Source organism: Sphingomonas limnosediminicola, from assembly GCF_039537965.1.
GTDB lineage: Bacteria > Pseudomonadota > Alphaproteobacteria > Sphingomonadales > Sphingomonadaceae > Sphingomicrobium > Sphingomicrobium limnosediminicola.
This window is the reverse complement of the sequence record NZ_BAABBM010000001.1, coordinates 1897501-1952710: the sequence shown is the minus strand read 5'-3', so window position 1 is coordinate 1952710 and position 55210 is coordinate 1897501. Positions and strand designations below refer to the sequence as shown.

At 64.4% G+C, this 55210-nt stretch carries 58 protein-coding genes and 1 tRNA gene (1 of these 59 cut by a window edge); 32 read left to right on the top strand and 27 right to left on the bottom strand.

Annotated elements, in window-relative coordinates:
- The 3 genes from ABD704_RS09830 to ABD704_RS09820 all read left to right on the top strand — a co-directional run.
- Positions 1–1164, top strand: the 3' portion of a protein-coding gene (locus ABD704_RS09830) for a dipeptidyl-peptidase 3 family protein (protein ID WP_344699506.1). Its footprint begins 510 nt before the window's first position; the window shows 1164 of its 1674 coding nt (coding positions 511–1674); its start codon lies off the left edge, out of view; its stop codon occupies positions 1162–1164.
- A complete protein-coding gene (locus ABD704_RS09825) occupies positions 1164–1907 on the top strand; it encodes an isocitrate lyase/PEP mutase family protein (RefSeq protein ID WP_344699505.1) in 744 nt (247 codons plus the stop codon). The genes ABD704_RS09830 and ABD704_RS09825 overlap by 1 nt, the downstream gene beginning before the upstream one ends.
- Positions 1908–1991: 84 nt before the next feature.
- Positions 1992–2738 carry an isocitrate lyase/PEP mutase family protein gene (locus ABD704_RS09820; protein WP_344699504.1) on the top strand — a complete coding sequence of 249 codons (747 nt, stop codon included), beginning with the start codon at positions 1992–1994 and terminating at the stop codon, positions 2736–2738.
- Here the strand turns inward: ABD704_RS09820 and ABD704_RS09815 are convergent.
- A complete protein-coding gene (locus ABD704_RS09815) occupies positions 2735–3928 on the bottom strand; it encodes an ABC transporter permease (protein WP_344699503.1) in 1194 nt (397 codons plus the stop codon). The two genes, ABD704_RS09820 and ABD704_RS09815, sit on opposite strands and share 4 nt — an antisense overlap.
- On the bottom strand, positions 3925–4887 hold the full coding sequence (locus tag ABD704_RS09810; RefSeq protein WP_344699502.1) for an ABC transporter ATP-binding protein: 963 nt from the start codon (positions 4885–4887) through the stop codon (positions 3925–3927). The genes ABD704_RS09815 and ABD704_RS09810 overlap by 4 nt, the downstream gene beginning before the upstream one ends.
- A gap of 44 nt (positions 4888–4931) precedes the next feature.
- On the opposite strand from ABD704_RS09810, the gene queG reads away from it, so the two are divergent.
- Positions 4932–6005 carry a tRNA epoxyqueuosine(34) reductase QueG gene (queG, locus tag ABD704_RS09805; protein ID WP_344699501.1) on the top strand — a complete coding sequence of 358 codons (1074 nt, stop codon included), beginning with the start codon at positions 4932–4934 and terminating at the stop codon, positions 6003–6005.
- Here queG and ABD704_RS09800 read toward each other — a convergent pair.
- A complete protein-coding gene (locus ABD704_RS09800; RefSeq protein WP_344699500.1) occupies positions 5966–6316 on the bottom strand; it encodes a hypothetical protein in 351 nt (116 codons plus the stop codon). The two genes, queG and ABD704_RS09800, sit on opposite strands and share 40 nt — an antisense overlap.
- Before the next feature lie 96 nt (positions 6317–6412).
- Between ABD704_RS09800 and ABD704_RS09795 the strand changes: the two genes are divergently transcribed.
- The gene (locus ABD704_RS09795) at positions 6413–7408 is read left to right on the top strand and encodes an adenosine kinase (RefSeq protein WP_344699499.1); all 996 of its coding nucleotides are present in this window, start codon (positions 6413–6415) and stop codon (positions 7406–7408) included.
- Between the two features lie 2 nt (positions 7409–7410).
- On the opposite strand, the gene ABD704_RS09790 is transcribed toward ABD704_RS09795, so the two are convergent.
- Both ABD704_RS09790 and ABD704_RS09785 read right to left on the bottom strand, forming a co-directional pair.
- The gene (locus ABD704_RS09790; RefSeq protein WP_344699498.1) at positions 7411–9012 is read right to left on the bottom strand and encodes an amino acid permease; all 1602 of its coding nucleotides are present in this window, start codon (positions 9010–9012) and stop codon (positions 7411–7413) included.
- Positions 9013–9110: 98 nt separating this feature from the next.
- Positions 9111–9488, bottom strand: a complete 378-nt coding sequence (locus ABD704_RS09785; protein WP_344699497.1) for a histidine triad nucleotide-binding protein — start codon at positions 9486–9488, stop codon at positions 9111–9113.
- A gap of 49 nt (positions 9489–9537) precedes the next feature.
- On the opposite strand from ABD704_RS09785, the gene ABD704_RS09780 reads away from it, so the two are divergent.
- On the top strand, positions 9538–10029 hold the full coding sequence (locus ABD704_RS09780) for an SspB family protein (RefSeq protein ID WP_344699496.1): 492 nt from the start codon (positions 9538–9540) through the stop codon (positions 10027–10029).
- A 101-nt stretch (positions 10030–10130) separates the two neighbouring features.
- On the top strand, positions 10131–11525 hold the full coding sequence (gene fumC, locus ABD704_RS09775) for a class II fumarate hydratase (protein ID WP_344699495.1): 1395 nt from the start codon (positions 10131–10133) through the stop codon (positions 11523–11525).
- Here the strand turns inward: fumC and ABD704_RS09770 are convergent.
- Both ABD704_RS09770 and ABD704_RS09765 read right to left on the bottom strand, forming a co-directional pair.
- Positions 11522–12037 carry an acyloxyacyl hydrolase gene (locus tag ABD704_RS09770; protein ID WP_344699494.1) on the bottom strand — a complete coding sequence of 172 codons (516 nt, stop codon included), beginning with the start codon at positions 12035–12037 and terminating at the stop codon, positions 11522–11524. The two genes, fumC and ABD704_RS09770, sit on opposite strands and share 4 nt — an antisense overlap.
- Before the next feature lie 56 nt (positions 12038–12093).
- Positions 12094–12654, bottom strand: coding sequence for a DUF2585 family protein (locus tag ABD704_RS09765; protein ID WP_344699493.1), 561 nt, complete (start codon positions 12652–12654; stop codon positions 12094–12096).
- Positions 12655–12721: 67 nt separating this feature from the next.
- On the opposite strand from ABD704_RS09765, the gene ABD704_RS09760 reads away from it, so the two are divergent.
- Positions 12722–13699 (top strand): magnesium transporter CorA family protein, encoded by a 978-nt coding sequence (locus ABD704_RS09760; RefSeq protein WP_344699492.1) that lies wholly within the window; start codon positions 12722–12724, stop codon positions 13697–13699.
- Here ABD704_RS09760 and ABD704_RS09755 read toward each other — a convergent pair.
- Positions 13696–13884 carry a hypothetical protein gene (locus tag ABD704_RS09755; protein WP_344699491.1) on the bottom strand — a complete coding sequence of 63 codons (189 nt, stop codon included), beginning with the start codon at positions 13882–13884 and terminating at the stop codon, positions 13696–13698. The genes ABD704_RS09760 and ABD704_RS09755 overlap by 4 nt on opposite strands.
- Positions 13885–14066: 182 nt before the next feature.
- Between ABD704_RS09755 and acnA the strand changes: the two genes are divergently transcribed.
- From acnA to ABD704_RS09740, 3 genes are read left to right on the top strand one after another with little or no spacing between them, the layout of a single operon-like run.
- Positions 14067–16748: an aconitate hydratase AcnA gene (gene acnA, locus ABD704_RS09750; protein ID WP_344699490.1), complete on the top strand. Its 2682-nt coding sequence runs from the start codon at positions 14067–14069 to the stop codon at positions 16746–16748.
- The gene (locus tag ABD704_RS09745; protein ID WP_344699489.1) at positions 16745–17017 is read left to right on the top strand and encodes a CBU_0592 family membrane protein; all 273 of its coding nucleotides are present in this window, start codon (positions 16745–16747) and stop codon (positions 17015–17017) included. Before acnA ends, ABD704_RS09745 begins: the two co-directional genes overlap by 4 nt.
- Positions 16972–17646 carry a cyclase family protein gene (locus ABD704_RS09740; protein ID WP_344699488.1) on the top strand — a complete coding sequence of 225 codons (675 nt, stop codon included), beginning with the start codon at positions 16972–16974 and terminating at the stop codon, positions 17644–17646. Before ABD704_RS09745 ends, ABD704_RS09740 begins: the two co-directional genes overlap by 46 nt.
- On the opposite strand, the gene ygfZ is transcribed toward ABD704_RS09740, so the two are convergent.
- Positions 17628–18341: a CAF17-like 4Fe-4S cluster assembly/insertion protein YgfZ gene (ygfZ, locus tag ABD704_RS09735; protein WP_344699487.1), complete on the bottom strand. Its 714-nt coding sequence runs from the start codon at positions 18339–18341 to the stop codon at positions 17628–17630. The two genes, ABD704_RS09740 and ygfZ, sit on opposite strands and share 19 nt — an antisense overlap.
- A gap of 35 nt (positions 18342–18376) precedes the next feature.
- Between ygfZ and pyrC the strand changes: the two genes are divergently transcribed.
- Positions 18377–19387 carry a dihydroorotase gene (pyrC, locus tag ABD704_RS09730; protein WP_344700528.1) on the top strand — a complete coding sequence of 337 codons (1011 nt, stop codon included), beginning with the start codon at positions 18377–18379 and terminating at the stop codon, positions 19385–19387.
- Here the strand turns inward: pyrC and ABD704_RS09725 are convergent.
- The 4 genes from ABD704_RS09725 to ABD704_RS09710 form a co-directional block, all read right to left on the bottom strand.
- The gene (locus ABD704_RS09725; protein ID WP_344699486.1) at positions 19384–20139 is read right to left on the bottom strand and encodes a Crp/Fnr family transcriptional regulator; all 756 of its coding nucleotides are present in this window, start codon (positions 20137–20139) and stop codon (positions 19384–19386) included. The genes pyrC and ABD704_RS09725 overlap by 4 nt on opposite strands.
- A 93-nt stretch (positions 20140–20232) precedes the next feature.
- Positions 20233–21162: a Gfo/Idh/MocA family protein gene (locus ABD704_RS09720; protein ID WP_344699485.1), complete on the bottom strand. Its 930-nt coding sequence runs from the start codon at positions 21160–21162 to the stop codon at positions 20233–20235.
- Positions 21159–21791: a 2-dehydro-3-deoxy-6-phosphogalactonate aldolase gene (locus ABD704_RS09715; RefSeq protein WP_344699484.1), complete on the bottom strand. Its 633-nt coding sequence runs from the start codon at positions 21789–21791 to the stop codon at positions 21159–21161. Before ABD704_RS09715 ends, ABD704_RS09720 begins: the two co-directional genes overlap by 4 nt.
- A complete protein-coding gene (locus ABD704_RS09710; protein ID WP_344699483.1) occupies positions 21788–22675 on the bottom strand; it encodes a 2-dehydro-3-deoxygalactonokinase in 888 nt (295 codons plus the stop codon). The genes ABD704_RS09715 and ABD704_RS09710 overlap by 4 nt, the downstream gene beginning before the upstream one ends.
- Positions 22676–22783: 108 nt before the next feature.
- Here ABD704_RS09710 and ABD704_RS09705 point away from each other — a divergent pair, with 108 nt between their 5' ends.
- Genes ABD704_RS09705 through dgoD form a run of 3 tightly spaced genes read left to right on the top strand, consistent with a single transcriptional unit; the run spans position 22784 to position 26098 of the window.
- On the top strand, positions 22784–23632 hold the full coding sequence (locus tag ABD704_RS09705) for an SMP-30/gluconolactonase/LRE family protein (RefSeq protein ID WP_344699482.1): 849 nt from the start codon (positions 22784–22786) through the stop codon (positions 23630–23632).
- Positions 23633–23672: 40 nt separating this feature from the next.
- Positions 23673–24950, top strand: a complete 1278-nt coding sequence (locus ABD704_RS09700) for a family 1 glycosylhydrolase (protein WP_344699481.1) — start codon at positions 23673–23675, stop codon at positions 24948–24950.
- The gene (gene dgoD, locus ABD704_RS09695; protein ID WP_344699480.1) at positions 24947–26098 is read left to right on the top strand and encodes a galactonate dehydratase; all 1152 of its coding nucleotides are present in this window, start codon (positions 24947–24949) and stop codon (positions 26096–26098) included. The genes ABD704_RS09700 and dgoD overlap by 4 nt, the downstream gene beginning before the upstream one ends.
- Positions 26099–26113: 15 nt before the next feature.
- Here dgoD and paaD read toward each other — a convergent pair whose 3' ends face one another.
- The 3 genes from paaD to hppD are packed head-to-tail and all read right to left on the bottom strand — an operon-like array spanning position 26114 to position 28885.
- Positions 26114–26575, bottom strand: a complete 462-nt coding sequence (paaD, locus tag ABD704_RS09690; RefSeq protein WP_344699479.1) for a 1,2-phenylacetyl-CoA epoxidase subunit PaaD — start codon at positions 26573–26575, stop codon at positions 26114–26116.
- Positions 26576–26585: 10 nt separating this feature from the next.
- On the bottom strand, positions 26586–27788 hold the full coding sequence (gene pcaF, locus ABD704_RS09685) for a 3-oxoadipyl-CoA thiolase (protein WP_344700527.1): 1203 nt from the start codon (positions 27786–27788) through the stop codon (positions 26586–26588).
- Positions 27785–28885: a 4-hydroxyphenylpyruvate dioxygenase gene (gene hppD / locus ABD704_RS09680; protein ID WP_344699477.1), complete on the bottom strand. Its 1101-nt coding sequence runs from the start codon at positions 28883–28885 to the stop codon at positions 27785–27787. The genes pcaF and hppD overlap by 4 nt, the downstream gene beginning before the upstream one ends.
- A 186-nt stretch (positions 28886–29071) precedes the next feature.
- On the opposite strand from hppD, the gene ABD704_RS09675 reads away from it, so the two are divergent.
- A complete protein-coding gene (locus tag ABD704_RS09675; protein ID WP_344699476.1) occupies positions 29072–29326 on the top strand; it encodes a 4a-hydroxytetrahydrobiopterin dehydratase in 255 nt (84 codons plus the stop codon).
- A gap of 60 nt (positions 29327–29386) precedes the next feature.
- On the opposite strand, the gene ABD704_RS09670 is transcribed toward ABD704_RS09675, so the two are convergent.
- Positions 29387–29632, bottom strand: a complete 246-nt coding sequence (locus ABD704_RS09670; RefSeq protein WP_344699475.1) for an FxDxF family PEP-CTERM protein — start codon at positions 29630–29632, stop codon at positions 29387–29389.
- 122 nt (positions 29633–29754) lie between these two features.
- Here ABD704_RS09670 and ABD704_RS09665 point away from each other — a divergent pair, with 122 nt between their 5' ends.
- Positions 29755–29913 (top strand): Flp family type IVb pilin, encoded by a 159-nt coding sequence (locus ABD704_RS09665; protein WP_344699474.1) that lies wholly within the window; start codon positions 29755–29757, stop codon positions 29911–29913.
- 64 nt (positions 29914–29977) lie between these two features.
- On the opposite strand, the gene ABD704_RS09660 is transcribed toward ABD704_RS09665, so the two are convergent.
- Positions 29978–30112, bottom strand: coding sequence for a hypothetical protein (locus ABD704_RS09660; protein ID WP_344699473.1), 135 nt, complete (start codon positions 30110–30112; stop codon positions 29978–29980).
- 51 nt (positions 30113–30163) lie between these two features.
- Between ABD704_RS09660 and ABD704_RS09655 the strand changes: the two genes are divergently transcribed.
- Positions 30164–30406 (top strand): hypothetical protein, encoded by a 243-nt coding sequence (locus ABD704_RS09655; protein WP_344699472.1) that lies wholly within the window; start codon positions 30164–30166, stop codon positions 30404–30406.
- Between the two features lie 485 nt (positions 30407–30891).
- Here the strand turns inward: ABD704_RS09655 and ABD704_RS09650 are convergent, their stop codons facing one another.
- Positions 30892–31254, bottom strand: coding sequence for a VanZ family protein (locus ABD704_RS09650; RefSeq protein WP_344699471.1), 363 nt, complete (start codon positions 31252–31254; stop codon positions 30892–30894).
- A gap of 278 nt (positions 31255–31532) precedes the next feature.
- Between ABD704_RS09650 and ABD704_RS09645 the strand changes: the two genes are divergently transcribed.
- On the top strand, positions 31533–32303 hold the full coding sequence (locus tag ABD704_RS09645) for a phenylalanine 4-monooxygenase (RefSeq protein ID WP_344699470.1): 771 nt from the start codon (positions 31533–31535) through the stop codon (positions 32301–32303).
- 23 nt (positions 32304–32326) lie between these two features.
- A complete protein-coding gene (locus tag ABD704_RS09640) occupies positions 32327–32851 on the top strand; it encodes a flavin reductase family protein (RefSeq protein WP_344699469.1) in 525 nt (174 codons plus the stop codon).
- Here the strand turns inward: ABD704_RS09640 and ABD704_RS09635 are convergent.
- Positions 32848–33804, bottom strand: coding sequence for a DUF808 domain-containing protein (locus ABD704_RS09635; RefSeq protein ID WP_344699468.1), 957 nt, complete (start codon positions 33802–33804; stop codon positions 32848–32850). The two genes, ABD704_RS09640 and ABD704_RS09635, sit on opposite strands and share 4 nt — an antisense overlap.
- A gap of 56 nt (positions 33805–33860) precedes the next feature.
- Here ABD704_RS09635 and serS point away from each other — a divergent pair, with 56 nt between their 5' ends.
- From serS to ABD704_RS09595, 8 genes are all read left to right on the top strand, one after another.
- Entirely contained in the window at positions 33861–35120 is a 1260-nt protein-coding gene (serS, locus tag ABD704_RS09630; RefSeq protein WP_344699467.1) for a serine--tRNA ligase, read from the top strand.
- 1 nt (position 35121) lies between these two features.
- The gene (locus tag ABD704_RS09625) at positions 35122–35817 is read left to right on the top strand and encodes an alpha/beta fold hydrolase (protein WP_344699466.1); all 696 of its coding nucleotides are present in this window, start codon (positions 35122–35124) and stop codon (positions 35815–35817) included.
- Positions 35818–35872: 55 nt separating this feature from the next.
- Positions 35873–36643 carry an alpha/beta fold hydrolase gene (locus ABD704_RS09620; RefSeq protein WP_344699465.1) on the top strand — a complete coding sequence of 257 codons (771 nt, stop codon included), beginning with the start codon at positions 35873–35875 and terminating at the stop codon, positions 36641–36643.
- 50 nt (positions 36644–36693) lie between these two features.
- The gene (locus ABD704_RS09615) at positions 36694–37398 is read left to right on the top strand and encodes an ImuA family protein (RefSeq protein ID WP_344699464.1); all 705 of its coding nucleotides are present in this window, start codon (positions 36694–36696) and stop codon (positions 37396–37398) included.
- Positions 37322–38818, top strand: coding sequence for a Y-family DNA polymerase (locus ABD704_RS09610; protein ID WP_344699463.1), 1497 nt, complete (start codon positions 37322–37324; stop codon positions 38816–38818). Before ABD704_RS09615 ends, ABD704_RS09610 begins: the two co-directional genes overlap by 77 nt.
- Positions 38819–38868: 50 nt before the next feature.
- Entirely contained in the window at positions 38869–42093 is a 3225-nt protein-coding gene (locus tag ABD704_RS09605; protein ID WP_344700526.1) for an error-prone DNA polymerase, read from the top strand.
- A gap of 68 nt (positions 42094–42161) precedes the next feature.
- Positions 42162–42548 (top strand): DUF2147 domain-containing protein, encoded by a 387-nt coding sequence (locus tag ABD704_RS09600; RefSeq protein WP_344699462.1) that lies wholly within the window; start codon positions 42162–42164, stop codon positions 42546–42548.
- Positions 42549–42617: 69 nt separating this feature from the next.
- Positions 42618–43010 (top strand): DUF2147 domain-containing protein, encoded by a 393-nt coding sequence (locus ABD704_RS09595; RefSeq protein ID WP_344699461.1) that lies wholly within the window; start codon positions 42618–42620, stop codon positions 43008–43010.
- On the opposite strand, the gene hutH is transcribed toward ABD704_RS09595, so the two are convergent.
- The 4 genes from hutH to hutI are packed head-to-tail and all read right to left on the bottom strand — an operon-like array spanning position 43007 to position 48007.
- Positions 43007–44506 carry a histidine ammonia-lyase gene (gene hutH / locus ABD704_RS09590; RefSeq protein ID WP_344699460.1) on the bottom strand — a complete coding sequence of 500 codons (1500 nt, stop codon included), beginning with the start codon at positions 44504–44506 and terminating at the stop codon, positions 43007–43009. The two genes, ABD704_RS09595 and hutH, sit on opposite strands and share 4 nt — an antisense overlap.
- Positions 44503–46164, bottom strand: a complete 1662-nt coding sequence (hutU, locus tag ABD704_RS09585) for a urocanate hydratase (RefSeq protein WP_344700525.1) — start codon at positions 46162–46164, stop codon at positions 44503–44505. Before hutU ends, hutH begins: the two co-directional genes overlap by 4 nt.
- A gap of 30 nt (positions 46165–46194) precedes the next feature.
- Positions 46195–46803, bottom strand: coding sequence for a Pr6Pr family membrane protein (locus ABD704_RS09580; protein WP_344699459.1), 609 nt, complete (start codon positions 46801–46803; stop codon positions 46195–46197).
- Positions 46796–48007 (bottom strand): imidazolonepropionase, encoded by a 1212-nt coding sequence (hutI, locus tag ABD704_RS09575; protein ID WP_344699458.1) that lies wholly within the window; start codon positions 48005–48007, stop codon positions 46796–46798. The genes ABD704_RS09580 and hutI overlap by 8 nt, the downstream gene beginning before the upstream one ends.
- Before the next feature lie 41 nt (positions 48008–48048).
- Here hutI and ABD704_RS09570 point away from each other — a divergent pair, with 41 nt between their 5' ends.
- Entirely contained in the window at positions 48049–48930 is an 882-nt protein-coding gene (locus tag ABD704_RS09570; protein ID WP_344699457.1) for an arginase family protein, read from the top strand.
- On the opposite strand, the gene ABD704_RS09565 is transcribed toward ABD704_RS09570, so the two are convergent.
- A complete protein-coding gene (locus ABD704_RS09565) occupies positions 48927–49508 on the bottom strand; it encodes an alpha-ketoglutarate-dependent dioxygenase AlkB (RefSeq protein WP_344699456.1) in 582 nt (193 codons plus the stop codon). The two genes, ABD704_RS09570 and ABD704_RS09565, sit on opposite strands and share 4 nt — an antisense overlap.
- Positions 49505–50530, bottom strand: coding sequence for an ATP-dependent DNA ligase (locus ABD704_RS09560; RefSeq protein WP_344699455.1), 1026 nt, complete (start codon positions 50528–50530; stop codon positions 49505–49507). Before ABD704_RS09560 ends, ABD704_RS09565 begins: the two co-directional genes overlap by 4 nt.
- An 86-nt stretch (positions 50531–50616) precedes the next feature.
- Between ABD704_RS09560 and ABD704_RS09555 the strand changes: the two genes are divergently transcribed.
- The 3 genes from ABD704_RS09555 to ABD704_RS09545 all read left to right on the top strand — a co-directional run bounded on the left by ABD704_RS09555 (position 50617) and on the right by ABD704_RS09545 (position 54938).
- Positions 50617–51786 (top strand): M48 family metallopeptidase, encoded by a 1170-nt coding sequence (locus ABD704_RS09555; RefSeq protein ID WP_344699454.1) that lies wholly within the window; start codon positions 50617–50619, stop codon positions 51784–51786.
- A gap of 74 nt (positions 51787–51860) precedes the next feature.
- Positions 51861–53105 carry an ammonium transporter gene (locus ABD704_RS09550; protein ID WP_344699453.1) on the top strand — a complete coding sequence of 415 codons (1245 nt, stop codon included), beginning with the start codon at positions 51861–51863 and terminating at the stop codon, positions 53103–53105.
- A 153-nt stretch (positions 53106–53258) separates the two neighbouring features.
- Positions 53259–54938, top strand: coding sequence for a sulfatase family protein (locus ABD704_RS09545; protein ID WP_344699451.1), 1680 nt, complete (start codon positions 53259–53261; stop codon positions 54936–54938).
- Between the two features lie 72 nt (positions 54939–55010).
- On the opposite strand, the gene ABD704_RS09540 is transcribed toward ABD704_RS09545, so the two are convergent.
- Positions 55011–55087: transfer RNA gene (locus ABD704_RS09540), tRNA-Met, on the bottom strand.
- Positions 55088–55210 lie beyond the last annotated feature (123 nt).

The window sequence follows — 55210 nt, the reverse complement described above, 5'->3', positions numbered from 1 at the left end:
GGCGATAAGCTGGTCGCCGTCCCTTACAGCCAGGAATATAAGCAATGGCTGGAACCAGCCGCGCAGCTGCTCGAAAAGGCCGCGGCGATCACCACCAATGCGAGCCTGAAGAAGTTCCTTGCGCTCCGCGCCAAGGCCTTCCGCACCGACGATTATTTCGAGTCGGAACTCGCGTGGATGGACCTCAAGGACACGCCGATCGAAATGGTGATCGGCCCTTACGAGACTTACACGGACGGCCTCTATGGCGTGAAGACGGCGTTCGAATCCTATGTGGTGCTGAAGGATCCGAAGGAGTCCCAGACGCTCGACATCTACAAGAGCCATTTGCGCGAAATGGAGCAGAACTTGCCCGTTGAGGAGCAGTACAAGAACTTCAAGCGCGGCTTTGAATCGCCGATCTCCGTTGGCGACGAAATCCATTCGGGCGGCGACGCCAATCACGGCATCCAGACCGTGGCGTTCAACCTTCCCAACGACGAGCGTGTGCGAGAGGCGAAGGGCGCGAAGAAGGTCATCCTGCGCAACGTCCTGGACGCAAAGTACGAGCGCATCCTGCAGCCGATGGCGACGCTGACTTTGGTCCCTGCCGACGCCGCCAATGTCAACAAGCGCTACATGTATCTTGAGACCCTGTTCCATGAACTGAGCCACAGCCTCGGGCCGGGCTCGATCGTCGTGAACGGCCGCCAGACCACGGTGGACAAGGAGCTGAAGGACGTCGGCAGCGGCTTCGAAGAAGCGAAAGCCGACGTCATGGGCGCCTACAACGTCATGTTCATGATGGACAAAGGCGTGATCCCCGCCGCCGAACGCCCGCAGATCCGCGCCACTTATGTCGCCGGCCTGTTCCGGGCGATGCGCTTTGGCGACACCGACGCACACGGCCGCGGCGCTGCGATGCAATACCGCTACCTACGCGACAAGGGCGGGATCGTGTGGGACGCCAACGCCAAGCGGTTCCGCATCGACGCGGCGAAGCTAGACGCCGGCATTCGCAGCCTGGTCGGAGACATCGTCAGGTTGCAGGTGACCGGCGACTATAACGGGACCAAGGCGTTCCTGGCGAAGTGGGCGGTGATGGACGCGGAGGCCAAGCAGGTTACATCGCAAATGACGCACATACCGGTGGACATCCACCCGACCTATCCGAGCCGCATCTGATGGCCGGCTCGTTCGAAACCTTCGCCGCGTTGCACGTGCCGGGTAATCCGGTCGTGCTCTACAACATCTGGGACGTCGGCAGCGCGCTTGCCGTGGTCGCCGCGGGTGCGAAGGCGCTCGCGACTGGAAGTCACCCGGTCGCCGACGCCAACGGCTGGCCGGACGGGCAGCAGGTGCCGCTCGACTTTGCCTTCGCCAACGCCCGGCGCATCGCCGATGCGGTAGACCTCCCGCTCACCGTCGACTTCGAGAGCGGGTATGCGGTAGATCCCGCGGAGGGCGGCGCGAACGTTGCGCGGCTCGCAGAGACGGGTGCGGTCGGCTGCAACTTCGAAGACCAGGTCATCGGTGGCGAGGGACTTCACCCGCTCGATCGGCAGGTTCAGCGCATCCGGGCGATCCGCGACGCGGTCGGCGATCGCTTCTTCATCAACGCGCGCACCGATCTGTTCCTGAAGACGCAGACCTATGACGATGCGCTGGTCGATCAGGTCGTCGAGCGCGGCAAGGCCTTCGCCGACGCCGGCGCGAGCGGCTTCTTCGTCCCGCGCCTGGCCGATCCGGCGCAAATCGAACGGATCGTGCGTGAAGTTCCGCTACCGCTGAACGTGATCGCCTTCCCAGGCGCGCCGGATAAGAAGGTGTGGGCGGATGCCGGCGTCTCCCGCATCAGCCATGGCCCCTTCCCGCACCGCGCGCTGATGGCCAAGCTGACCGAGATGGCTCAGGCAGCCATAAGCTGAGCTGATGTGTTGAGCGCAAGATTCTAGAGGCGCTTGCGGCCCGACTGTCGCATGGTTCTGGTCCAACCAAACAAGGGGGCCGCCATGAGCAAATTCGAGACCCTCGCGAAGCTTCACGTCGCCGGCGATCCGCTGGTGCTGTTCAACGCCTGGGATGCCGGCAGCGCCGAGGCCGTCGCGAAATCCGGCGCGAAAGCAGTCGCCAGCGGCAGCGCCTCGGTTGCGATGGCGAATGGCTTCGGGGACGGACAGGAGGTTCCGCTCGACGAGGCGCTCGTGAATGCGGCGCGCATTGTCAAAGCTGTCGACCTGCCCGTGACGATCGATTTCGAGGGCGGCTATTCAGAAGACCCAGGCGGCCTGGCAGCCAACGGGCGTCGGCTCGTCGAGACTGGTGCGATTGGATGCAATTTCGAAGATCAGGTCGTCGGCACCGACCGTATCCACGACACCGGTGACCAAGCGACGCGCATCCGGTCGCTTCGCGACGGCGTTGGCGTAAGCTTCTTCATCAATGCGCGCACGGACCTATTCCTCAAGGTAAAGGCAGATGCGCACGACGATGCGCTGGTCGAGCAAGCGATCGAGCGCGGGAAGGCTTACGCCGACGCGGGCGCCAACGGATATTTCATCCCTGCGCTGGCAAATCTGCAGCTGGTCGAGCGGATCAGCCGCGCAGTCCCGATACCCGTGAACGCGATGCACTTGCCGGGCGGCCCGAGCCGGGCCGATTGGGCGAATGCAGGCATCGCTCGGGTCAGTCACGGCCCGTTCCCTTACATGGCGATGCAGGAGTGGCTTACCAGCGAAGCAAAAGCTGCGCTGAGCTAGGCGCGCCTAAGCTTCCACCATTTGGCGCGCGGACCGGATTTAAGGACGGTCTTGCGAAACAGGCGCGATCCAATGCGCAGGATCACGGCGACCCAAATGCCCTGCCAGACGATCGCAGCGATATGCGGCCACCAGGCCGGCTCCTGCGCCGCACGCGCCAGCATCGCCATCGGCGATGACAACGGGAAGATCGTGGCGGCTATCGCCTCGGCGGAATCGGGCCGCCCGACGGTCGTCGCCGCGAAGCCGAAAATCAGCACCTGCGCGAATGTCACAGGCATCGACAATGTCTGCACCTCGCGCGCCGTGGAAGCCTGCGCGCCGATGGTCAGGAATGCTGCGCCGAGAAGCAAATAGTACATCGCAAAATAAGCGACGCCGAGCGCCAGGAACCCCGGCCAGCCCACTGCCGGCGCCGGCAGCGAGCGGACGCCGCCGCTGCTGATCATCTGAATGAGCAGCGCCCCGGCGCTGATCCACACGACAATGCCGACAATCGATGCCGCGAGCATCGCGAACAGCTTGCCGATGAACAGTGCGTCGATCGGCACGGCCGCCGCGATCACCTCAATGATCTTGTTCGACTTCTCCTCGATCAGCTGGCTCATCACCATGCCCGACAGGAGGATGGTCAGGAAAAACAGGAGCATCTGACCGATCTGGCCGGTGAAGGCCTGATCCTTAGCCGCCGCACCCGTCGCCGTCTTCGTATCCGTTACAGAAATATCGGTCGCCTGGCTCGCTGGGTTGCGCGCGTCGGTCAGGATCAGCTCGAGCTGCGCGACCGCATTATCCTCGCCGACCGAGCCGGTAAGGTGAGGGTTGGCGAGGCCGCCGGTCAGGACAGCACGGATCGGCGGCTTGCGGGATGTCAGAAGCTGCTTCTGCTGGCTGGCCACGTCCGCCGCCGGATCATAGTGCACCAGCCGAACGATCGAATCGTCGTGCAGCGCGTTCGCCAGCCGGTCGCGCGAGGCCGAATATCGTTGGAAATCGGTTTGCGACGAAATAACCGCCACCACCGGCTGCTCGGTCTGGCTGGCGACTTGCGCGCCGATGCCACCGAACACACCGCCGAGAAGCAGCGGGAACACCGGCCCGAGCAGGAAGAAGATGAAGGCTTTCGACAGCACCGTTGCCGCGAAGTCGCGGCGTGCGATGACCAGGGCGGAGCGCAGCAAGCGGGTCATTGGGGACGCTCCTGCGCGCCCATCTCGGCCGCTGTTTGGTTGCCCGCGATGGCCACGAAGGCATCGTGCAGCCCGGGCCGTTCGATCGCGAGGGTCTCAATTCCGGCACCGCCGTCAATCAATGCCTTCAGCAAGGGTTCCGGCCCGCCTTCGGGAAGCTCGAACACATACTCATCGCCCTCACGCCGCGCGCTCGCGGGAATGGCCGAGCGCCACGGTCCGTCGCTGGCGCGCGTGCGCAGCCGGACGATCGGGCGAAGTCTGTCACGCGCCTCGGCAACGCTGCCGTCAAAGGCGACGGCGCCCTTGGCGATAATCGCAATCCGCTCACACAGCCGCTCGGCGTGGGCAATGACATGAGTGGAGAAGAGCACGGTCGCGCCGTTGCGCGCCTCGGTCCGGATCATTTCCTCGAGCCGCCCCTGGTTGATCGCGTCCAGGCCCGAGAAGGGCTCGTCGAGCACGATCAGCTTGGGCCGGTGGACGATGGAGCCGAGAAGCTGGACCGTCTGCGCCATGCCCTTCGACAGGCTGCGGATCGATTTCCGTCCCCATTCGCCGAGACCATGCTGAGCAAGCAATTCGTCGGCACGCTTGCGGCCCTCTGCGATCGGAAGCCCGCGAAGGGCGCCCATGAAACCGATCGCGTCCCGGGCATGCATCGAGGGATAAAGCCCGCGCTCTTCGGGCAAATATCCAACTTCCGGCGCGGCATCGATCGGATTCTCGCGGCCCAGCACCCGTCGCATGCCGCTCGACGGGTCGATGATGCCGATCAGTATTCTCAGCGTCGTCGTCTTGCCCGCACCGTTGGGACCCAGCAGGCCGTAAATCGAGCCCGTTGGCACGGCGAGGCTGACGCCGTTGACGGCACGGGTGTCGCCGAAATCCTTTACGAGATCGACGGCTTCGACGGCGAGCCCGTTTGCGGCGACGTTGCTGAAGACCTGTCGAAGCACTGAAATTCCTACGGAAATCCAACCCACGGGTGTAGGGACGCGCCGTGGATAAGAGTGAAAGCCTTGAGGAAGCAATAAGAACGCAAGCCGAAGCGCTCGGCTTCGTGGCCTGCGGCTTTGCGCGCGCCGATGCGGCGGACGCGGCCGGCATCGATATCAAGCGCTTCATCGAGGCGGGCCATCACGGGTCCATGGGCTGGATGGAGGAGCGCGCGCATCATCGCGTCTCGCCGCTCGCGCTGTGGCGTGAGGCGAAATCCGCGATCGCGCTCGGCATGAGCTATGCTCCGGCGTCCGACCCGCTGGCCCTCGCCGACCACCCGGACCTCGGCCGCATCTCGGTCTATGCGCAGGGCGGCGACTATCACAAGACGGTCAAGAAGGCGCTGAAGGCCCTTGCCCGCTGGCTGGTCGACCGGGCGGGCGGCGAGCTGAAGGTGTTCGTCGACACGGCGCCGGTGATGGAAAAGCCGCTCGCGATGGCGGCCGGCATCGGGTGGCAGGGGAAGCACACCAACCTCGTCAGCCGCGAGCATGGCAGCTGGACGTTCCTCGGCGTCATCCTCACCAGCCTGGAGCTCGCGCCCGACCTCGCCGCTGATCATGGCCAGCATTGCGGAAGCTGTTCGCGCTGTCTCGACGCCTGTCCAACGCAGGCGTTCATCGCGCCTCACCGCATCGATGCACGGCGTTGCATCTCTTATCTGACCATCGAGCATGACGGGCCCATCCCGGTCGAGTTCCGCGCGGCGATGGGAAATCGCATCTACGGTTGCGACGACTGCCTTGCCGTCTGCCCGTGGAACCGCTTCGCAGACGCGGCGGCCGCGAACCGCGCCTTCCAGCCGCGCGCCGAGCTTGCGGCGCCACGTCTCACCGACCTGCTCGCGCTCGACGACACCAGTTTCAGGGAAATGTTCGCGGGTTCTCCGATCAAGCGCATCGGGGTGACCCGCATGATCCGCAACTGCCTGATCGCCGCGGGCAACAGCGGCGACCCGGCGCTCGTCTCGGCAGTTGAGGCCCACTTGACCAGCCCCGACCAAGCCGTCGCCGAAGCCGCCGCCTGGGCGCTCGATCAGCTCGGCGTCTCGAGGTCGGAGATGCAGGCCGCCTGATCGGTATCCACGCCGTTCGCTGTCCGCGTATCGATCCAGGTCACGCGCATCGCGCCGTTCGTCGACGGATAAAAATAGGCATCGAGCACGCAGCGGCGATTGCTGAATTGCAGCTTGAGGCTGTTTCCCTCGCGCACCTGCAACGACGGGTGTCCCAAGTGACCGACCACTTCCTGCGGCGTGAGACCTAACAGTTGTCGCGACCTTGCTTCCGGTTGAGGAGCAGGTTGGGCGACCTGGGGCTGCGCCTCCGGCTGCCGCGCCATGCAGGCGGCGAGCGAAAGCGCAAGGAAGGGGACAAAGCGGCGCATAAAGGGACGATGCCCGCGTAGCCTCGCAGAGGCAATGTTGCGGGCGAGTGAACGCATCGCTAGGCGGCGCACTTTCACGCTTCCACCGGAGAATCCATGCCCGAGACCCGCCTCGATGTGCTGTGCATCGGCAATGCCATCGTCGACGTGATCGCAAACGCGACCGACGACTTCCTCAGCACCGAAGGACTGGTAAAAGGTTCGATGCGCCTCGTCGACGCGGAAGAGGCCGAGCGCCTCTATTCCCACATGGGCCCGGCGCATCAGGTTAGCGGCGGCTCCGCAGGCAATACGGCGGCGGGCGTCGCTGCGCTTGGCGGCCGCGCCGGATTCATTGGGCAGGTCGCACCGGACCAGCTCGGCGAGTTTTACCGGCACGACCTGACGGCAACCGGCGTGGAGTTCATCACAGCAGCGTCAGACGTCGGCGAACCGACCGCACGTTCGATGATCCTGGTGACGCCGGACGGGCACCGTACGATGAACACCTTCCTGGGCGCTGCGCAGCACCTTCCGTCGAAAGCGCTCGACGAAGAACAGATCCGCGCATCCGCGATTCTCTACCTTGAAGGCTATCTGTGGGATCCGGAGACGCCGCGCTACGCGATGGTGCGCGCCATCGAGGTCGCGCGCGAGGCTGAACGCAAGGTCGCCTTCACTTTGTCCGACACCTTCTGCGTCGACCGCCACCGCGACGGCTTCAATGAGCTGCTCGATGGCGGCCGCATCGACATCCTGTTCGCAAATCAGGCCGAGGTTGAGGCGCTCGCCGGCATCCCGCACCTTGAAAGCGCTGTTGCGGCGATCGCGCCGAAGGTTGGGACCCTCGTGGTCACGCGGAGCGAAGACGGCGCGCTAGCCGTGCGTGGAAATGAGCGAGCCGACGTTCCAGCTGAACCGATCAAGGAACTGGTCGACACAACCGGTGCAGGCGACTTGTTCGCTGCCGGCTTCCTGTTTGGACAGGCGCGCGGAAAGTCGCTCGAAGAGTCGCTCCGATTGGGCGCGATCTGCGCGGCCGAAGTCATTCAGCATTATGGCGCGCGCCCCGAGGCGGACCTCAGGGCGCTAGCCGGTGAGCTGACCGCTTAGCGCTAGCCGCGTTCTTCGGGGCTGCCCGGCGCCGGGGCGCCCGGTAGCGGCGCGACGCCGACCGAGGGCGGTGCGTCCGGCGAAAGCTCCGGAACCTCGGTGATCCCGCGACCGACATGGCTGCGGCTGCGCGAGTAGCCGAAGTAGATCAGCAGGCCGACGACACCCCACACGGGAAGTACCGCGATCGCGATCGGCGGCAGCATGATGTAAAGCGCGATGCAGCCGATGATGGCGATCGGAGCGATGATCCCTACCGCCGGCGTGCGGAACGGACGTCTGCGGTTCGGATCGGTCCGACGAAGCACGAGCACCGAGATCGCCACCATCATGAAGGCGAACAGCGTGCCGGAGTTGGAATAGTCCGCCAGCTTGCCGACCGGAAGGAAGGCCGCCGCCAGCATCACGCCGACGCCGGTGACCGCTGTCACCACGTGCGGGGTCCGAAAGCGCGGGTGAACGGAGGCAAGCTTCTCCGGAAGCAGGCCGTCGCGAGCCATGACGAAGAAGATCCGGGTCTGGCCGAACATCATCATCAGCACGACGGAGGGCAGCGCAATGAACGCGGCAACACCCATCATGTCGCCAAGTCGCTGATAGCCGACGCTGCGAAGGACATGGGCCAGCGCTTCGCGCGAACAGACGAGCGGCTGCTCAGCGCCGCCAGCGACGATTGCATTGCACTGATTGGTGAGTTCGATGCTGCCCGGCGGGAACGGATGGCCAAGCGCATCGCGGACCGGCTGCGCGCCGATCGCGCCAATCGCTCCCGCTGCGACCAGCAGATAGAAGATTGTGCAGATACCAAGCGAAGCAATGAGGCCGATAGGCACGTTGCGCTGCGGGTTCTTGGTTTCCTCGGCGGCCGTCGAAACGGCGTCGAACCCAACATAAGCGAAGAAGATTGACGCCGCGGCGCCGACAACGCCGTAGGTTCCCCATCCATTGGGAATGAACGGCGTGAAATGCTCGCCCTTGAGGATCGGCAAGGTGAGGATGCAGAAGATCGTGAGCGCGGTGACTTTCACGAGCACGAGCACGGCGTTGAAGCGCGCGCTTTCCTTGGTGCCGACAATGAGAAGAACGGTGACCAAACCGGCGATCACGGCTGCCGGGAGATTGAAGACACCTCCGCCGAATGGGCCTGCGGCAAGCGCCGGCGGAATGATTATCCCCCAACTCTTCATCAATCCCACGAAATAGCCGGACCAGCCGACAGCGACCGCGCTGGCTCCGATTGCATATTCAAGGATCAGGGCCCAACCGACCATCCAGGCGAACAGCTCGCCCATCACCGCGTACGTGTAAGTGTAGGCGGATCCCGCAACGGGCACCATCGAGGCGAGCTCGGAATAGCAGAGCGCAGCAACGGCGCAGACCACCCCGGCGATAACGAAGCTGATCATCATGGCCGGGCCCGCCTTTTGGGCGGCCTCGGCGGTCAAGACGAAAATACCGGTGCCGATCACGGCGCCGATCCCCAGCAAGGTCAGCTGGAACGCACCTAGCGAACGGTGCAACCCCTTCTTCTCGGCGGTCGCAAGAATTGCGTCCAGCGACTTTACCCGGCCGAGCAGGCCGCCGCGCTCTGCTGCAGTTGCCATCATTCTCCCCTATGCAATCAATCTTCTACCGACCCTAACGGCTGAGGCCGCAAGGGCAATCCCCTCATGGTTCGCGCATCTGGCTCCGTGCCGGACGATTATCGCGTCAGCATTGGCCCCAGCGGCTTTCCGCCGAAGATGTGAACATGTAGGTGCGGCACTTCCTGTCCGGAGTCCGGCCCGACATTCGCGAGCAGCCGGTAACCGCTCCCGACCAGCCCCCGATCGCGCGCGATCTTTCCGACCGCCCTCACGAAGGCGCCGATCTCCTGATCCGAACCGCGCTCTGAAAAATCGTCCCACGACACGTAGGAACCCTTCGGGATCACCAGGATGTGGGTCGGCGCCAGGGCGTTGATATCGTTGAAGGCCAGCACGTGCTCGTCCTCGTAAGCCTTCGTGGACGGAATCTCCCCACGGAGGATGCGGGCAAAGATATTGCTGTCGTCATATGGCTGGGTGGCATCGATCGGCATCGAATGTCTCCGCTTGACCGGGAAAACTCGCCCGCTACCACCAAGGGCGATGAGCGACGAGACCCCCGAGAGCCTGATTCCGTACGACGAGATCGTTCAGGACGCGCTGCGGGCCGTCGTTGGGAGGGTCCTCGGCGAGGTCGAGGCGTCGGGCGGACTGCCCGGCACGCATCATTTCTTCATCACCTTCAACACCAAGAGTCCGGGCGTTTCGATTCCGAAGCATTTGTCCGAACGTTTCCCGGAAGAGATGACGATCGTCATCCAGCATCGCTTCTGGGACTTGAAGGTAGAAGAAGACGGCTTCTCGGTCGGGCTGTCGTTCGGCGGCGTCCCGGCGACGCTCCGCGTTCCGTTCGCCGCGGTTACCCAATTCCACGATCCCGCCGTTGAGTTCGCGCTGACCTTCCACGCCGACGCCGAGGAAGCCCCGCGCGAAGAACATGAGGCCGCGGGCAACGACCCGGAAACGACGGCTGACGAAGCGCCCAAGGACGACGGGTCGAACGTCGTCAGCGTGGACTTCACGCGCAAGAAATAGGCGCCCGCCGTTCACCCTGAACTTGAGTCGGGGTCCATTTCAGAGCATCGCGCCGCCGAACAATGGATGCTGGCCTTGGTCAGCACGACGGAAGAGGAAACATGCCCAGCAGCACTCGCACTGAAACCGACAGCTTTGGCCCGATCAACGTACCGGCCGACGCTTATTGGGGCGCCCAGACCGAACGGTCGATCGGCAATTTCCCGTTCGGTCCGCGCGAGCAGATGCCCGTTGAGATCATCCATGCGCTGGGCTTCATCAAGCAGGCGGCGGCCAGGGTGAACGCGCGCCTTTGCGGCCTCGACCCCAAGCTCGCGGAAGTTATCCAGCAGGCGGCGAGCGAAGTTGCCCGCGGCGATCTCGACACCCAATTCCCGCTCGTCATCTGGCAGACCGGTTCGGGCACACAGTCGAACATGAACGCCAACGAAGTGATCGCCGGCCGTGCCAATGAAATCCTGTCCGGCATGCGCGGCGGCAAGGAGCCGGTTCACCCCAACGACCATGTCAACAAGGGCCAGTCGTCCAACGATAGCTTTCCGACGGCCATGCACATCGCCGCCGCGCGCGGGGTGGAAGGCAAGCTGCTTCCCGCACTGCGGCTAATGCTGGACCGCCTTAACGACCAGGCCCAGCGTTGGGATTCGATCGTCAAGATCGGCCGCACCCATTTGCAGGATGCGACCCCGCTGACCCTCGGCCAGGAATTCTCCGGCTACGCGCAGCAAGTTTCCGACTGCATCGAGCGGGTCGAAAGCGTCATGCCGCGCGTGTTTCGGCTCGCGCAGGGCGGCACGGCGGTCGGGACCGGCCTCAACGCACCCAAGGGTTTCGCAGAGGCCTTCGCGGCGGAGGTGTCGCAGCTGACGCAGCTGCCGTTCATCTCTGCGCCGAACAAGTTTGCCGAGCTCGCGGCCCACGACACGATGGTCGAGCTTTCCGGCGTGCTCAACGTCATTGCAGTGTCCTTCACGAAGATAGCCAACGACATTCGCTTGCTTGGCTCTGGCCCACGCTGCGGCCTTGGCGAGCTGATGCTGCCCGAGAATGAGCCGGGCAGCTCGATCATGCCGGGCAAGGTCAATCCCACGCAGGCCGAGATGCTGACCATGGTCGCCGCTCAGGTGATGGGAAATCACGTCGCGGTGACGGTCGGCGGAATGCAAGGCCACCTGGAGCTCAACGTGTTCAAGCCGCTGATTGGGGCGAACGTCGTTCGGTCAATCAATCTGCTTGCCACTGGCGCCGAGAGCTTCACCAAGCGCATGCTCGACGGCGCCGAGCCCGACGAAGCGCGCATTGCCGAGCTGATGAACCGGTCGCTGATGCTGGTCACCGCGCTGGCGCCGGAGATCGGCTACGACAATGCCGCGGCCATCGCCAAGCATGCGCACAAGCATGGCAAGACGCTCAAGGAAGCGGGCCTCGAGCTTGCGCTGATCGACGAGGAAACCTTCGATCGCGTCGTGAAGCCGGAAACAATGATCGGGCGCTAGAGCGCCAAGTTCAGCCGGACGCCCAGATTATCAATCCCCGGGTTTTCCGGGCTGAAGAGCGTCGCGTGGCTCATGTGTATCCAGCTCGCTTCGAGGCTGAGGCGGCTGTTCACCTGCGCGCCGACGGCGAGTTCGGGCTCGAACAGGATTCGGCTTCCGAACGCGATCTTGTCGCGCCGGTAGTAGTCCGCGGCCGAACCATTGTGAATCGCGAGGCCGATACCGGGTCGCACATAGACTTTCCGACCGAACTTCGCAGCCACGCCGAGGGCGGCATAGCTGGTCTCGCCGGCCGTATTCAGCGCGCCGAAGACATACGGCTGCAACGGCGTCTGCCCAATTCGGCCCCCGCGATAGCCAAGCTGCACGTCCATCCCGTCTTCAAGGCCGCTCTTATCGGTCGGAAGCTTGACGTCGTGGACGTAGAGGCCGCTGAAAATCTCACCGGCATGCGCGGCGGCAGGAATCCCCGCCACCACAGACCCCGCGCACAGGATTGCGAAACGCTTCACTCGATTGTCTCCATTGTCCACGCAACCAATGCCTCACCGCCCGAAAGGTGCCGGTCTCAACCCGCCGCCTGCCAAGCCTGAACCCCCGAATTCGGCGCGAGCAGCATCCAGACGTTCAGCGTCAGGTTGTCGCGGATCACGAAAAGCGGAATCAATTCGAGCACGATGACCAGCAGGATCGAGCCCCACGGCGGCAGCTTTCGCGCGGCGAGGAAGCCAATCGCCATCATGGTGATGTCGGACAGCGAATTGAGGATACTGTCGCCACTGTAACCGAGCGCCGTGGTCGCCGTGCGATAACGGTCGATCACGAAAGGCGTGTTCTCGGTCACTTCCCAAGCTGCTTCGACGAGCAAAGCGACCGTGAACCGCCACTCCACCGGCCAGCGGCGTGCGACGAGCCACAGGGCTGCGTAGAACAGCAGGCCGTGCACGATGTGGCTGATGCTGTACCAGTCGGCCAGCATCTGGCTAGTCTTCGGACTGTCACGAAGATTCACCCACAGGTTCACTTCGCCGCAGGTGCAGATCGGGTGGCGGCCCATGAGCAGCAGCGTCACCGCAGCAACCGCGATCACGATGGCAAAAGACAAGATCGCGGTGCGGCGGGAAGTCATTCACGCACAGGCTTAGCAGAGGCTTGGCGCTTGCAAAGATCGGCCGTTCGGAGAATGACCCCCGACGATGCTGCGTAGTTACGGGCCCGGATGCGATGGAAGCGTCGTCGACGCGAGCAGCCAGCGCATTCCCGATGGGGCGACCTGGATCGATCTCGAAGAGCCGACCAGGGAAGAGGAGCAGCTCGTCGAGCGCTGCATTGGCGTCAACGTGCCTACCCAGGCCGAAATGGCGGAGATCGAGCCCTCCAGCCGCCTCTACGACAAGAACGGCACCCTCTACATGACGGTCAGCGCGCTGCGCGGTGTCGAAGACGCGCAGCCGACAACGACCCCGATCGGCTTCGTCCTTGCCGGCAATCGCCTCGTCACCATCCGCTACGCGACGCCCAAGCCGGTTCGGAATTTCGAGAATCACGCCAGGCGCGACCCGGAGCTGGTCCGTGACGGGCCGACGGCCATGCTCCGCCTCATCGATGCGATCATCGACCGGCTGGCCGATGAGATCGAGGATGTCGGCGCGACAATGGAGGAGCTTTCGCAGGAGATTTTCTCGAGTAACCAAGACGAGAGGCGGATTCCCGCCGCCCGGCTGACCGCGCTACTGACCCGAATAGGCCGGACGCAGACGCTCCTGACCAAGATCCGCTATTCGGCCGTCAGTACCTTGCGCATGCTAAGCTTCCTCGGCGGATCCAATTTCATTCACGAGACAGAGCACAAGGATGCCCGACATCATCTCGGCAGCATGACCAGCGACGTCACGTCGCTGAGCGAGCACGCTAGCTTCCTGTCGGATAATCTCACTTTCCTGCTCGACGCTTCACTCGGCCTCATCAGCATCGAGCAGAACGCGGCAATGAAGCTCTTTTCGTGGGCGGCAGTCGTGTTCCTGCCGCCGACGCTGATTGCCGGCATCTACGGCATGAACTTCGAGCACATGCCCGAGCTAAAATGGCTCGCCGGCTATCCGTGGGCCCTCTTACTGATGTTCATCAGCGCGGTCGGACCGTACCTCTATTTCAAGCGCAGAGGCTGGATCTAGGCTTCGAGCGGAATGGCCGGCGTCTCGTCGGCCTTCGCGGTTGCAGCAGCACGGCGCTTCGCAAGCGCCGCATAGGCCCGTGCGAGGTCGCCCGCGGCTTCCGCCCGGTCACCGGCTTCCCGTGAGGACGCGAGCGCTCTGGCTTCGGCGGCGCGGCGGCGGAAATAGTCGCTGTCATGGGTCATGGAATTCAACTTAGTGGCGGTCCTAAACGGTGGGGAGACCGCGTTTGTTCATCTTGGCGCAAGGTTTCCACCGCTCGGCGCATTGATACGGACGTTTGCGGGGTTCGACCCGCGTTGCTAAGGGCCGTCACAACCCCAAATCAGCACGCAGAACCGTCAAGTTCGCGACGAAAAGGACAGCAATGATCCCGACCGGCCAGGACAGCCTCCACACCCGCACGACCCTCGATGCCGGCGGCAGGACCTACGCTTATTATTCGCTGCCCAAAGCGGCCGAAGCGCTCGGCGATGTGTCGCGCCTGCCTTTCTCGATGAAGGTGTTGCTGGAGAACCTGCTGCGCTTCGAGGACGGAGTCACGGTGACCCGCGACGACCTCCAGGCGATGGTCGACTGGCAAAAGGACCGGAAGATCGCCCGCGAAATCCAGTATCGCCCGGCGCGCGTGCTGATGCAGGACTTTACCGGCGTCCCAGCAGTGGTCGACCTTGCCGCCATGCGCGACGCGATGAAGAGCCTTGGCGGCGACGCACAGAAGATCAATCCGCTCGTTCCCGTGCATCTCGTCATCGACCACAGCGTGATGGTCGACGAGTTCGGCACGCCCCAGGCGTTCGGGAAGAATGTCGAGCTGGAATATGCCCGCAACGGCGAACGCTATGAGTTCCTCAAGTGGGGAAGCAGGGCGTTCAACAACTTCCAGGTCGTGCCCCCGGGCACCGGCATCTGCCATCAGGTGAACCTTGAGCATGTGTCGCAGTGCGTCTGGACCGGTGAGGACCAGAGCGGCGAGACGGTTGCTTATCCCGACACGCTCGTCGGCACCGACAGCCATACGACGATGGTCAACGGTCTCGGCGTCCTCGGCTGGGGCGTCGGCGGCATCGAGGCAGAGGCGGCAATGCTGGGCCAGCCGGTCAGCATGCTGATCCCCGAAGTCGTCGGCTTCCGTCTCGACGGCCAGATGAACGAAGGCATTACGGCGACCGACCTCGTGCTCACCGTTACGCAGATGTTGCGGCAGAAGGGCGTCGTCGGCCGCTTCGTCGAATTCTACGGGCCGGGCCTCGACAGCATGACCGTCGCCGACCGCGCCACGATCGCCAACATGGCGCCGGAATATGGCGCGACGTGTGGTTTCTTCCCACTCGACCAGCGCACGCTCGACTATCTGGAACTGACCGGCCGCGATGCGGACCGTATCGCGCTGGTGAAAGCCTATGCGCAGGCGCAGGGCCTGTGGCGCGACGCCTCCGCGCCGGAGCCCGTGTTCACCGATACGCTGGAGCTCGACATGAGCAGCATAGAGCCGTCGCTGGCGGGCCCGAAGCGGCCGCAGGACCGCGTTCTGCTCACAGATGTCGACGACCAGTTCAACGGCGAGCTCGAAACCACGTACAAGAAACACAACGACCCGCGCGTCAGCGTCGAGGGCGAGCAGTTCGACTTCGGCAACGGCGACGTCGCGATTGCGGCGATCACCAGCTGCACCAACACCTCGAACCCCTCGGTGCTGATCGGCGCGGGTCTGCTCGCCCGCAAGGCGCGCGCGAAGGGCCTTCAGACCAAGCCGTGGGTGAAGACCAGCCTCGCGCCGGGAAGCCAGGTAGTGACCGACTATCTCAACGAGAGTGGTCTCAGCGAGGACCTTAACGCGCTCGGCTTCGACCTTGTTGGCTATGGCTGCACGACCTGCATCGGCAACAGCGGTCCGCTGCCCGAGCCGATCAGCAAGGCGATTACGGACAACGATCTCGTCGCCGTCAGCGTGCTGTCCGGCAACCGAAATTTCGAAGGCCGCGTGTCGCCGGACTGCCGCGCCAATTACCTCGCGTCGCCGCCGCTGGTCGTCGCCTTCGCGCTCAAGGGCACGGTCCGGACCGACATGGTCAGCGAGCCGCTTGGCACGGGCCGCAATGGTGAGCCCGTATTCCTGAAGGACATCTGGCCTTCCAACGAGGAAATCCGTTCGCTGATCGACGCCCACGTCCACAGCGACATGTTCCGTCGCCGTTACGCCGACGTATATCATGGCGACGATCGCTGGCAGGCCATTTCGGTCACCGGCGGCGCGACTTACGGCTGGCCGCCCGCGTCCACCTACATCCAGAACCCGCCCTACTTCACTGGCATGACGATGACGGCGACACCGCCGGGCGACATCGACGGCGCGCGGGCGCTGGCCGTGTTCGGGGATTCGATCACCACCGACCACATTTCCCCCGCAGGCGCGATCAAGCCAGACAGCCCGGCGGGCCGCTACCTGCTCGAGAACGGCGTCACCCGCGCCGAATTCAACAGCTACGGCGCGCGGCGCGGCAACCACCAAGTGATGATGCGCGGCACCTTCGCCAACATCCGCATCCGCAACCGCATGCTCGACAATGTCGAGGGCGGCTTCACCCGCTATGCGCCGACCGGCGAGACGATGGCGATCTACGACGCGGCCATGGCCTACAAGCATGACGGCACCCCGCTCGTGATCCTTGCGGGCAAGGAATATGGCACGGGAAGCTCGCGCGACTGGGCCGCCAAGGGCACCGTCCTGCTGGGCGTGCGCACCGTCATCGCCGAGAGCTTCGAGCGCATCCACCGCTCCAACCTCGTGGGCATGGGCGTCCTGCCGCTGCAATTCCGCGATGGCGAGAATGCCGAGAGCCTCGGCCTGAAAGGCAGCGAGACCTTCACCATCCATGGCGTCGCCGACATCCAGCCGCGACAAGACATTGAGGTGCAGGTCACGCGCGAGGACGGCTCGACGCTGACGGTTACCGCCCGCTGCCGCATCGATACCTTCAACGAGCTCGAATATTTCCGCTCGGGTGGAATTCTTCACTACGTGCTTCGGAAGCTCGCGGCGGCGTGACACCGCTTGAGATCGGCGTCGAGGTCGTCGGCTGGGCCGGCGCGGCGCTGATCCTGCTTGCCTATCTGCTGCTGTCGGCCGGAAAGCTGACGGGGCAGTCGCTCGTCTATCAAGGGATGAATATCGTCGGCGCAGCGGGCTTTGTGGTGAACGGCTGGTGGCACGGCGCCGTCCCGTCGGCGTCGCTCAACGTGCTATGGCTGCTTATCGGAGCAATCGCATCATGGCGGATATTGAAGAAAAGAGGATCGTCGACCTCAGCCATGTGATCGAGCATGGCATGACGACCTATAAGGGCCTGCCCGGCCCGGCGATCTGCGACTTTTGGGAGCGGGAAAGCACCGCGGCGAACTACGACGACGGCTCGACCTTCCAGATCGGGCGCATCGACATGGTCGCGAACACCGGGACTTACGTGGACTCTCCGTTCCACCGCTACGCCGAGGGCTCAGACCTGTCGGAGCTGCCGCTGCCATTGCTGGCAAACCTGCCCGGCATCGTGGTCCGCCGCCCGTTCGACATCGAGCTGCCGACTGACGCGGTTCACTTCGAGGGCCTGGAAGTCAGCGGGAAAGCTGTGCTCATCCACACCGGATGGGACCGCCACTGGCGGACGGAAGGCTATTTCGGCGATCATCCTTATCTCACCGCGGCGGCGGCCGACTGGCTCGCCGAGCAGGGCGCGACGTTCGTCGGTATCGACAGCTGCAATATCGACAATATGCACGTGAGGGCGCGGCCCGTGCACACGCGCTTGCTGGGCGCCGACATCCCAATCTGCGAGCATATGACCGGCCTTGGGAGTTTGCCGGACGAGGGCTTCCGGCTATCCGCCGTTCCGCCGAAAATGAAGGGTGTCGGGACCTTTCCGGTCCGCGCCTACGCCGTGCTCGGCTGAGCCAACGCCTCTTCCAGCCATTCCGGCATGAGTGCGCCCTCCAGATCGTCGAGGCGGCGATGTTCGACGGCCAAGCCCACCTCGGGATAGACAACTCGCGCCCGCGGCCCTTCCGCTTCCGTTACGATGACGACCAGGCGGCGGTTCACCTTTGACCGCCAGTTCATGCGCGCAGTATTCTCCTGGCCGACAAAGCAGCCCTTCGAGAAGCTGACGCCATTAAGCTCGGCGGCATTGCATTCTAGCCAAAGGATGTCGCCGAGCTCGGCGCGGCCTTCGGTGACACCTAGCCTCAAACGATGCTCGAACCAGCCGGAAGCGGGCTCCTCCGCTGGGGCCACCCAACGGCGCCCGAGAGCGGCTAGCCTCGGATCGATGCTTCCTTGCCCGCCATGCGGCGACCAGTGAACGGCCAGCGTCTTATCCCGCTCAATCCGGATGGGGCGTCGCAAACGGTAGATTGAGAGCCGCTTGATCAGTTGGTCCGCTGCAGCGGCTTCGCAATCCAGCAGCAGATCGTCGCCATCCGCCCAGACGATGAAATCGAACAGGCACTTGCCCTGAGGCGTAAGGAGGCCGGTCCAGACCGGCAGCTCGCCCGCGACGTCGCTTGTCACCAGCCCTTGGAGGAAGCCACGTACGTCTTCGCCGGACAGGCGGATCAGGGCACGGTCGGTCAGGGTGGTCGCGGCCATGCCCTTCAGTTAGGGAGCCGTCCGTGGCTTCGCAAATGCTGACCATCCGCCGTCCCGATGACTGGCACGTTCACCTTCGCGACGGCGGGATGCTGCGCAAGGTCGCGCCCTACACGGCGCGGCAGTTCGGCCGGGCAATCGTCATGCCCAATCTCGTCCCGCCAGTGACCAGCGTGGAAGCCGCGTCAGCCTATCGCGAACGGATCCTCGCGGCGGCAGGGCCCGGCTTCACGCCGCTGATGACCTGCTATCTGACCGACCAGGCTGATCCCGACGAGTTGGCGCGCGGGTTCGAGCAGAAGGTCTGGATCGCAGCCAAGCTCTACCCGGCGGGCGCAACGACCAATTCGGCTTCTGGCGTGACCGACATCCGCAACATCTATCCGGCCCTGGAGCGGATGGAGCAGATCGGCATGGTCCTGTGCGTCCATGGCGAGGTCACCGACCCGGACGTGGATGTGTTCGACCGCGAGGCAGTGTTCATCGACAGAGTGCTGACAGGCGTCGTCCGCGACTTCCCCGCGCTGAAGGTCGTTTTCGAGCATATCACGACGGCCGAAGCGGCGGCCTTCGTCGAAGGGTCGGGCCCGAACATCGCCGCCACCGTCACGCCGCAGCATTTGATCATCAACCGCAACGCGCTCTTCGCCGGCGGACTGCGGCCGCACGCCTATTGCCTTCCGGTGGCTAAGCGCGAGCATCACCGGCTAGCGGTCCGCAAGGCCGTTACATCAGGCTCGGGCAAGTTCTTCCTCGGCACGGACAGCGCACCGCACACCCGCGAGGCGAAGGAATCCGACTGCGGCTGCGCCGGTATTTTCAATGCGCCGTTCGCGCTAGAGAGCTACGTCAGCGTATTCGAGGAGGAAGGCGCGCTCGACCGGCTCGAGGCATTCACCTCGCTTAACGGTGCGCGCTTCTACGGCCTCCCTCCGCACGAAGACAGGCTCACGCTGGAGCGCATCGACACGCAGGTACCCGTTGAGATCGAAGGACTGGTGCCCTTCCACGCGGGCGAAACGCTCAGCTGGCGGTTCCTCGGCTAGCGCGGTCCGCCGGTGCCGCTGGTGCCGATTACGGCGCCGAAATGATCTTCCAGCCGCTGGTAGCATTCGCAGGCCCTGCGCTTAAGGCCCGCGCGGTCGGTCACTCGCACGACGCCTCGCCCGGTTGAAACCAACCCCTCGCTCTGAAGCGACCGGATGACCGCGTTGACGGTGGTCCGCTGGACGCCAAGCAATCCCGCGAACGCCTCCTGCGTCAACTCGATGCGATCACCGGCGCGATCCTGCGCATGCAGCAACCAGCGCGCTGCGCGCTCTGGGATTGAGTGAAAGGCGTTGCACGCCACCGACTGCATCACCTGCGCCAGCAGATAGTCCGAGAAGCGGCAGAAGATGTTCGAGATGAAGCCCGACCTCTTCTTGGCATCCTCAAGCGCTCCCATCGACACTCGGAAAACCGGCCCGCCGACAAGGACGATCGCGCGGGAATAAGCTGGTGCCTGCCCGCAGCTGATGATGCCGCCGACCGCGCCTTCACGGCCGATCGATGCAACCTCGACGGAACGGCCGCCGTTCAATTCGACCGTCATGGAGACCATGGTCGAACCGATCGGGAATACGCTCGATTCGACCTGTTCGCCGCGCGTGAGCACGATGTCGCCCACTTGGGTTTGTTCGAGCACACCCTGGGGCTCGATCAGCGCCCGCGCTTCGCGCGAGAATGTCGCTAGCAGGCGGTTGCCCGCAAAGGCCTCATCAGCCTGATTCGATTCGTCTGTTGCTGTCTCAGCCACGTCCTTCACTCCGAGCATTAGCCCGCCCTTGAGCTTGTTTCGGTACCGGCCCAACCCGCGGTGCTTAAATGCACACGGCGCCAAGTTGCTCCATTAGCTCTCGACGGCTTCGACCTTGCTCGTGCGTCCAATTAGAAGGCAATCGGCGACCAACCGGAAAGGCGCGACGTCGACATCGCTCCGGCGCTCGTCGATCAGGTCGACGAAATGACGATAGATATCGGGATATTCGCCGATCCCGTCGTCTTCCTGCATTTTGCCGTCGAGCATCAGCTTCGACCCGCCGCCTTCGAGGCGCAGGGAAGTGCCGTCGGCAGTTTCGAGGGCGATCGTCCATTCCTCGCCCTCGGTGCGCCGCCAGTCGAGGCTTGCGGTCAACGGCCCATCGGCTTGCGGACTCGAGAAGACGATATCCGCCGCAATAGGTGTCTGCGCATTTTCGGGCACGCTCAGCTCTGCCGACTCGACGAACAGGCCTCCCGGAAAGATCTTTGTCGCGATGGAAAAGGCGTTGATCCCGGGGTCGAATACGCCGAAGCCGCCTGGCCCCCAGATCCACTGCTGTCCCGGATGCCACTTGTGCACGTCCTCATGCCACAGGATCTGCATCGACTTGACGCGCTTGCCGGCGAGGGTCTGCGCCGCCGCGGCGACCGTCGAATGATGCTGCGCATGCCACGTCGTGTAGACGGTGAGTTGTCGCGCTTCCCCAAGGCAGGCGAGGTCGCTGATCTGCGCCAGGCCGGCCGTGGGAGGCTTTTCGAGCAGACAGTGCAGCCCCGCATCGAGGCACTCGCGCGCAATTTCGTATCGCGGGCCCGGCGGCGTGGTGATCGCGACCGCCTGCAACCCATCGACCGTGCGGACGAGTTCGCGCCAATCGGTGAAGGTCTTCGCGATTCCCTGCCCCGAGCGGCTCGATGTCGCGACCAGCTCGAAGCGAGGATTGCTGTTGATCGATGGCACGTGCTGGTCGTCGGCGATCTTGCCGAAGCCGATGATGGCGATCTTGATCGGCGTCATGCGCGCCTCACGCTCGCGACGTAGGCGCGCGCCTTCTCCAGCGTCTCGGCCGCAGACTGGCCGGGCTTGTACAGCCCCGAGCCCAGCCCGAAGCCAGCGGCGCCCGCCTCCAGCCACGGCTGCATGTTGTCCGGCGAGATGCCGCCCACGGCGAGCACCGGAATATCCTTCGGAATCACTGCCAACTGGGCCTGGAGGACCTTCGGAGAAGCGCCCTCGGCGGGGAACAGCTTCAATCCATGCGCGCCGGCACTGATGGCTGCGAATGCCTCCGTGGGCGTGAAATAACCAGGCGAGGAGACAAGCCCGGCTGCAGCGCTCACCGCGATGACATCAACATTCGTGTCAGGCGAAACGATGATGCGACCGCCGGCATTCTTCACCTCGTCCACCTGCTCGGCCCGCAAGACCGTCCCGGCGCCGACCAGCACCTCGTCGCCGAACCGCCGCGCCAGCAACTCGATGCTCTTCAACGGCTCGGGTGAATTGAGCGGGACCTCGATGATGCGGATGCCCGCTTCGCGGATGGCGTCGCCGATCGCCTCGGCTTCATCCGGCCGCACGCCGCGCGTGATCGCGATCAGCGGGCATTGGCCCAGATAGTGTCGCAGCAGCTCTTTCGCGTTCAACCGTCGATCCTCCTGGCGATCTCATGAATGCCGGCGAGGAAACATTGTTCACCGTCGAGCTCGATTGCCTCGCGTCCGGCCTCCTTGATGGCGGTGGCGTAGAGCCGCGTGAGCTCGGGCCGGCCCATGACGTGGACTTGCGGATCCGACGAACGCGCAAGCCCGATGTGAACGTCGCAGCCGATCAGGAGCCCGCTGGTCCAGGACGCCGCATCTTCCTTCCTCGCCTGCCCGAGCAGCACCCGCGCCCGAACAGCGAACAAGTCCGCCGGCAGCGCCTGTTGCGCGATGGAATGGCGAACTGCCTCCTTGAACGTGTCGTTCGGCTCGACTTCGCCCTGCAGCAGGTCGGCGAGTATGCTGTGACCCTTGAGCAGGCTGAATAGCTCGCCGGTCATAACAGTCCGGAAGTCGTGGATTCTGCCTTGGCGGAGTAGCGCCCACTTATTGTGCGTGCCCGGATGACAAACGAGGGCTTCCGGCTCGAGAAGACCTGCCGCCGCGGCGCCCAGGAGTTGGACCTCCTCGCCGCGCATCACATCCGCGCGGCCGTCTCCGATGAAAGATACACCCGGGACGATTGCCTCGTGGTCGCCAGCCCGGACCAACCCTTTCACCAGATCGTCGATATCTGCGGGGCACGGCACATAGGGTGCTTCATGCCAGCCGCGGTTCGATCCGATCATCCCGGCGAGCAACAGCGGCCTGTCCCCCAAGCGCTGCCGGATCTCCGAAACCGCATTGGGGAAGCCGCCATCCGGCACGGACAGGATGCCCATCCCGTCCTCGAACTCATCGATGCAGTGCCCGGCGCCGTCGATTAAATAGGCGCGGCGGTTGGTGGTGCCCCAGTCGACTGCGATATATCCGTCGGTCCAGCCCATGCGTGGCGCTCATAACGAAAAACTGGCCGAGCGCGATCCGGCAGCGTTTTTCTTTTCGGGCCGCACGGCTATCCCACCTCCGTGCCTGTCGACTCAAACGTCAAATGCGTGGCCGATGTCCACGCCCTTCTCGGCGAGGGCCCCGTCTGGGTTGCGCGCGAAGAAGCGCTCTACTGGCTTGACATCAAGGGCCGGAAGATTTTCCGCCTCGCCGACGACGGCACGCTCGGCCATTGGCCTACGTCACGCCGAGTCGGATCGCTCGCGCCCCGCAAGAATGGCGCCTTCATCGCCGGCACCGAGGACGGAGTCGCCATCATCGACCCGGCGAGCGACCGCTTCTATCTGATCGCCAACCCGGAAGAACATCTGCCCGGCAATCGCTTCAATGACGGCAAGCTCGACCGCCGTGGCCGTTTCTGGGCCGGGACGATGGACGACAGCGAGCGCGAGGCGGCTGGAACGCTCTATTGCATCGACGTGGACCAGAGCTGCGTCGCCATCGACACGGGCTACAAGGTCACCAACGGACCCGCGTTCAGCCCCGCCGGCGACATCATGTACCACAACGACAGCGCGGCGCAGGTCACTTACGCCTTCGACATAGGCCCCGACGGCAAGGCCGGGGCGCGCCGCACCTTTCTTCAGTTCGGGGGAGGCGACGGCTTTCCCGACGGAATGACGGTCGATAGCGAAGGCTGCCTGTGGATTGCCTTTTGGGACGGCTGGTGCGTTCGCCGCTATTCGCCCGCGGGAGAGTGGCTGCAAACGGTCGAAATGCCCGTCGCGCGGCCGACCAGCTGTACCTTCGGCGGCCGCGATCTCGAACGGCTTTACATCACGTCTGCAAGCATCGGCCTCGATGAAAGCGCCCGCGAGATGCAACCAAATGCCGGGGGATTGTTTATCTTCAGTCCCGGTGTGAGGGGACTTGCAGACGTTCCCTATGCGGGCTGACGTCACGAAAACTCCAGGAGATTGAGCCATCGCTAACTTCATGTTCGCGACGGGGATCGAGAACAGCTATCCCACGATCAATCACGGCAAGACCCGCGTCGATGAGATGGAGGTCTGTGGCCATTACGATCGCTGGCGCGAGGATTTCGATTGCGTCCAGGAGATCGGGATCAACTATCTCCGCTACGGTCCCCCAATCCATAAGACATGGCTCGGGCCTGGAAAGTTCGACTGGGAGTTCTCCGACCTCGTCTTCGCCGACCTGAAGCGGCGGGAGATCACCCCGATCGTCGACCTGTGCCACTTCGGCGTGCCCGATTGGGTCGGCAATTTCCAAAACCCGGACTTCCCGCGCCTCTTCGCCGATTATGCGGGCGAATTCGCCGAACGCTTCCCTTGGGTGCAACTCTATACGCCGATCAACGAGATGTTCATCTGCGCGGTCTTCTCCGCCAAATACGGCTGGTGGAACGAGCAGAAGAAGGACGACCGCTCATTCGTCACGGCGCTCAAGCACCTCGTGAAGGCCAACATCATGGGGATGATCGAGATCCTCAAGCGCCGGCACGACGCGATCTTCATCCAGAGCGAGAGCTCCGAATATTATCACGCGGACTCACCGGCTGCGATCGGCCGCGCCGAAGTGCTGAACCAGATGCGCTTCCTGTCGCTCGACCTCAATTACGGCCGGCGCGTCGACAGCGGGATGTACCAATACCTGCTCGATAACGGGATGACCCGCGAGGAATATGAGTGGTTCCTGGACCATCGGCTGAAGCAGCACTGCATCCTCGGCAACGACTATTATGCGCTGAACGAGCATCGGGTATTCGCGGATGGCCACACCGTCGCGGCTGGCGAGACCTTCGGCTATTCCGAGATCACGCGCCAATATTACAACCGCTACCGGCTGCCGGTGATGCACACCGAGACCAACCTGTGGGAGGGGCCGCACGGCGACGAGGCGGTAAAGTGGCTGTGGAAGGAATGGGCGAACGTGCTGCGCCTCCGCAACGTCGGCATCCCCACCGTCGGCTTCACTTGGTATTCGCTGACCGACCAGGTCGACTGGGACACCGCACTCCGGGAGAAGAACGGCAACGTCAATCCGCTCGGCCTGTTCGACCTCGACCGCAAGATCCGGAACGTAGGCAAGGCGTACAAGCAACTTATCGCCGACTGGCGCAACGTCCTTCCCGCGCAAAGCGTGTGCCTCGTCGTTCCGATCAAGAAGGTCGGCGACTATGATCAGGGCGACGATGACGCTGCCGGTCGTGACATTGCCGGCGAAGCGAACGCAAACGAGGCGCAAGGATGAGCGGACGCAAGATCGGGCGGATTGAGACCTTCTTCGCGCCGCCGCGCTGGCTGTTCGTCCGCGTTGAGAGCGAAGACGGAGCATTCGGCTGGGGCGAGGCGAGCCTGGAGGGCTGGGCCGAGGCCGTCGATGGCGCGTTCGAAGCCTTGCGCGATCGTTTCATCGGCGTCGATCCGTTCAACATCGAGGATATCTGGCAGGTCGGCTACCGCGGCGGCTTCTATCGCGGCGGCGCGGTGCTGATGTCGGCGCTCGCCGGTCTCGAGCAGGCGTTGTGGGACCTCAAGGGCCGGGCGCTCGGACTGCCTGCCTGGCAGATGCTCGGCGGCAAGGTCCGCGACAGGGTGCGCTCCTACGCCTGGATCGGCGGCGACCGCCCGCATGAGATCGCCGACGCCGCCGAGGTGCGAAAGCAGCAGGGCTTCAACGCGGTCAAGATGAACGCGACAGCCGAACTCGACTGGATCGGAACGCCAAAGCTATTTGATGACGTAGTGAAGCGGGTCGAGGCAGCGCAGACGCTCGGCATGGACGTCGGTCTCGACTTCCACGGACGCGCCCACCGGCCGCTAGCGAAGCAGCTTGCAAAGGCGCTCGAACCGCTTGGCCTGCTGTTCATCGAAGAGCCGTTGCTCTCCGAAAACCACGACGGCCTCCGCGAGATTGCGGAGCACACTTCGACACCGATTGCGCTCGGTGAGCGGCTCTACAGCCGGTGGGAGTTCAAGCCCTTCTTCGAGGCTGGCATCGTCGACATCATCCAGCCCGATCTCAGCCACGCTGGCGGAATCCTCGAGGTGCGCAAGATCGCGGCGATGGCGGAAGCCTATGACGTCGCGGTCGCGCCCCACTGCCCGCTCGGGCCGCTAGCCCTTGGCGCTTGCCTTCAAATCGCGGCCTGCACGCCGAACCACGCGATCCAGGAAATCAGCCTAGGCATCCACTATAATACTGGCGGCCACGACCTGTTGAACTTCTGCACCAACAAGGAAGCGCTGACGCCAATCGACGGCTACCTTCCGGTTCCGGAAGGCCCGGGCCTCGGCGTCGAGATTGACGAGGCGGCGGTGCGGGAGGCTGACAAGGATCGCCATCGCTGGCGCAACCCGATCTTCCGCACGAAGGACGGCAGCTTCGCCGAGTGGTGACCGCCGCTCAGATGCCTAATGGCATTTGAAGCGTTCGAACGGTTCCAGGCAGGATTTACAGCGCCACTGCGCTTTGCACGGCGTCGAGCCGAAGCGGCTGACTTCGACGGTATCGGTCGAACCGCATTGCGGACATTCCGCCGTCGCTGACTCGCTAGGCGGGGCGATGCCGTAGGCTTGGAGCCGCTCGCGGCCGCGCTCTGTAATCCATTCCGTGGTCCAGGGCGGAAAGAGGACACGCTCGATCCCGACATCGTGAAAGCCGGCGTCGTCGAGCGCCACGCGGATTGATTGTTCGATCGCGAGGGTCGCGGGGCAACCTGTGTAGGTCGGGCTGATGCGGACGCGCGGCGGGTCGGAGACAAAGCCACGGACAATGCCGAGATCCGTGATCGTCAGCACCGGAATTTCTGGATCCGGTATGGTTTCGAGCACGGCCATGATCGCCGCCTCGTCCAGCACTGCGACACCGCTCATGAGAGTGATGTTACACCCGTTCGAGTGCGAGCGCGATTCCCTGGCCGACGCCGATGCACATCGTGGCGAGCGCGAGCTTGCCGCCGTTGCGCTGGAGTTCCTCCGTCGCGGTGAGCGCGAGTCGGGCGCCGGACATGCCGAGCGGATGACCGAGCGCGATCGCGCCGCCATTGGGGTTCACCCGTGCATCGTCGTCGGCGATGCCCAGCTGGCGCAGGACGGCGAGGCCCTGTGCCGCGAAAGCCTCGTTGAGCTCGATCACATCGAAGTCTGCAACCTTGATGCCGAGCCGCCTGGCCAGCTTCTCGGTTGCGGGGGCAGGGCCGATGCCCATGATCCGCGGCGGAACGCCGGCCACCGCCGCGCCGAGAACGCGGGCGCGCGGCGTCAGGCCGTTGCGCTTGGCCGCTTCTTCGGAGGCGATGATGATGGCCGCCGCTCCGTCGTTCACGCCCGAGGCATTACCCGCGGTGACCGTGCCGTCGGGGCGAACGATCGGCTTCAGCTTGCCGAGCGCTTCGAGCGTCGTGGCGCGCGGATGCTCATCCTTGTCTACGACGATCGGGTCGCCTTTGCGCTGGGGGATCGGCACCGCCACGATTTCCGCGGCGAGACGCCCGTTCGCCTGCGCCTTAGCTGCCTTCTCCTGGCTGCGAAGCGCAAACGCGTCCTGATCCTTGCGACTGACTTGGAAGTCCTGCGCGACGTTCTCGCCGGTGCTCGGCATCGTGTCGTCGCCGTAGGCCGCCTTCATCTTCGGATTGATGAAGCGCCAACCGATCGTCGTGTCGTATATCTCCGCATTGCGATCGAACGCCGACGTCGCCTTGGCCATGACAAACGGCGCGCGGCTCATGCTTTCGGAGCCGCCGGCGATGATCAGGTCGCCCTCCCCGCTTCGGATTGCCCGCGCCGCCATCGCCACCGCGTCGAGGCCGGAGCCGCACAGGCGATTGAGCGTCACGCCGCCTGAGCTGCCCGGCAGCCCCGCGAGCAGTCCCGCCATCCGGGCCAGGTTGCGATTATCCTCGCCCGCCTGATTGGCGCAGCCGAGGATCACGTCGTCGAGATCGGCCCAATCGACGCCCGGATTGCGGTCGATCAGCGCCTTGATCGGGATCGCGGCGAGGTCGTCGGCGCGGACGCTGCTCAGCGCGCCGGCGTAGCGGCCGATGGGCGTGCGGACGTAGTCGCAGATGTAAGCTTCGATCAGAGGACACCCCTGCGGACCTGATCGAGCTCGATGCTCTCAAACAGCGCCTTGAAGTTGCCCTCGCCGAAGCCTTCATTGCCCTTGCGCTGGATGATCTCGAAGAAGATCGGCCCGATCACGTTCTGGGTGAAAATCTGCAGGAGAAGGCCCTGCCCTTCGGTCGGCGCGCCGTCCATCAGGATGCGGCGCTTCTCCAGCTCGGGGATGCTCTCGTCGTGGCCTTTGATGCGCTCGGGGAGCATCTCGTAATAGGTATCCGGGGTGTCCTGGAAGGGAATGCCGCGTGCGCGGATGATGTCGACCGCGTCGTAAATGTTCGATGTGCCGAGCGCGATGTGCTGGATCCCCTCACCCTTATATTCGCGCAGGAATTCTTCGATCTGGCTTTTGTCGTCCTGGCTCTCGTTGAGGGGGATGCGGATCTTGCCGCAGGGCGAGGTCATCGCCTTCGAGAACAGGCCGGTCTGCTTTCCTTCGATGTCGAAGTAGCGAATCTCGCGGAAGTTGAAGAGACGTTCGTAGAAGTCGGCCCAGGTCGCCATGTTGCCGCGGTTCACGTTGTGCGTGAGGTGGTCGATATAGGTGAGCTTTGAATCCGCATCGGCCATTCGCTGCTGCCAGTCGGGATGGAAGTCGAAGTCGACCTCGTAGATCGACCCGGCGATGCCGGAGCCCGGGCCGTAGCGGTCGATAAAGAACAAGCGCGAGCCGCCGATGCCTTCGATGGCCGGCAGGTCGAGTTCGCCGTCGCCCTTGCTCACCTTCACGTCGGTCGCGCCGAGCTTCAGCGCGCGGGCGTGGGCGGCCTTTGCATCGGTGACGCGGAAAGCCATGGCGCAGGCGCTCGGCCCGTGATCCTTGGCATATTGTTCGGCGTAGGAACCCGGCTCGGCATTGATGATGAAGTTGCAGTCGCCCTGCTTGTGAAGCGTGACGTTCTTGCTCTTGTGGCGGGCGATCTCGGGAAACCCCATCTTCGCGAACAGCGAGCGCAGCAGTTCGATGTCGGGCGCGGTATATTCGACAAATTCGAAGCCGTCGGTGCCCATCGGGTTTTCGAGGCCGAGCGGCGATTTGTCGGCGACCTGCGTAGCCATTTATTGTCTCCTTTGCGCGCCAACTGCGCTCACCCGGGCCGCTTTTCAAGAATGCGGCGATGTTCACAGTGAGGGGGGTCAAATCCCGGGGTCTTCTACTTCCACCACTTTGTCACCTAGGGCCGTGTCACAAGCCACGATCGTGGGGTAAGCGAATCGGACGGCTGTATGACAGGGGGATAGTGCATGGACGCGCCCGAAGGCTGGACGGTCGAAGAAGGCGACAAGGCGCTCATTCGCTCCTTCCGTTTTGCGGATTTTAGCGAGGCGTTCGGCTTCCTGACCCGAGTCGCGCTCCATGCCGAGCAGGTCGACCATCACCCGGAATTCACCAGCGTGTGGAACCGGGTCGATTTCCGGCTGACCAGCCACGATGCTGGCGGCGTGACCGAGCGCGACATCAGACTTGCCGAGGCGATCTCGGCACTGGCGAACGGATAGCACCAACAAAAAACGCGGCCCGTCGCCGGGCCGCCCTCCTTGCGAACAACGTCTGGTAGCTTACGCGGCCTGCGCGATCAGCTGACGGCGGCTCGTGCGGCGGCGCAGCTGCCAACCGACAACACCAAAACCGATCATCATCATCGCCCAGGTCGCCGGTTCCGGAACCGGCGGTGCAGCGGCCACGAAGTTCACGTTGCCGTCGAACGAGCTGGCGTTGCCGCGCGTGCCCTGGATGTGGATGGTGTAAAGAAACTCCTTTTTAACCTTAACTTGTCCCGTGATGGGACGATTACTGGTGCTCACCGCAAAAGCATGCTCCGCAAACAGCCGTTAACCATGGATCGAAAGCAATTCGCAGGACGCCTCAGCAGAAATTGTTAACAACGGCGCCGCATCGGGCGCGTATTGTTAACCAGGAGCCGTCCATGTCCCGTTTAATGCGAATTATTCGCTGCCAGAGGGGCGCAAATGCGATCGAGTATGCGCTGGTCGCTTCATTGATTGCGATTGCGGCCGTGGGGGCCTTCGAAGGGCTCGGCTCCAAGATCGACACGATGTTCAACAACGTGTCCAACAAGCTCTGACCTACATCAGCAGCGAAACGCTGAACCTCGAAGAATAAGGCTGGGCGCGGATTTCCGACGCTCCTTAGGCCGCGTCGATCTGCATGACGGGCGTACAGCTCGTCCCGGCGAGTATCTCCTCGACGACTCGTTCCAGCGACTGTGCAAAGACGTCGATCCGAACCGGGAAACGCTGCTCGGGCGAGGGGACGCAAAGCATCAATTCACCGTCGTAGATGACGTTGAATACCTGCTCGACATCGAGGATGAAGTGGTCGAGCTTGCTTTCGCGGACGAGTTAGGACGCGAGAAGGAGCTCGCAACAGGCGCTCCATACGTCGCGGATCGCAAGCGCCGCGACTTCCTGGCCGAAGCGCAGTTGCATGGTCGCCCGGCGGAGTCTGACTTTCTCTTCAAGAGAGCGGCCGAGCTGCGCCGGCGCCGGCATGGTCGTGACCGTGAAGGCTCCGGCAGGTTCGCATGGGCAAGGAATGGCATCGACGAGTCGAAGTGATTCGTTCGCTAGGCGATTTAACACGGATTTAACCATAAATCGCACGCTCGCCCTCACGGCTGTTCCGCTGGTGGAACCAACGTGAATCGGATATATTGCACAGACGGGCGCGGCCATTGGCTGCCTGGGGCAAATCGACGGGAACTAGAACAGGCCGTCCCTGTTGCTGCCGGGCCAAGTGCCGAGACCGTCGTAACAAGAATGACTCGCGAACCTCGTAGACCCATGTCGGGAATGCTGGCGCGTAGTGCGGCACAACGGTGTTGTACCTAGCGGAGTGCGCATCATGATGTTCAAGGAGCAAGCTGAAAACTGCCGTCGCCAGGCCTGCGAATATGCGGGCCGGCCCGAGGCGCCCTTTCTTCTCAGCGTAGCGAGCGCCTTCGACGATCTGGCGATCCGAGCTGACGCGGGAGCGATCGCTCATTCGCGTAAAGGGCAAATCCGGACACGCATCCCCGCCTGAGCGGAGAGGCCGGAGTTCGTTAAGGCGCCGGCTGTTCCTCGCGGCGGCGCCAACGCCACAATCGGACAATCACAAGGACTAGCGCCGCCGCAACCGTGTCGGCGATCCAGTCCTTCAGGTCGCTGTCGCGGTGGATGGCAGGAATGGCCTGCACAAATTCGATGAACGCGCCGAAGAACGACAAGCCGACGAAAAGCCGCCAGAGGTCGCTTCGCGCATAAGCCCAAGCGTCGAGCGCGGCGAGCATTGCGAAGGCCACCATGTGCTGGACTTTGTCATTGGGCTGCCCAGGGAGCTCGGGCGGCTGAGGCAGGATCGCCATGACAAAGGCGAAGACCATCGCGGCCCAGAAAATGAGTTTCGACACGCGCGCGAGGTTCATAGGCACGGCGTAGCGTGGCGCACTCGCCCCAAGCAAACGAAATGGCCGGAGCGGCTAGCCGACATTGAGCGTTCAGGCGGCATCTGTCATAGACCACGCCGATGAACCGCACGACCGACCTCGCTCTGACCGTTTGCGCCACTGCGGCCGCGCCGGCGAGCTCTTATTACGTGCGGGAGGCTGGAACGAGCTGACGCGCGCTTAGCGACAGACACCAGCCTCCAACCCGCCAGCGGCCCGCTCGGCGGGTTTTTTAATGCCCATGAAAGGACCACCAGATGCTTCAGGAGACGATTGTCAGGGACCAGCCGGCCGGGCGCTGGCAGGACTATGTCGTATCGCAATCTTGGGATTCCTTCACCGAGGAAGACCATGCGGTATGGGACCTGCTGTTTGCGCGGCAAGTCGAGCTGCTCGGGACGCGGGTGGTGTCGGCCTTTCTCCATGGGATCGACCTGCTGCGGCTGTCGCATCCAGGTATTCCGGAGGTTGGCGAGCTTAACGAGATCCTTCGGCCTCGGACCGGGTGGCGCACGGTCGCGGTGCCGGGGTTGGTGCCGGACGACGTCTTCTTCGCGATGCTGAGCGAGCGTGTATTTCCGGTCGGCAATTTCATTCGCACGCGCGCGCAGCTCGATTATCTCGAAGCGCCAGACTGCTTCCACGACCTGTTTGGTCACATCCCGATGCTGGCGCATCACGACTTCGCCGAGATGGCCGAGCATGTCGGGCGGCTCGGCTCGGCGGCAATCGTGGCCGGCGAGGGCGTTCGGGCCGCGCGCCTCTACTGGCACAGCGTCGAGTTCGGGCTGGCGCGCGAGCACGGCGAACTGAAGATCCTCGGCGCTGGCCTCGCGTCGAGCTTCGGCGAATCGCACTTCAGCCTGGAAAGCGACGCGGTCGAACGCCTGCCCTTCTCGGTCGAGCGGGCGGTTCATACTGCCTACCGGCATGACGCCTTCCAGCCGCGCTACCTAGTTTCCGAATCGGTCGAACGCACGGTGACCGATGTTCTAGCGCTGACGCCCGAGAGGCTGCTGGCGCTCTAGCCGGCGTGCGTTATAGGCCGCGCATGGCCGATCAGCCGGACGGACAACCAAGCAAGGGCGAGTATCGCAGCGGGCATGATCCGCGCACGCTGCGCGACGCGCTCGGATGCTTTGCGACGGGTGTGACCGTGGTCACTTGCCTGCTCGAGGGGGAGCCTTCGGGGCTGACGGTCAACAGCTTCACCTCGGTGTCGCTGGAGCCGCCGCTGCTGCTAGTGTGCGTTCACAAGAAAGCGGCGACCGCGGCCGCGCTGACGACCGCGCCGTGCTTTGCGATCAACGTGCTCCAGACGGGGCAGCAGCCGGCGTCGATCAGCTTCTCGACGCGCGCCGGTGATCGGTTCGAGGGAACGCCCTGGTCATGCGGCGAAGGTGGCGCGCCGATCCTCAAGGACTCGCTCTGCGTGTTCGAATGCGAGCGCTACGCGGTCTATGACGGCGGCGATCATCATATCCTGGTGGGGCAAGTGGTGCAGGCGAGCTTCGACGCCAGCCTCGACCCGCTCCTGTTCTTCCGCGGCAAGTATCGCCGGCTGCACTTCGATTAATCGACGATCAGTTCTTCCGGGTGCTTGGTGAGGCGGCGGACGACGAGCACGATCACGCTGCCGACGACGATGCCGACGAGCGCGCCGCCGATCGCGTTGACCAGCCAGGCGACGAGGCCGGCGAAGGCGCCGAGCGGCTCGCTGATAAGATGGGCGAAGTCGTGGATGAGGTGCGGGATCGGGCCGGCGAGGTGCAGCTCCTCGAGGCCGTGGAGGAGGATTCCGCCGCCGACCCACAGCATCGCGGCAGTGCCGATCGTCGCCAGCGCGGTTAGTAGCTTGGGCACGACGTGCACAAGCCCGTTGCCGAAGGCGCGGATGGCGCGTCCGCGGCGCTGCGCCATGTGCAGTCCGATGTCGTCCAGCTTCACGATCAACGCGACGACGCCGTAGACACCGGCGGTGATCGCGAATGCCACGACGATCAGCGCGAAGGCGGTGGTGACGAGCGTCAGATGCTCGAGGCTCGCGAGCGCGATGGCCATGATCTCGGCGGATAGGATGAAGTCGGTGCGGATGGCGCCCTTCACCTGCATCTTCTCGAGTTCGACCGGGTCCCCCATCGCGTCGACCAGCTGCTCCTCATGTTCATGCTCGTGGAGCAATTTCTCGAGGATCTTCTCGGTCGCTTCGAAGGCGAGATAGGCGCCGCCGAGCATCAGCAGCGGCGTGATCAGGAAGGGGGCGAATGCGGTCAGCAGCAGCGCCAGCGGCAGCAGGATCGCGATCTTGTTGCGGAGAGAACCCCAAGCGATCTTGCCGATGATCGGCAACTCCCGCTCCGGCGCGAGGCCGGTCACGTAGCGCGGCGTCACCGCCGTATCGTCGATGACGACGCCGGCCGCCTTGGTGCTCGCCTTGCCGGCCGCGCCCGCCACGTCGTCGAGCGAGGAAGCGGCGAGCTTGGCGATGGTGGCGACATCGTCGAGGAGCGCAATCAGACCTGAGGGCATGGACTGTCGCCTACGCGAACTTGCCACTGCGGCGCAATTCGCGCAGTGCCGCGCCCATGTTGGCACTGGATTTCGTCAAGGCAAACCGCGAGACCGTGGAGAAGGCGATCCGCGACAAGAATGTCGCGCTCGACCTCGATCAATTGCTTGACCTCGACGCCGAGGTGCGTGCGGGGAAGACGGAGATCGACCGCCTGCGCGCCGAGCGGAACGCGGTGAGCGCCAAGTTCAAGGATGCAACGTCCGAGGAAAAGGCGGAGCTAGGCAAGCAGGCCAAGGAGGCCGGCGCGCGCGCTTCGGCGATCGAGGGCGAGCTTTCCGGCAAGGAAGCCGCGCTGAAAGCTTTGATGCTGAAGCTGCCGGGCATTCCGTTCGAAGGTGCGCCAATCGGGCCGGACGAGAGCTTCAATACCGTCAGCCGCACGGTCGGTGAGCGGTGCAAGTTCGATTTCGAACCGCTCGATCATGTGGCGCTGATCGAGAGGAACGACTGGGCGGACCTGTCGCGTGTCGTGCAGGTGTCGGGATCGCGCACCTATTGCCTGAAAGGGCGGCTGGCGCTGCTCGAGACCAAGCTGATGGCCTGGGCCCTGGAGCAAATCGCCAATGCCGGCTTCACGCCGATCACAGTGCCGGCAATCGCGCGCGAGCAGGCGTTTCTCAACCAAGGCCAGTTCCCGGGGCACGAGGAAGAGACCTACCAGCTTCCCAACGACGATCTGTGGCTTGCAGGCACAGCGGAGGTCGCGCTGACGTCGCTGCATTCGGGCGAGATCATCGAGGCGGACAAGTTGCCGATCCTCTACGCCGGTCTTTCGCCCTGCTTCCGCCGCGAGGCGGGGAGCGCGGGCAAGGATGTGCGCGGGCTACTGCGCGTCCATCAGTTCATGAAGGTCGAGCAGTATGTCATCTGCGAGGCCGACGATGCGCAGTCGGCGGAATGGCATGCCAAGCTGCTGGGGCTGGCCGAGCAGCTGCTCCAAGCGCTGGAGATTCCGTATCAGGTGATCGAGACGTCGACGGGCGACATGGGCCTCGGCAAATATCGCATGAACGACATCGAAAGTTGGGTGCCGAGCCTCGCCAAGTATCGCGAGACGCACAGCTGTTCGACCCTGCACGACTGGCAGGCGCGGCGAGCGAACCTTCGTTATCGCGGTGCCGACGGCAAGGTGCGGTTCGCGCACACGCTGAACAATACGGCGTTGGCGAGCCCGCGCATCCTCGTGCCGCTGCTGGAGAACCACCAGACCGACGACGGGCGCGTGCGGCTGCCAAAGGCGCTGCAGGAGCTAATGGGGGGCGAGTTCCTCTAAGGTGAGGTGGACGGGCGACGACCGCTTGCCGCCGCTTTACCGGCGGGTTGGCGAGGCGGCATTCCTGCTTCCGCGCATGTTCCGGTTGTTCGGATCGACCAGGACTGTTGGGCCCGCGCACGGACCGCCAGCCCTGGTCATCCCCGGCTTCGTCGCCAACGATCGAACCACGGCGGCCTTGCGCCAGGCGTTGGCGGAGGCCGGTTGGCGCGTTTACGGCTGGAACAACGGAATGAACTTGGGCGCGCGTGCCGACACGGTCGAGATCCTGAGGAAGAGGCTCGACGAGATTTCGCCGGATGCGCCCGTCCTCGTCGTCGGCTGGAGCCTCGGCGGCCTATTCGCGCGGGAACTGGGTCGAGCAGCGCCCGATCGCGTTCGCGCGGTGGTCACCCTCGGCTCCCCCTTTTCGGGCGATCCCAAGCAGAACCATGTCTGGCGGATCTACGAGCGGGTCGCCGGTCACAAGGTCGATGAGCCGCCGCTTCCCCGCAACACGGGCAAGCCGCCGGTCCCGCACCTAGCGCTGTGGTCGCGCAAGGATGGGTTGATCGCGCCACGCGCCGCGCGCGGGCTCGATCACGAGCGCGACGAGGAAGTCGAGTTGAGTTGCACACACATGGCGTTCGGCCTGTCGAAGCGAACGACGCGGGACGTGGTGCGCGAAATCGACAGATTCCTGAAAAAGGACAGCTGATTCCAGCAACTTATTGTTTCACTAACGCAAGGAACATATCTTCCTTGTTGTGAAATTGGCGCGAACCGCTGCGGCCGGGACTGCCAGCTCGGTTCACCCGGACGACCTTGCGCCGCCCGGATGGCACCGTTTTCGCGAGATCGCCTGGCACCTTCCGCGCTTCCTTGCGGGACTTGGCCCCGTGGGCCCTCGAGGCCCGGAGGACGGGCCGCCGGTGCTCGTTCTCCCGGGCTTTCTCTCCAGTGACCGGACGACGATGGACATCCGCCGCGCGCTGGCGCGGGCGGGATGGCGCGCATATCCCTGGGGCCTCGGCGTCAATCTCGGCGCCAAGCGCGACACCCTTAAGCAACTGAAGAAACGGATTGACGAAATCTACGACGGCCGTCCGATCCTGCTGGTCGGATGGAGCCTGGGCGGGATGTTCGCGCGCGAGTTTGCGCATTCGCACCCGGAGCAAGTGCGCGCGGTAGTGACGCTCTGCTCGCCTTTCTCCGGCGACTTCAAGACCAACACCAACATCCGCGAATGGTACGAGCGGGTGGCGGGGCACGACGTCAACGAGCCGCCGTTCAAGCGCGGCGAAGGCAAGCCGCCGGTACCGACGCTGGCCTTCTGGTCGCGGCGCGATGGAATCGTCGCGCCGAGCGCCGCGCGCGGGCGCGATCACGAAATCGATCACCATGTGGAGATCGACACCAACCATATTGGCGCGGTGCTATGGCGCCCCGCGCTGGCGCAGATCGTGCACGAGATCGGCGCCTTTTTGACGCGAACCGAGGGTCGTCCGCCGATCGCCAAACGGCCTTCCGAGTCGAACTCTTGACTCCTGCCGCTGAGTCGCGGGACAAAGAACAAAAGTAGAACAAAGACGTTGTGAGTCGTGTGGCAGGAGACCTTAATCTGGTCGCCGGCGGCGCAAGCCGTGCGGCCGAAAAAGACCGGCTCCCCAGCGGGCCGGGCGGACGATGGCGCTTGCCCGTCCCGTCCGGCCCCACCCTGTCCGAACTGTTCGCCGCCCACCCGCGCGACGGCGGCTGGGCGGGGTTCCTGCTCCCACAGCTCGGCACGGGCAAGCCGTTGCTGTGGGTGCAGGACCGGATGGCGATCCTCGAAAGCGGGCGCATCTACCCGCCGGGGATGCCCGGCCGCGAGCTCATCCACATCGAGGCGCGCGACGCACGCGACGCCCTATGGGCGATGGAAGAGGGCGTAAGGTGCGCCGCGATTTCTGCCGTGATCGGCGAGATATGGGGCGACCCAGGCGCGCTCGACTTCACCGCGACGCGGCGGCTGGCGGTGGCGTCGGAACGCAGCGGGACGTCATGCTGGCTGGTGAGGCTTGGCGGCAATGCGAACCTCAGCGGCGCGCGGATGCGCTGGCGCCTCGCGAGCGCGCTGTCACTCGAAAATGCGCTCGACCCGCGCGCGCCGGGGACGCCGGCATGGGATGCCGAGCTATTCCGGGCGCGCGGTTTGCCGCCGGGGCGCTGGGGCATCGCCTATGACGCGGATACTTTCCATCTGGTTGCCGGCCCTGGCGATCGAGCGCTGGGCGAAGAACGCCGACTGCTCGCCTGACGCGCCGGTCGTCCTGACCGTCGAGGGCACGCACGGCTTCATCATTCATGCCGTGACCCAGGCCGCCGCCGAACGCGGGGCACGGGCCGGCGCGCGGCTGACCGATGCCCGCGCACTCGATCCGACGCTGATCGCCGAGCCCGCCGACCCGTCCGCCGATGCGCGGCTGGTCGAGCGCCTGGCGCGATGGGCAGGTCGCTGGTCGCCATTGGTCGAAGTCGATGGCGACGGATTTCGGCTCGACGTCAGCGGCGTGGCGCACCTTTTCGGTGGCGAGCAGGGCTTGGCGCGCGACGTGCACCGATGCTTTGCTCGGGTCGGGCTGACGGCGCGCGTGGCGATCGCCCCAACGGCGGCGGCGGCATGGGCTTTGGCCCATCAGGCGCCCTGCATTTGCGGCGCGGACGTAGCGGCGAGGCTGGCCCCGCTGCACGTTTCGGCACTTCGCTTGGGTGCAGACACGGTACGCACGCTCGAGCGGCTTGGGCTCAAGACCGTAGGGGCGCTCATCGACGTGCCGCGGCTGGCGCTGGCGCGGCGGTTTCGCGGCGGCGAGGATGTAGTCGACGCGCTCGACCGCGCGCTCGGCCGCAAGCTCGAGCCACTGACCGCGGCGCCCGTCGACCCACCACCCCGCGCCGCGCTTCGGCTGGAGGAGCCGGCGACCCATCCGGAAGCCGGAGCGCAGGCGCTCGAGCGGCTGATCCCCGACCTCGTCCGGCAGTTGCAGGAGCGGCATCTTGGCGCGCGGCGGCTCGCGCTCCACGGTTTTCGTGTCGACGGCAGCGTGGCGACGGCGTCGGTCGCGACCGCCATCGCCAGCCGCGATCCCAGGCACCTCCAGCGGCTTCTTGCCGACAAGGCCGCGGCGCTCGATCCCGGCTTCGGCTTCGACGCCTTTGCGCTGGTCGCCGACTGGATCGAGGGCCAGGGCGCGGCACAGGATAGCCTGGTCGAGGAGCCCTCAGGCGAGCGCGAGCTGGCGCGTTTGGTCGACCGGCTGACGGTGAAGCTGGGCCCACGCGCGGTACGGCGCCCGCGGCCGGAGGAAAGCCACCTGCCCGAGCGCGCCAGTGGCTGGGTCAGCGCGCTCGCCAAAAGCGAGGCGATCGCGCTTCCGCCGGTCCAACGGCCGCAGCGCCTGCTCGACCGGCCGGAAGCGATCGACGTCATTTATGCGACGCCCGAAGGCATGCCGCGGCGTTTCGTCTGGCGTCGTGCCGTTCATGACATCGCGCGCGTCGAAGGGCCGGAGCGGATAGCGCCCGAATGGTGGCGGTCGCCCTCGTCGGCACGGCTGCGCGATTATTACCGCGTCGAGGATGCGACCGGCCGCCGCTACTGGATCTATCGCGAGGGGCTGATCGGCGACGGCCGCGGCGACCTGCCCGGCTGGTACATCCACGGGCTTTTCGGCTGATGCCCGAACAGCCGGCATTCTCGCGGCTCAAGCTGGTGCGGACCAGCGACATGCCGCCGCCGCCGATATCGCCATCGGTTTATGTGGAGCTGGGGGTTAGTTCTCCCTTCTCCTTCCTGCGCGGCGCGTCGGACGCAATCGAGCTGGTGAGCACGGCATTGTCGCTCGATTATGATGCCATCGGCATCGCCGACCGCAACACGCTGGCCGGGGTGGTCAGGATGCATAGCGCCTGCAAGGCGGTGGGCCTCAAGCCGCTGATCGGTTGCCGGCTAGACCTTAGCGATGCGCCGAGCCTGCTTGCCTATCCCATCGATCGCGACGGCTATGGGCGGCTCTCGCGCCTGCTTAGCACCGGCAAGCTTCGCGCCGAGAAAGGCGAATGCGATCTTGCGCTGGAAGATGTCGCGGCGCTTCAGGAAGGCATCGCTTTCATCGCCTGGCCGAGCGAAGACCTTGATGCGTTCGAACGGGAATTGCCACCGCTGCGCGACGCTTTGACGTCACTTGGCCGTATCGCGGCAGGCTGGCTTTACCGGGGCGACGATAGCGCGCGGATCGAGCGGCTGGACCGGCTGGCGCGCCAACATGGCTGCACGATCCTTGCCACCAACGACGTTCATTATCATGTCCCCGACCGCCGGCCGTTGCAGGATGTCGTCACCTGCATTCGCGAGAAAGTGACGATCGCGACAGCGGGTTATCTGCTTAACCCGAACGCCGAGCGGCATTTGAAATCGCCCGGGGAGATGGTGCGGCTGTTCGCCCGCTGGCCGCACGCCATCGCGGCGACGCGCGCCTTTGCGGACTCGCTTCGCTTCAGCCTCGACGAGCTGCGCTACGAATATCCCCGGGAGACGGTGCCCGACGGCCGCACGCCGCAGGAGTATCTGGAGCATCTGACCTGGGAAGGCGCCAACATGCGCTGGCCCGACGGCATTCCGGAGAAAGTGCTGAAACAGCTCAACTATGAGCTGCCGCTGATCGAGAAGCTCGATTTCGCGCGTTATTTCCTGACCGTCCACGACATCGTGGCGTTCGCGAGATCGCAGGCGATCCTTTGCCAGGGGCGCGGGTCGGCGGCGAACAGCGCAGTATGCTTCTGCCTTGGCATCACCTCGGTCGACCCGTCGGTGAACGAGTTGCTGTTCGAACGCTTCATCTCCGAGGAGCGCAAGGAGCCGCCCGACATCGACGTCGATTTCGAACACGAGCGGCGCGAGGAGGTGATCCAGCACATTTACGAAAAGTACGGCCGCGACCGCGCCGGCATTGCGGCGACCATCATCCACTACCGCCCGCGATCGGCGATCCGTGAAGTGGGCAAAGTGATGGGCCTTAGCGAGGACGTGTGCGGCGCGATGGCATCGACCGTCTGGGGCAGCATGGACCCTGAGCTGGACGACGCGCGGGCCGACGAAGCCGGGCTCGACCTCACCGATCCGCATTTGAAACGGACGATGAAGCTCGCCGAGCAGTTGATCGGCATGCCTCGTCACCTGTCGCAGCATGTCGGCGGCTTCATCCTGACCGAGCGGCCGCTGACCGAGACGGTACCGATCGGCAACGGCGCGATGGACGACCGTACCTTCATCGAATGGGACAAGGACGACATCGAGGAGCTGGGCATCCTCAAGATCGACGTCCTCGCGCTCGGCATGCTGACCTGCATCCGCAAATGCTTCGACCTCATCGACCTGCACGAGGGCGAACGGTGGGAGCTTGCGACGATCCCGCAGGAGGTGCCCGAGGTCTACGACATGCTCTGCCGCGGAGACTCGCTCGGCGTGTTTCAGGTCGAGAGCCGGGCGCAGATGAACATGCTTCCGCGCCTGAAGCCGCGGCGCTTCTACGATCTCGTCATCGAAGTCGCGATCGTGCGGCCGGGCCCGATCCAGGGCGACATGGTCCACCCGTTCCTCAAACGGCGGTCGGGCAAGGAGCCGGTGACCTTCCCTTGCCCGGATCCCGAGCACGGGCCGCCCGACGAGCTCGAGCGGATCCTGGGCCGGACCATGGGCGTGCCGATCTTCCAGGAGCAGGCGATGAAAATCGCGCTCGATGCGGCGAAATTCTCGTCCCAGGAAGCGAACGAACTGCGCAAGGCGATGGCGACGTTCCGGTCGCGCGGGGACATCAACGCACTGCAGGACAAGATGGTCGGACGGATGGTCGAACGCGGCTATGACCCCGATTTCGCGCAGCGCTGCTTCGACCAGATCAAGGGCTTTGGGGAATATGGCTTCCCCGAAAGCCATGCAGCGAGCTTTGCCCACCTCGTCTACGTGTCGAGCTGGCTGAGGTGGCGATATCCGGCGGCATTCGCCTGTGGGCTGCTGAATTCGCAACCGATGGGTTTTTACGCGCCCGCGCAAATCGTCCGCGATGCGCGCGAGCATGGCGTCGAAGTACGCGAAGTCGACGTGAACGAGAGCGCGTGGGACTGCACGCTGGAGGGCGGCGCGCTCCGCCTCGGCCTGCGGCAGATCGAGGGGCTTCATGCGAATGCCGCCGCACGACTGGTGGCGGGCAAGCCCTATCGGACGGTCGAGGAGTTGCGCAGCCGCGGCGGAGTGCCGGTGCATGCGATCCAGCGGCTAGCGGCGGCCGACGCATTCCGTTCGATGAACCTCGACCGGCGGGCGGCGCTGTGGGATTCGCGCGCACTGAAGCAGGCGCCCGACCTGCCCTTGTTTGCTTATGCCGAAGCGCGCGACGAAGGGTCGGAGAGCGATCCGGCGAAGCTTCCGGTCATGCCGCTCAGCGAGCATGTCGTGAACGATTACCAGACCGTCCGGCTCAGCCTGAAGGCGCACCCGATGCGATTCCTGCGCGAACATTATGGGCGCTTGAAGTTCGTCACCGCCGACCAGCTGAAGTCCATCCGCGACGGGAAGAGGCTTTCAATGGCGGGGCTGGTGCTGATCCGTCAGCGGCCGGGGAGCGCCAAGGGCGTCTGCTTCATCACGCTGGAAGACGAGACGGGGATCGCCAACCTGGTCGTCTGGCCCGACGTATTCGACAGGCAGCGCAAGATCGTCATGGGGGCGCGCCTGATGGCGGTGCACGGCGTCATCCAGAAAGATGCCGAGGACGGCGTCATCCATCTCGTCGTCCGCAAGCTCGAGGATCACACCCACATGCTGCGCCAATTAAGCGACGAGCTGATGCCTTCGACGCTTAACCAGGGCGACGGCGCGGGAAGCTGGCGCGCACCCGCCGCCGCTCACCCGCGCGACGTCGAAATCATCCCCAAAAGCCGCGATTTTCATTAAGCTGACATCCGCCGGACACATGCGCCACGCCACAGCGCATCATGCGCGGCCTCGCTCGAATCGCTGCAATGCTCGCGCTGACCGCTGCGCAGGAGCGCTCGCGCGCACCGATAGAGGGTTACTGGATGAACCCGATCGGGAGCGCGATCATCGAAATCGCACCGTGCGGCCACGAATTGTGCGGCAAGGTCGTATGGGCGTCGCCCCGAGGACAACGCGAGGCGGCGAAAGGCGCTCGCAATGTTGTGGGAACCACCGTGCTTAGCGGCCTGAAGCGCGCGCATGGATATTGGGCCGGCAGCCTCTTCATTCCCGACGACAACATTCACGTGTCAGCCCGGCTGCAAACCGCCGGGGCGCGTCAGATCAAGCTGACGGGCTGCGCCTTCGCCGGCTTCTTCTGCCGAACGCAGTTATGGACGCGCCAAAAAGGCCCAATGCCCGCGTCCGACTAGTCCTTGGCGTTCATGCCAGCGCAATCTGAGGGCTCCATTTCTGCCCCAAAGTTCCATTAGGCGGGCCGGATGAAACGTGTATTTTCAATCCTTGCGCTTCTCCTTGCACTCACGGCGCCGGCCACGGCCACCGCCAAAAGCAGCCTCGAGGGGCGCTGGAAGAACGGCAAGATGGTGATCTTGATCGCCCCTTGTGGCCCCACGCTGTGCGGCAAGGTAATCAAGGCGTCGGCAAAGCAGCAGGCCAAGGCCCAGCGCGGCAGCGGCGAAAGATTGCTCGGCTTGCGCGTCATCGACAATATCCAGCCGAGCGGGGCCGGCAGATATAGCGCCAACGTCTATGTCGCCGACCGCGACATGAACGCCAAGGGCACGATCAGGCAGGTGAACCCCAACCGCCTCAACGTGCGCGGCTGCGTCTTCGGTTTCATTTGCAAGACGACCAACTGGGACCGGATCTAACCGAGTACCGGCGTCCCGAATTCCCCTGCAAGAACGGCTGCCTGAAGCGCAGCCATTTCGTCCGCCCAATAGCGATCGGCCGTGAAGTATGGCGAAAGCGCACGCACCTTGTCGTGCACGTTTCGCAGCTTCGGACTGGTCTGCAACGGCGCGTGGTAATCGATGCCTTCAGCCCCCGCCATCAGCTCGACGGCAATGACTCCTGCGGCATTGCGCGCGATCTGCGCGGCCTTGCGCGCGGCGATCGGGGCCATCGAAACATGATCCTCCTGGCCGGCGCTCGTCGGGATGGAATCGACGCTTGCCGGAAAAGCGAGGCACTTGTTCTCGCTGACTAGGGCCGCGGCTGTGACCTGCGGGATCATCAACCCTGAATTGACGCCGCTGTCCTGTGTCAGGAACGCCGGCAGGCCGCTCATCTTCGGATCGACGAGGACGCTGATGCGTCGCTCGGATATCGATCCGACCTCACACAACGCTATCGCGATGGTGTCGGCTGCGAAAGCGACGGGTTGGGCGTGGAAATTGCCGCCGGAGATGGCGGTATCGTCATCGGGGAAGAGGATCGGATTGTCGGTGACCGCGCCGGCTTCGATGGTCAACGTTCGTGCCGCGTTCTGCAGCAGGTCAAGCGCGGCGCCCATCACCTGCGGCTGGCAGCGGAAGCTGTAGGGATCCTGGACGCGGGTGCATTGGACGTGGCTGGTCAGAATTTCGCTGCCGTCGAGCAAGCTGGAGATGGCAGCGGCCACCGTGATCTGGCCGGGCTGACCGCGAAGCTCGGAAATGCGGGGGTCGAACGGCTTGGCGCTTCCTTTCAGCGCATCGACCGACAGGGCGCCGGCGGCAATCGCGGCCGCAAACACGCGCTCGCCGTTGAAAAGGGCGTCGAGTGCCAAAGCCGTGCTGGCCTGCGTGCCGTTGATTAGGGCGAGACCCTCCTTGGGCGCGAGCACGAGCGGATCGAGGCCGATGCGCTTGAGTACCTCGGTGGCCGGCAGAATGGTCCCGGCGAGGTCGATCCGGCCGTAGCCCATGAGCGCGGATATCAGGTGCGCGAGGGGCGCGAGGTCGCCGCTGGCGCCGACGCTGCCTTGCGACGGGATGACCGGCATCGCGTCCTTGTCGACGAGCGTCTGGAGCGCGTCGATGACAACGGTGCGGACGCCAGAATGGCCGCGGCCCAGACCGAGAAGCTTGAGGATGATCATCAGCCGGACGACGTGCCGCGGAAGTGGATCACCGAGCCCGGCGCTGTGCGAGAGGATGAGGTTGCTCTGCAGCTCCGCTAACCGCTCGTCGGGAATGCGCGTGTTGGCGAGCAGGCCGAAACCGGTGTTGACGCCGTAGACGGTCTCGCCGCCGGCAACGATACGGCCGACCGACGCTGCTGCATCTCCGACGCGCCTCAACGACGCATCGTCTAGGCGCGCTTCCGCACCGGCCCAAAGATCGCGGAGCTGGCCTAACGAAATGTTCTCGGGATCGAGCTTCATTTGCCGACCATCGGCAGGTCGAGACCCTGCTCGCGCGCGCAATCGACGGCAATGTCGTAGCCTGCGTCGGCGTGGCGCATGACGCCGGTGCCGGGGTCGTTCCACAGTACGCGCTGGAGCCTGCGCGCGGCATCGTCGGTGCCGTCGGCGACGATCACCATGCCGGCGTGCTGCGAATAACCCATGCCGACGCCGCCGCCGTGGTGAAGCGAGACCCAAGTTGCGCCGCTCGCCGTGTTCAACAGGGCATTGAGCAGCGGCCAATCGCTGACGACGTCGCTGCCGTCCTTCATGCTCTCCGTCTCGCGGTTGGGCGAGGCGACGCTGCCACTGTCGAGATGGTCGCGACCGATGACAATCGGTGCCGAGACTTCGCCGTTCCGTACCATTTCGTTGAAGGCCAGGCCCAAGCGGTGACGCTGTCCGAGGCCGACCCAGCAGATGCGCGCGGGAAGACCTTGGAACGCGATCCGCTCACGCGCCATGTCGAGCCAGCGGTGCAGGTGCGCGTCGTCGGGGATCAGTTCCTTCACGCGCTGGTCGGTGCGGTAGATGTCCTCCGGATCGCCTGACAGCGCGGCCCAGCGGAACGGGCCAATGCCACGGCAGAACAGCGGGCGGACGTAGGCCGGGACGAAGCCGGGGAAGTCGAAGGCGTGCGTGACACCCTCGTCGAAGGCTTCCTGACGGATGTTGTTGCCATAGTCGAAGGTCGGAACGCCCATCGCACGGAAGGCCAGCATGGCTTCGACGTGGCGCGCCATCGAGTGCTTGGCCGCTTCGGCTACGGCCGCGGGATCGCGCTCGCGCATCTCCTGCCATTTCGCGACCGGCCAGCCCGCGGGGCAATAGCCGTTGGCGGGGTCGTGGGCGCTGGTCTGGTCGGTGAGGGCGTCGGGCCGGATGCCGCGCCTCAGCATCTCCGGCAGGATTTCGGCGGCGTTGCCGAGCAGGCCGACGCTGGTCGGCTCGGTGGCCGTGCGGATGGTTTCGAGCGCCTCGTCGATGTTGCTCGCGCGCTTGTCCAGGTAACGGGTCTCGAGACGCTTCTCGATCCGGCTTTCCTGCACTTCGATGGCGATGCAATGGGCGCCCGCCATGACTGCCGCGAGCGGCTGCGCGCCGCCCATGCCGCCGAGGCCTGCGGTCAGAATCCACTTGCCCTTGAGGTCACCGCCGTAATGCTGGCGGCCCATCTCGGCGAAGGTTTCGAAGGTGCCTTGGACGATGCCTTGCGTGCCGATGTAGATCCAGCTGCCGGCCGTCATCTGGCCGTACATCATGAGCCCCTTGCGATCGAGCTCGTTGAACGTCTCCCAATTCGCCCATTTCGGAACGATGTTCGAATTGGCGATGAGGATGCGTGGCGCGTCCTTGTGGGTCGGGAAGACGCCAACGGGCTTGCCCGACTGGACCAACAGCGTTTGGTCTCCCTCCAGCCGCTCGAGCACCTCGACGATCTTGTCGAAACATTCCCAATTGCGCGCAGCGCGGCCGATTCCGCCGTAGACAACCAAGCTCTGCGGGTCCTCGGCAACCTCGTCATCGAGGTTGTTCATCAGCATGCGGACCGCTGCCTCGGTAGCCCAGCCTTTCGCCTTGATCTCGCTCCCGCGGCGCGCGCGGATGTGCCTGCTGTTGTCGCGACGGTCGGTCAAATTGTCCCCGCTCAATTGCTCGCGGAGCCTCTAGCCCTTCGCGCGCTTCGACCCAAGTGGGCGCCAGCTGTCGAACCAGACGAGCGCATAGCCGGCGAGGATGAAACCAAGCGCGATGCCGCCGGCATTGATCGCGGTCTGGAGCCAGCCGAGCTTGCCGACATCGATGAAGGGATAAGGGTAGCGCCCCTCGTAATGACCCCGCACAAGCGCATAAGCGAAATAGGCAAGCGGGTAAGCGGCCCACCAGATCGGCGCGTTGTATTTCAGCCGCGCTTTCGGTGCGAACAGCAGCCACCACAGTGCCATGGCTATGGGTGAAACCTTGTGAAGCAAGGTGTCAGCAAGCATCGCGCCGCCGCTGAGGTGCAATAGTCCTCTGAGGAGCGTCATGTAGACGACGCCGACCAGGATGATTGCCAGCGTCAGCCCACCGAGGATTTGCGCGGAAACCGGCCGGTCGATGGCGACTGCGGTCATCGCGATGGCCACGAAGAGGTTGGTCAGGACGGTGAAGAAACGCGCGAGGATCCAGACGGCAGTAGCTGCGTCGTGCGCACCGGAGAACGTGGCGGCAAACTGGATTGCCAGCCCCGCCCAACAGACAATCGCGACGATCGCGGCGGCAGCTCTAGGCATCTTTTCCCCCAAATATGCGGCGTTCCGGTCCCGGTAGGCCGACCCAGTAGCCAAGCTCGCTCAGGCTTTCGATCTGCCAGACGCACAGGTCCGCCTGCTTGCCCGCGGCGATGGTGCCGATGGAATGCGCGAGTCCAAGCGCGCGGGCGGCGTTGACGGTCATCCCGGCCAGCGCTTCTTCCGGCGTAAGGCCGAACAGGGTGCACGCCATGTTGATTGCCAACGTCGGCGACAGCATCGGCGAGGTGCCCGGGTTGCAGTCGGTGGCGACGGCGATCGGCACCTTGTGCTTGCGCAGAAGGGCGACCGGAGGCTTTCGCTCCTCCTGCAGCGCATAGAAGGCGCCGGGCAGCAGCACCGCGACGGTACCGGCCGCCGCCATCGCCTTGGCGCCAACCTCGTCGAGGTGTTCAAGGTGGTCGGCGGAGAGCGCGCGGTACTTGGCCGCTAGCGCAGCGCCATGTTGATTTGAAAGCTGCTCGGCGTGGAGGCGCACGCTGAGGCCGTGGTGCGCGGCGACCTTGAACACGCGCTCGACTTCCTGGGGCGTGAAAGCAATGCCTTCGCAAAAGGCGTCGACGCTGGTCGCGATGCGCTGCTTCGCGGCCTCCGGAATCAGCTTGTCGACGATCTCGCTGACGTAGTGGGCACGGCGATCCTTCTGGTCCGCGGGCAAGGCGTGAAGCGCGAGGAGGGTCGGGACGATGCGCACCGCTTCGTCTTTCCCCAGCTGGCCGGCGATCCGGAGCAGCCGCAGCTCGCTCGGCGTGTCGAGCCCGTAGCCAGACTTCACTTCGATGGTCGTGCAACCCCCGCGCATCAGCGCATGCAGGCGACGGCGGCTTTGATCGAGTAGCTCGTCGTCCGACGCGGCGGCGGTCCTGGCCACGGTCGACGCGATTCCGCCTCCGGCCTTGGCGATCTCCTCATAGGTGGCGCCAGCACGGCGCATGGCGTGCTCGTCGGCGCGTGTGCCGCCAAAGACCAGGTGCGTGTGGCAGTCGATCAGGCCGGGCGTGACCCACGCGCCGCCGAGTGCGTCGACCTGCTTGGCCCGATATCCAGCAAGCTCCGTGCGCTTGCCGACCCGAACGATCTTGCCGTCGGTGATCCCGATTGCGCCATTCTCGATCAGGCCGAGCGGGCTACCAGGGCGATCCTCCAGGCAAGCGATGTTGCAGTCGACGAGGAGGCGGTCCCACATAGCGCTGCACTTAAGCGAGCCGAGTTGCTACGGTCAAAGCGATGTCAGGCTGGCCCAACCTTTCCGACCTCGTTTCGACCTCGCATGGCGAGGCGCCCGTGGGGTTGGTCGGCGCGCCGCTCGCTTCCGGATCGGTGACGCCGGGGCGCTGCGATCTGGCGCCGGGACTGCTTCGGCAGACGCTGCGTCGGATCGGGCGCTACGACATCGAAAGCGGGCGCGAGCTTTCGACAAAAGTCGCCGACCGCGGTGATGTCGCGATCGACGGCCTCAGCATCGAAGACGCCACGCCGTACATCCGCGAGGCGGTTGCTGCGAGCGCGGGAGCGCATTCGCTGACCTTGCTGGTCGGGGGAAACAATGCCGTGACGCGGCCCGGCGTGCTCGGGCTTGGGGTCGACCTGAAACAGGTCGGGCTGATCACGCTCGACGCCCATTTCGACATGCGCGACCTCGACGCAGGCCTCGGCAACGGCAACCCGGTTCGGGCTCTGATCGAGGATGGCTTGCCCGGCGCAAATATCGCGCAGGTGGGCCTCGCCAGCTTCGCCAACAGCCGCGAGATGCACGAGGACGCGGTCGCTGCCGGCAATTTCGTCGTCACGATCGGCGAAGTGCACCGCAACGGCATCGCCCAAGCAATCGGCCAGTCGCTCGACCATGTGAGTCACTGCCAGGCGATCGTTGTCGATTGCGACATCGACGTCATCGACCGCTCGCAATTCCCCAGCGCACCGGGAGCCCGACCGGGTGGAATGCGGGTCGTGGATTTTTTCAGCGCAGTTCGGTGGCTGGCATCCGATCCACGCGTTCGCGTCATTGACCTGACAGAATGGGATGCTTCGCTCGACGCGACGGATCTTAGCGCTTTGACGGCCGCGCGTTGGGTTGCCGAGTGCCTTGCCGGCTTCGAGATGCGCTAGGCGTCGGCGGCGATACGGCGTCCTTTATCCGAAAGCGTGCGGAAGGTGATGGAGAAGCGTAGCTGGTCGCCGGGCGCGATGCTGTGGTCCCAGTCGTGGCGGGCTTCGCCCGACAGCAGGTAGGCGGAGCGAGGCTCGACCTCGACATTGGCACGGCGGAAGCCGCTAGCGGTGCGTTGGCGGAAGCGAAGCGTGGCGGGGGTGTTGAGCGAGATTCCGACCACCCGTTCGAATACATCGCGGTCGCGGTGCCAGCCAATGCCCGCGCTCGGGTCGTATCGCGCGACGAGGACCTGGACGAATTCGTCGAGCGGAAGGCCCGCGAGAGCGGCCGCCTTCTCGCGGAGCGGCTTCAACCAGTCGGGCATTTGCTCTCCTGGCGTGAAGCTCGCGTCGTCGAAATCGTAGCGCCAGCCGAAGCTCTGGGTTTTCCGATTACCGAGCCAGCCGTGGAATCTGAACGGCGCAAGGTCGAGCGGCATCAGCCGCGCGAGGAGCGCCTGCTCTTCGTCTTCGGTGATGACGTCGTTTCGATAGCGCAGGCCGCCGATAAACGGCTCGTCGAACAGTAGGCTCATTGGCCGAACAATTCCTTGAGCTCGGACGGCCGGAGCTCGGGCGCCAATTGCTGGAAGGTGCATTGCTTGGGGCTCTTGTCCGGGCGCCAGCGCAGGAAGCCCGTGCCGTGGCGGAAGCGGCGGCCCGTGACCTGGTCATAGCGAACCTCGACGACGAGCTTGGGCTTGAGCGGCTGCCATTCCGCCGAGCGCGCGTTGGCCCAGCGGCTCGGGCCTCCCGGTGCGTCGCCGGTGAAGCCAGGCGCTTCAATCAGGGCTTCGAGCTTCTTGGTCAGCGGCGCCCGATCGGCGGATGGGATCGCGGAAGTAAAACCGACATGATGAAGCAGGCCATCATCGTCGTAGAGCCCGAGCAGTAGCGAGCCGACTTCCTTCTTCTTTTCGGCATATCGAAATCCACCAACGATGCAGTCTGCGGTGCGCTGTTGCTTGACCTTGATCATCGCCCGCTCGCCCGAGCGATATTCGAGGTCGAGCCGCTTGGCGATCACGCCGTCGAGTGCTCCCCCGCTCCGCTTGAGCCAATCGATGGCTGTCTTGCGGTCAGCCGTGGCGGGTGAGAGCCGCAGGCCGGCGGGCTTATTCGACGCCATGAACTTTTCGAGCGCCTGGCGCCGTTTCGACAGCGGTTCTTCGAGCAGGCCCTTGCCGCTGACCTCCAGAAGGTCGAACGCCATGAGCTCAGCCGGCGTCTGAACCGCGAGCTTGCGGATCCGGCTCTCCGCCGGATGCAGCCGCATCTGCAGCGCGTCGAACGAGAGGACGTCGCCGACGGAGATGATCAGCTCGCCATCGAGCATGAATTGCCGCCCCTTGGTGCCGAGCAGCATTTCGACGACTTCGGGGAAGTAGCGCGCGAGCGGCTTTCCGGACTTGGACGTCAGCGTGACCTCGTCGCCCTCGCGCCGCGCAAGGCAGCGGAAGCCGTCCCATTTGGGCTCGAACTGCCAGCCGTCGCCCTCGGGCAATTCGACCGCAAGCAGCGCCTCCATCGGCGCCAGCATATGATTGCTTTTCGCCACCTGCAGACAATCGCCTACCCTTCGCAGTCGTTCCCGTTGCGATTGGCGCAACGACTGTTACGCTCCCGGCCCAAAGTGGAGGACATATGGCATTCGATCCCAACGCAGCGACGGCGCGATATATCGATAGTCTCGGGCCGGCGGCGCTGCAGAAGGCGCATGATTACACGATCGGCAAGGAATGGATGCTGTTCTGGAGCCTCCTTGTTGGTGCGCTCGTCACGTGGCTGATTGTGAGGTCGGGAGCCCTCGACCGGATCGAGGCGAAGATCCCGGAGCGCCGCAAGAACTTGCGCGCCTTTGTCATCGCCTTCGTCTACTTCATCCTATCCGCGCTGATAACGGTGCCGTGGACGCTCTACGAAAGCTACTTCCGCGAGAAGGGCTATGGGAGGACGAGCCAGCCGCTTGGTGACTTCCTGGGCCAGGCGGCGTTGTCGAATTTCGTCAGCGCGCTGATCACCGCGCTTTTCATGATCGGCGTCTATTGGCTGATGCGCCGGGCGGCGAAGCGCTGGTGGCTGTGGTCTGCGGGACTGACCGCGGTGGGCCTAGCATTCATCATGCTGCTGGCACCCGTTCTGATCGAGCCCATGTTCAACAAATACGAGCCCGTGCCGCCGGGACAGGTGCGAGACGCGGTCGTCGGTATGGCCCAGCGCGCAGGCATCCCGCCGGAGCGGGTGTTCATGTTCGACGGGTCTCGGCAGTCCAATAACTTCACCGCCAATGCCGGCGGCGTCGGCAACACGGCGCGCGTCGCTATCTCCGACGTCGCGCTCAAAAACGCCTCGCTGGACGAGGTGCGGGCCGTCACCGGGCATGAAATCGGCCACTATGTGCTGAAGCACACCTGGTGGGGCATCCTGTTCTTCTCTGCGCTCGCGATCGTCCTCTTCTGGCTGGCCGACCGACTGTATCCGCCGTTCGCGCGCTGGTTCGGGACCAGTGCACAGCTGAGCGATCCACGCGGCATTCCCGTGCTGTTCTTCATGATCTCCCTGTTCGCGCTGCTCGCCTCGCCATTGCTCAACACGTTTGGAAGAACGTTGGAGACTCAGGCCGACGATTATTCGCTGCGAACGGAGAACAGGCCGGACGCCCTTTCGACCGCCTTGGTGAAGACGGCGGAATATCGCTATCCGCGGCCTAACAAGATCGAGGAAGTCTTCTTCTACGACCACCCGTCGGTGGAGGATCGGGTCCATCGCGCGATGGAATGGAAGGCCGCGCACCCGGAGCCGCCGACGCCCTGAAATGATGTGAACCTTTCACGTGGCCCGCTGCCTCCGCGCAGCTAGCTTGTGCGCTGCAGCAAGCGGGAGGCGTGATGGCGGGGCAGCTGGTGATCGACAGCGGCGACACGGCGTGGATGCTGGTCTCAACGGCGCTGGTGATGCTGATGATCCTGCCGGGTCTCGCACTCTTCTACGGCGGCCTCGTCCGTGCAAAGAACTTGCTGTCGGTGATGAGCCAGGTGCTCGGCATTGCCGCGGTGGCAATCCTGACCTGGGTACTGTGGGACTACAGCCTCGCTTTCAGCGGCGGCAACTGGCTGATCGGAAGTCTGTCGAAGGCGGGTTTCGCCGGCATGACCGACACGTCGGCTTGGGCGGTTGGGGCCAGCGGCAAGGCGATTCCGGAGCTGGTCTTCGCTGCCTTCCAAATGAGCTTCGCCGCTATCACCGGCGCATTGGTGATCGGCGCGCTGGTCGAGCGGGTCCGCTTTTCCTCGATGATGGTATTCGCCGCCTTGTGGCTGACGGTGGTCTATGCGCCGCTTGCGCACATGGTGTGGGCGAGCGAGGGACTGCTGTTCAAGGTCGGCGCGATCGACTTTGCGGGCGGCACGGTCGTGCACATCAATTCGGGCATCGCCGGATTGGTCGGCGTCTATTTCGCCGGTTCGCGGATCGGTCACCTCAGGGAAGCGATGCCGCCGCACTCGCTGGCGCTGACGATGGTTGGCGCCGGTTTGCTGTGGGTAGGCTGGATCGGGTTCAACGCAGGTTCGGCGCTGGAAGCCAATGGCCTCGCGGGGATTGCGCTGATCAACACCTTGGTCGCGCCTGCCGCCGGCGCGCTGAGCTGGATGGGTGCGGAACGCGTCATCTCGGGAAAGCCGTCGATGCTGGGCGGCGCTTCCGGGGCGGTGGCCGGACTGGTCGCCGTGACGCCGGCGGCCGGTGAAAGCGGTCCAATCGGCGCGATGTTGCTGGGCTTCGCGGCGAGCCTGGTTTGCTACGGTTTCGTCGGGTCGCTGAAGAACCGTTTCCGCCTCGACGACAGCCTCGACGTCTTCGGCATTCACGGGCTTGGCGGCATCACCGGCTCGATCGGCACTGCCATCGTCGCCTTACCCGCCCTTGGTGGGCATGGCGCGACTGACTATGCGCTTGGACATCAGCTGGTGGCGCAGCTGGCCGCGGTTGGCGTTGCGATTGGGTGGTCTGCCGCCGGATCCGCCCTGTGCTTTTTCCTGGTCAAGCTTGTCATGCCGCTGCGGCATGCGCGCGATGCGGAGCGGGAAGGCCTGGACATCGCCGACCATGGCGAGCGCGCATACAACTTTTAGCAAGTAGGCGCTTCAAGGCGCGCCCGATCGGGGATTACCCTCTCCTCGGTCGTTTGCGCGCTGATCGGTGGAAGTCCTGATGCACCTCCGTTTAACCCGCCCTTAGTCCTGACCCGGAGCAAGCTTGGCCTTGCGTTTTTTCGGGAGAGGATAGTGAGCACCAGTGGTACGGCTGAGAGCGGAAAAGCCCCCTACAACATCCTGTTCATCCTGACGGATCAGGAACGGCATTTCCGGCCAGGCGAACTTCCGGACGGGTACGAACTCCCGGCTCACGATCGCCTCCGCAAGGCCGGCACCTATTTCGCAAATCATCGAATTGCGTCGTGCGTCTGCACGTCTTCGCGCTCGGTCATCTACACCGGTCAGCACATCCAGAAGACCAAGATGTTCGACAACACGAACTTCCCCTGGATCCAGAGCCTCGACCCGGACAAGCCGACGGTCGGCGACCTGCTCCGTGAGGCGGGCTACTACACGGCCTACAAAGGCAAGTGGCACATGACCAAGGAGTTCGAGGAGGTAAACAAGCTCGGCTCCCCGACGAAGATCTTTACCGCCGAGATGGAGGCCTACGGCTTCTCCGACTATTTCGGCATCGGCGACATCATCGCCCATGAACAGGGCGGATACCTGCATGACGGCATCACCGCGGCGATGGCTGGCAGCTGGTTGCGAGGCAAAGGCCGAGCGCTGGCGCATCAGAACAAGCCGTGGTTCCTCGCGGTTAATTTCGTCAATCCGCACGACGTCATGTTCTTCGATACCAGCGATCCGAGCACGCCGATGGGGCCGCCGCCAGGCGTTGCGCCGCTCAGCCGCGACCCCGACGATCCCCTCTATGCGAAGCAGTGGGGGTTCGACCTGCCCGTGACGCATAACCAGCCGCTGGACGAACCTGGTCGTCCGCCCTGCCATGCCGATTACATGAGGTCGCACGATGCCCTCGTCGCGCCGATCAATCCGAAGGACGATGCGCGCTGGCGTCGGCGTCACAACAATTACCTGAACTGTCTTCGAGATGCCGACCGCAATGTCGCCGCCCTTCTCGCCGAGCTCGACTCTTCGGGGCAGGCCGACCGAACGATCGTCATCTACACGGCAGATCACGGCGATCTCGACGGCGCGCACCAGCTTCATGCCAAGGGCGGCACGGCTTATCGCGAGCAGAACAATGTCCCGCTGATCATCGTCCACCCGGACGTTCCGGGGGGCCGCGAGTGCCGGGCGCTGACGTCGCACCTCGACCTTGCGCCGACGTTCGTCTCGATGACCAGTGCCGTCCCAGAGAAGAAGGCGGCGATCGGGAAGGACCTTCCTGGCAAAGACATCTCGCCGCTGCTGGCAAACCCGGGCGCAGCCGACCTGAATGCGCTACGGGAAGGGGCGCTCTACAACTTCAACATGCTCGCTTATGTCGACGGAGACTTTGCCTTCCGTGCGCTCGACTTCATCCACAAGGGCGGCAAGGGAACCGAGCTCAAGGAGGCGGGGATATTGCCCGACCTGCGGAAGCGCGGCGCCATCCGTTCGGTCTTCGATGGCCGCTATGTGTTCTCGCGTTACTTCTCGCCGATGCAGCACAACCGTCCGGTGACGTTGGAGCAGATGCGGCACTTCAACGATCTGGAACTCTATGACACGCAGAGCGACCCCTATGAGCAGCATAATCTCGCGGCCGGGGATGCCCCCCGCAATGACTTGATGCTGGCGATGAGCGAGAAACTGACCCGACTGATTGACGCTGAAGTTGGCGAAGATCCGGGCGATATGGTGCCAGCCGGGATCGAGGGCGGCTGGGAGATCTCTGCGGAGACGATGAAGGGCTTCTGAAGAAGGTCCGGCGATCGAAAGCCCGCCATTGCGTTTACCAACAAAAAAGCCGCCCGAAGGCGGCTTATCTGTTGGTTGCGGGGGCAGGATTTGAACCTGCGACCTTCAGGTTATGAGCCTGACGAGCTACCGGGCTGCTCCACCCCGCGCCAATTAGCTGAGCCGGAGACCCGGCACGCTTCACGCGCGCTGGGTTCAGGCTCAGAAACGAAAAAGCCGCCGCTCGGTGAACCGGCAGCGGCTTTTTGAAACTGTGAATGGGTTCTCGAACC

Bases quoted from the DNA above. Each gene is read 5' to 3' on its own strand.
- ABD704_RS09600 (WP_344699462.1), top strand. From the start codon at position 42,162: ATGCTCGCGCTGACCGCTGCGCAGGAGCGCTCGCGCGCACCGATAGAG.
- ABD704_RS09795 (WP_344699499.1), top strand. From the start codon at position 6,413: ATGCCCGAGACCCGCCTCGATGTGCTGTGCATCGGCAATGCCATCGTC.
- ABD704_RS09720 (WP_344699485.1), bottom strand. From the start codon at position 21,162: ATGACGCCGATCAAGATCGCCATCATCGGCTTCGGCAAGATCGCCGAC.
- ABD704_RS09825 (WP_344699505.1), top strand. From the start codon at position 1,164: ATGGCCGGCTCGTTCGAAACCTTCGCCGCGTTGCACGTGCCGGGTAAT.
- ABD704_RS09640 (WP_344699469.1), top strand. From the start codon at position 32,327: ATGGCCGATCAGCCGGACGGACAACCAAGCAAGGGCGAGTATCGCAGC.
- ABD704_RS09665 (WP_344699474.1), top strand. From the start codon at position 29,755: ATGTCCCGTTTAATGCGAATTATTCGCTGCCAGAGGGGCGCAAATGCG.
- acnA (WP_344699490.1), top strand. From the start codon at position 14,067: ATGATCCCGACCGGCCAGGACAGCCTCCACACCCGCACGACCCTCGAT.
- pyrC (WP_344700528.1), top strand. From the start codon at position 18,377: ATGCTGACCATCCGCCGTCCCGATGACTGGCACGTTCACCTTCGCGAC.
- hutI (WP_344699458.1), bottom strand. From the start codon at position 48,007: ATGTGGGACCGCCTCCTCGTCGACTGCAACATCGCTTGCCTGGAGGAT.
- ABD704_RS09645 (WP_344699470.1), top strand. From the start codon at position 31,533: ATGCTTCAGGAGACGATTGTCAGGGACCAGCCGGCCGGGCGCTGGCAG.
- ABD704_RS09605 (WP_344700526.1), top strand. From the start codon at position 38,869: ATGCCGCCGCCGCCGATATCGCCATCGGTTTATGTGGAGCTGGGGGTT.
- ABD704_RS09815 (WP_344699503.1), bottom strand. From the start codon at position 3,928: ATGACCCGCTTGCTGCGCTCCGCCCTGGTCATCGCACGCCGCGACTTC.
- ygfZ (WP_344699487.1), bottom strand. From the start codon at position 18,341: ATGGCCGCGACCACCCTGACCGACCGTGCCCTGATCCGCCTGTCCGGC.
- ABD704_RS09675 (WP_344699476.1), top strand. From the start codon at position 29,072: ATGGACGCGCCCGAAGGCTGGACGGTCGAAGAAGGCGACAAGGCGCTC.
- ABD704_RS09710 (WP_344699483.1), bottom strand. From the start codon at position 22,675: ATGGGCTGGACCGACGGATATATCGCAGTCGACTGGGGCACCACCAAC.
- ABD704_RS09785 (WP_344699497.1), bottom strand. From the start codon at position 9,488: ATGCCGATCGATGCCACCCAGCCATATGACGACAGCAATATCTTTGCC.
- ABD704_RS09790 (WP_344699498.1), bottom strand. From the start codon at position 9,012: ATGGCAACTGCAGCAGAGCGCGGCGGCCTGCTCGGCCGGGTAAAGTCG.
- dgoD (WP_344699480.1), top strand. From the start codon at position 24,947: ATGAGCGGACGCAAGATCGGGCGGATTGAGACCTTCTTCGCGCCGCCG.
- fumC (WP_344699495.1), top strand. From the start codon at position 10,131: ATGCCCAGCAGCACTCGCACTGAAACCGACAGCTTTGGCCCGATCAAC.
- ABD704_RS09755 (WP_344699491.1), bottom strand. From the start codon at position 13,884: ATGACCCATGACAGCGACTATTTCCGCCGCCGCGCCGCCGAAGCCAGA.
- ABD704_RS09580 (WP_344699459.1), bottom strand. From the start codon at position 46,803: ATGCCTAGAGCTGCCGCCGCGATCGTCGCGATTGTCTGTTGGGCGGGG.
- paaD (WP_344699479.1), bottom strand. From the start codon at position 26,575: ATGAGCGGTGTCGCAGTGCTGGACGAGGCGGCGATCATGGCCGTGCTC.
- ABD704_RS09610 (WP_344699463.1), top strand. From the start codon at position 37,322: ATGACGCGGATACTTTCCATCTGGTTGCCGGCCCTGGCGATCGAGCGC.
- ABD704_RS09700 (WP_344699481.1), top strand. From the start codon at position 23,673: ATGTTCGCGACGGGGATCGAGAACAGCTATCCCACGATCAATCACGGC.
- ABD704_RS09550 (WP_344699453.1), top strand. From the start codon at position 51,861: ATGGCGGGGCAGCTGGTGATCGACAGCGGCGACACGGCGTGGATGCTG.
- ABD704_RS09650 (WP_344699471.1), bottom strand. From the start codon at position 31,254: ATGAACCTCGCGCGCGTGTCGAAACTCATTTTCTGGGCCGCGATGGTC.
- hutH (WP_344699460.1), bottom strand. From the start codon at position 44,506: ATGAAGCTCGATCCCGAGAACATTTCGTTAGGCCAGCTCCGCGATCTT.
- ABD704_RS09740 (WP_344699488.1), top strand. From the start codon at position 16,972: ATGGCGGATATTGAAGAAAAGAGGATCGTCGACCTCAGCCATGTGATC.
- ABD704_RS09760 (WP_344699492.1), top strand. From the start codon at position 12,722: ATGCTGCGTAGTTACGGGCCCGGATGCGATGGAAGCGTCGTCGACGCG.
- ABD704_RS09820 (WP_344699504.1), top strand. From the start codon at position 1,992: ATGAGCAAATTCGAGACCCTCGCGAAGCTTCACGTCGCCGGCGATCCG.
- ABD704_RS09780 (WP_344699496.1), top strand. From the start codon at position 9,538: ATGAGCGACGAGACCCCCGAGAGCCTGATTCCGTACGACGAGATCGTT.
- ABD704_RS09635 (WP_344699468.1), bottom strand. From the start codon at position 33,804: ATGCCCTCAGGTCTGATTGCGCTCCTCGACGATGTCGCCACCATCGCC.
- ABD704_RS09765 (WP_344699493.1), bottom strand. From the start codon at position 12,654: ATGACTTCCCGCCGCACCGCGATCTTGTCTTTTGCCATCGTGATCGCG.
- ABD704_RS09800 (WP_344699500.1), bottom strand. From the start codon at position 6,316: ATGCGCCGCTTTGTCCCCTTCCTTGCGCTTTCGCTCGCCGCCTGCATG.
- ABD704_RS09565 (WP_344699456.1), bottom strand. From the start codon at position 49,508: ATGAGCCTACTGTTCGACGAGCCGTTTATCGGCGGCCTGCGCTATCGA.
- ABD704_RS09660 (WP_344699473.1), bottom strand. From the start codon at position 30,112: ATGCTTTGCGTCCCCTCGCCCGAGCAGCGTTTCCCGGTTCGGATCGAC.
- hppD (WP_344699477.1), bottom strand. From the start codon at position 28,885: ATGGCTACGCAGGTCGCCGACAAATCGCCGCTCGGCCTCGAAAACCCG.
- serS (WP_344699467.1), top strand. From the start codon at position 33,861: ATGTTGGCACTGGATTTCGTCAAGGCAAACCGCGAGACCGTGGAGAAG.
- ABD704_RS09570 (WP_344699457.1), top strand. From the start codon at position 48,049: ATGTCAGGCTGGCCCAACCTTTCCGACCTCGTTTCGACCTCGCATGGC.
- ABD704_RS09595 (WP_344699461.1), top strand. From the start codon at position 42,618: ATGAAACGTGTATTTTCAATCCTTGCGCTTCTCCTTGCACTCACGGCG.
- ABD704_RS09555 (WP_344699454.1), top strand. From the start codon at position 50,617: ATGGCATTCGATCCCAACGCAGCGACGGCGCGATATATCGATAGTCTC.